The following is a 57,671-nucleotide window of genomic DNA, read 5'->3' as shown; positions in this document are numbered from 1 at the left end:
CCGACACCTTCGACACTTTTATGGAGTCGTCCTGGTACTACGCGCGCTTCTGCTGTGCCGATAACACTGAAGCCATGCTGGACGAGCGCGCCAATTACTGGCTGCCGGTTGACCTCTACATTGGTGGTATCGAGCACGCCATTCTCCACCTGCTGTATGCCCGCTTCTTCCACAAACTGATGCGCGATTTCGGCTTGGTCGATTCCGATGAGCCGTTCCAGCAGCTGCTGACCCAAGGCATGGTGATCGCGGAAACCTTCTATCGCCCTACCGATAACGGCGGCAAGCAGTGGTTTAACCCCGCCGATGTGGAAGTGAGGCGCGATGAGAAAGGCCGCCCGCTCAGCGCTATTTTGATGAGCGACGGCGAGCCGGTAGAGATGGGCGGCATCGAGAAGATGTCCAAATCGAAAAACAACGGCGTTGATCCGCAGTCGATGATCGACAAGTTCGGTGCCGATACCGTGCGCCTGTTTATGATGTTTGCGGCACCGCCCGAGCAGTCGTTGGAGTGGTCAGATTCAGGCGTAGAGGGCGCCCACCGTTTCTTGAAGCGCTTGTGGCGTCAGGTCAATGAGCACTTGGCGGCTGGTGCGCCAGGGCCGCTCAACATTGACACGCTCAACGATGACCAGAAGGCCCTGCGGCGTAAAACCCACGAGACCATCAAGAAGGCCAGCGACGACATTGGTCGCCGCACTACCTTCAATACGGCGATCGCAGCGGTCATGGAGCTTTCCAACGCGATCGGCAAGTTCGACGACACCTCTGAACTTGGTTTAGCGGTTAGCCGTGAAGCGCTGGAAGCCGGTGTATTGCTGCTTTCGCCGATTACCCCGCACATGTGCCACAGCCTGTGGGAAGCACTCGGCCATACAGGCCCGGCCATTGAAGCGACTTGGCCTGCCGTGGATGAAACGGCCCTAACCCGCGATAGCATTGAGCTGGTGGTGCAAGTCAACGGTAAACTGCGCGCACGCCTTGACGTGCCCGCAAGCGCCGATAAGGCATCTATCGAAAAACTCGCCATGGAACACGAAAACGTGCAGCGCTATCTTGAAGGTAACACCGTGCGTAAAGTGATCGTGGTACCCGGCAAATTGGTCAACATCGTGGTGAGCGGATGAAGAGACGTACATTTCTAACCGCCAGCATCGCCGCCTCGGCGGCGGTGTTGCTCAGCGGCTGTGGGTTTCATCTACGTGGCCAAGCATCGCTGCCTACCCTGCCAACCCTGGCCTTAGAGGGCGACACCAATAGTGCCGTCGCTCAGCAGGTCGCCTCACGCCTTCAACAGCTAGGCACCCAGGTTGCCTCTGATGCACCCTGGCGGGTTACCCTTGGCACGCCTGCATTAACCGAGCGTCGCTTGGGTGGCGATGGCCGGGCAAGCCGCGAACACGAGCTAACCCTCAGCATTCGCCTCTCGGTACAGGAGCGAGCGTCTAATGCCTATCACATCAACAATGAAACGCTATCGACGGATACCCGCATTCGGGTCAGCGATGACGACCTGCTCAACCGCGAAACGCTAATGATGGAAGCTGAACAAACGCTTGCGCGCCAGCTGTCTCAGCGGATCATCGAGCGCCTTACTTACGTTGAGGGCATGCAGTGAAGGTATTTGCTGATCAGCTCCCCGCTGCGTTGGCAAAAAAGCTTCCCCGCGTGGTGATCGTAGCCGGTGATGAACCCTTACAGCATCGCGACGCCTGCGATGCGGTAAGAGCCGCAGCTCGCCAGGCGGGTGTTGAAGAGCGCGAAGTACTCGATGTCGAGCCCAACTTTGCGTGGGGTCGGTTGATGGAAATGTCCAGCAACCTCTCATTGTTTGCGACCAGCAAGCTAATGGAACTGCGCTTGGGCAACCACAAACTAGGACAAGAAGGTAGCAAAGCGCTAGCGCAGTACGCTGAAACACTGGATAACAGCGATGACATCTTGCTTATCAGTATGGGCAAAATAGATGCCAAGCAGCAGAAAAGTGCCTGGTTCAAAACGCTGGATAAGCAAGGCTTATTCGTGCCGGTCTGGCCTGTCGATGTTTCCCGGTTGGGTTACTGGCTGCGGGATCGCGCGTCACTCCACGGCTTACAAATTGACCTTGATGCAGCTCGCCTGCTGGGTGAGCGCACCGAGGGTAACCTGCTGGCCGCTGACCAGGAGCTACAGAAACTCGCGCTGATTCACCCGCAGGGCACGCGCTTGAACGTCGAGAGCATTGCCCAAGGCGTTGAAGACAGCACACGCTTTGATGTTTTCAATTTGGCCGATGCCTGCCTAAAAGGCGAACCTAGCCGCGCATCGCGTATCGTCAATGGATTGCGTAGTGAAGGGGTCGAGGCCCCCATCGTGCTTTGGGCACTTACCCGGGAGCTGCGCATTCTCCTCTCGCTACACCAGCATCTGGATCAAGGCCAAAGCTTTGAACATGCCTGTAAAAGCCAGAAGCCGATGATTTTTGATAAGCGTCGTCCAGCCTACCAAAAAGCGATTGGCCGCTTGCCAATGAAGCGCCTGCATAAATTACTGTTAATGTCGCAGCGGCTCGATTTAGCCGTTAAAGGTGCTGCAACAGTACCGCTGTGGCCAGGCCTACATGATCTGGCAATGACTATAGCCGGTGGTCGTGGGCTACTTTCTGAATCCGCCTGGACCTATCGCATTAGTGCAAATAATTAGCACTTTGCATATTAAGCTTAAAAATCAAACCATTTGTTTCTATACTCATTCCACACCCCCCGACTAGTCTATAAGGAAGAAGACGATGAAAACATTGCGTGCATACCTCTCCACCCTGCTAATTGCGGCGCTTGTTATTACCAGCCTGCCCGTTGCAGCGGCTCCTACTGAACCTCAATCCATTGATTTAGTCTCTACCCAATCTGTTTTGTCAGCTGATCATGCTGGCGCTGACCGTGAGCGCATTAACGAGATCCTGGCCCGCGCCGATGTGCAGGATCAACTGCTAAAACAGGGTGTTGACCTGGACGAAGTAGATGCCCGCGTTGCTGCCTTAAGCGATTCTGAAGTAAAGCAAATGGCTGACCAGCTCGAGATGATGCCTGCCGGTGCCGGTGGTGGCGTTATCGGCGCCCTCTTTGCCGTCTTTATCATTCTGTTGATTACCGATATCCTCGGCCTGACCGACGTTTATCCGTTTACGCGTTGATAGGCAGCTCATGACCACTAAGTTTTTGAATAGCATGTCTTTGAATGACACGTTTTTGAATAGCATGCTTTCTAACGCCCGCTTCGCGGGCGTTTTTATTATGCTGCTACTGCTGAGCGGCTGCGCACGAAACCCGGTACTGCTACAGAGTACCTACCAAGCACTACCTCCCCATGCAGAAATCACCAGCGTACCGTTTTACGCCCAAACGGAGTTTCAGTGCGGCCCTGCCACCCTGGCGATGGTGCTCAACCATCAGGATGTCGAAACAGACGTTGAGCAACTAATCCCCCAGGTGTTCTTGCCTGAACGCGATGGCAGCGTACAACCAGAAATGCTGGCGACTGTGCGACGTTATGATCAACTCGCTTATCCCATTCGAGGCACCCTGGATGCGCTGTTAGGCCATTTGGCAGCAGGCGACCCGGTGGTGGTGATGCAAAATTTATCGCTCCCTATTTACCCGATGTGGCACTACGCGGTGGCCATTGGCTACGACCTGCCTAGTGAAACGCTTATTCTGCGCAGTGGCGAAATTGAACGCCATACGATGTCGTTTAGTCGTTTCGACGCCACCTGGGCGCGCACTGAACGCTGGGGATTTGTCGTTGCAGAGCCGGGTACGCTGCCCGCTGGTATTACTGCCCGCAACGCACTTGAAGCCATTAGTGCTTACGAAGAGTCCCACGGGCCCCGCGCAACGCTTTCAAGCTGGCAAGCGTTTGAAGCGCACCATCCTGCTAATGCAATAGGACAGTTTGCCCTGGGCAACGCATTTTACGCGGATCAGCAACCCGACAACGCACGCACAGCGTTTGAGCGAGCAACCGAGCTTGATAGAAAAATGGGCGCTGCATGGCTCAACTTGGGGATTATATTGCTTCAGCAAGATAAACCACTAAAAGCCCATTCAGCGCTTACCCAGGCTGCTGCGAGTGAAGGGGAATGGCAAGAACGGGCAAAACAACTACTAGATAGAATTTGAGACATGAGGCGTTTATTTGGGAGTGCGTTTTGCACTCCCATGCGCAAAACGATTCAAAAAACCCTGTTTAAACCGTTCTGCGCTGCTACACGGTACGCTTCTGCCATCGTGGGATAGTTAAACGTCGTATTCACAAAGTAGTTAAGTGTATTGGCCTCACCCTCTTGCTGCATGATTGCTTGGCCGATATGCAGAATCTCAGATGCCTGATCACCAAAACAGTGAATCCCGAGTATTTCCAGGGTGTCCTGATGGAAAAGTATTTTAAGCATCCCCACGGTATCACCGGTGATCTGTGCTCGGGCAGTATCTTTGAAAAAGGCTTTGCCTACTTCGTAGGGCACTTTTGCTTCGGTTAACTCACGCTCATTCGGGCCAAACGAGCTAATTTCAGGGATGGTATAAATCCCGGTGGGTACATCACTGACAAAGCGATACTCTTTATCGAGCAGCTCGTTGCATGAATTAAGGCCTTGATCGTAGGCGGCACTCGCCAAACTTGGCCAACCGATAACATCGCCTGCTGCATAAATATGGGGCACCTCGGTACGGTAGTGCTCATCAACACTTAGCTGGCCCCGGCCATTGGCATTCAAGCCAATGTTCTCAAGCCCAAGGCTATCGGTATTACCCGTACGTCCGTTGGCCCATAAAAAAGCATCCGCGCGGATTTTCTTGCCTGACTTGAGGCGCACTATGACGCCCGATTCATCGCCCTCAACACTCTCATACTCTTCATTATGGCGGACCAATACACCGTGCTTACGCAGGTGATAGGAGAGCGCATCGCTGATTTCATCATCCAAAAACGATAGCAGGCTGTCTCGGTTATTGATGAGATCAACCTTGACGCCTAATCCCGAAAAAATCGACGCGTATTCACAGCCAATGACCCCTGCCCCGAAAATCACTAGTGTGCGTGGCGTATGCGAAAGGCTTAAAATGGTGTCGGAGCAGTAAATACGCGGATGGCGGAAATTAATATTCGCCGGGCGATAGGGACGCGAACCGGTGGCAATGACAATTTTCTTGGCCACCAACTCTTCCATGCCTTCCTGGCGGTCACGAACCACCAGCGTGTGCTCATCCTTAAAACGAGCGACGCCATGAAACAGGTCGATACGATTACGCGCATAAAACGTAGTGCGCATCTCGACCTGCTTGTCGATGGTGCCTCTTGAGCGCTCCATCACTTTCGGGAAAGAAAACCAGCGCGGCTCACCGATATCGCGGAACATACGGTTAGTGTTGAACGCCATGATCTGTTTGACCTGATGGCGCAACGCTTTGGAAGGAATAGTACCCCAGTGAGTACAGTTACCACCTACCTGCGCCTGCTTCTCAATAATCGCCACTCGCTTGCCATGCTTTGCAGCGTTGATGGCAGCACTTTCACCAGCAGGGCCCGTACCGATCACCACGACATCGTAATTATGAACCGCCATGCTCTCTGCGTCTCCTTGCTATATTTGATCAATCATCGTCCCGTTGCATACAGCGCAGTTTTGCTAGCGACGTGTAGCGTCATAGCCCAAATCGGCACCACGACTCTCGTCGCTCCGGCGGCGCGCGCCACCGCGCTTGCGGTTCTCTTCTTCACACACCTCATCTTTGCCGCCGCAGATATCGCAGCCATCCTTCATACCGATTTGATTCAAACCACCGCATGAACCAGCGATCGGTTTGCGGCCCATAATGACGCCAACGGCCATCGCACCCATAATCAGCGCCATAAAACCGAATACCAGTAGCCAAATCGTCATATCAACCTCCCAGCATTACATTGCCTTGCTTTTAAATTATTAGCCTTACCTGACGACAACAGTCGTCGTGATAAGTGCCTCACGGTCATCCATCGTTAAAGTGATTATACCTTAGCAAAGCCTCTCTTATCAGCGCGGTGATAAGTCATTCCTTTCACAAGGGTTTATAAACAAACGGGGCCAGCCAAAAGGCCAGCCCCGCTTACAGCAACTATCAGCTCTAGGCAGACAGTTTAGCCACCGAAATCATCCAACAGGATATTTTCCGGCTCAACGCCCATATCAAGCAGCAGCTTGATAACTGAGGCGTTCATCATCGGCGGTCCACACATGTAGTACTCGCAATCTTCAGGCGCTGGGTGATCCTTCAGATAGTTTTCGTACAGCACGTTATGGATAAAGCCTGTCGGCCCTTCCCAGTTATCTTCCGGCTGTGGATCAGAAAGCGCCAAGTGCCACTCAAAGTTCGGGAACTCTTCGGCTAACTGATCGTACTCTTCGTTGTAGAAGGTTTCACGCCAGGAGCGCGCACCGTACCAGAAGGTGATCTTGCGTTCAGACTTCAAGCGCTTCAGCTGATCAAAGATATGACTACGCATTGGCGCCATACCCGCACCACCACCGATAAAGATCATTTCGGCGTCAGTATCGCGAGCAAAGAACTCACCGAACGGCCCCATCACTGTCACCTTGTCGCCTTCTTTAAGATTGAAGACATAGGTCGACATCAGGCCGGGCGGATGATTAGTGCCGGGAGGCGGTGTGGCGATACGGATGTTGAACTTGAGGATACCCTTCTCATCCGGGTAGTTCGCCATGGAGTAGGCGCGAATCACTTCCTCGTTGTTCTTGTGGGAAATTTTGAACATATCAAATTTTTCCCAGTCACCCCGGTACTCCTCTTCAATATCAAAATCAGAGAATTTGACATCATAAGGGGGAGCAACGAGCTGGACGTAGCCACCGGCGCGGAAGGCAACTTCTTCGCCTTCAGGCAGTTTCAGATTCAGCTCTTTGATAAAGGTAGCAACGTTGGGATTGGCAATAACTTCACATTCCCACTTCTTCACCCCAAACACTTCTTCAGGCACTTCGACTTTCATGTCCTGCTTCACAGGTACCTGACAAGAGAGGCGCCAGCCCTCTTTCTTCTCACGCATAGTGAAGTGCGACTCTTCAGTCGGCAGAATAGAGCCACCGCCCTCTTCTACACGGCACTTACACTGGGCACAAGAACCACCGCCACCACAGGCGGAAGAGAGGAAAATACCGTTAGCAGCAAGTGTATTAAGCAGCTTGCCACCGGCCTGGGTTTTCAAAGTGTGTTCGGGGTCGCCGTTGACCTCAATGGTCACGTCCCCGCTACTCACAAGCTTGCTGCGCGCTGCCAGAATGATCGCCGTCAAGCTAATAACGATGACCGTGAACATGACAACACCGAGCAAGATGACTGTTGTATCAACCATGTCGGTTTCCTATTGCTGGAGGTTTCTATTACCCAGCGGTGTTTGCCACCGCTGGGAAAAACCGGCTCCGATTAAAGCTGAATGCCCGAGAAGGACATAAAGCCCAACGACATTAGCCCCACGGTGATGAAAGTAATGCCCAGCCCTTGAAGGCCACTCGGCACATCGCTGTACTTCAGCCTTTCACGGATACCCGCCAGGGCGGCAATGGCCAACGCCCAGCCGGTGCCTGCACCGAAGCCATAGACCACGGCCTCACCAAAGTTATAGCTACGCTCTACCATGAACAGTACGCCACCCAGGATGGCGCAGTTAACGGTAATCAGCGGCAGGAATACCCCCAGCGCGTTGTAGAGCGACGGCACGTACTTATCAAGGAACATTTCCATGATTTGTACCAACGCCGCAATGACACCGATGTAGGAGAGCAACCCAAGGAAGGAGAGATCAATGTTTTCAGCACCACTGATACCAGTCCACGTTAGCGCACCTTCTTGTAGCAAGTAGGTGAATACTAAGTTGTTAACCGGCACCGTTACGGTTAATACAACGATTACCGCGATACCCAGGCCAATCGCTGAGGAGACTTTTTTGGACACTGCCAAGAAAGTACACATCCCCAGGAAGAACGCCAGTGCCATGTTTTCAACAAACACCGAAGCAACAAAAAGACTCAGATAATGTTCCATGTTACACGGCCTCCTTGGGCTTGGTGTTTTCCTTCATTTTGAACTCATTCTCTTCTACCTGTTCCGGGTTAACGGCACGCATCACCCAGATTAGTAGACCAATAATAAAGAACGCTGAAGGCGGCAATAACAGCAAGCCATTGGGAACGTACCAACCACCGTTTTGAACGGTCTGAAGGATAGTGATCCCAAAAATGCTGCCTGAACCGAGTAGCTCACGGAAGAAGCCAACCACCATAAGTACGAAACCATACCCAAGGCCGTTGCCAATACCGTCTAAAAATGACATGCCCGGCGTGTTGGACATCGCAAAACCTTCTGCACGTCCCATGACGATACAGTTAGTAATGATCAAGCCAACGAATACGGAAAGCTGCTTAGACATCTCATAGGCATACGCCTTCAAAATCTGATCTACCACGATTACCAGCGAGGCAATAATGGTCATCTGCACGATGATACGAATCGAGGAAGGAATATGATTCCTAATCAACGATACGAACAGGTTAGAAAACGACGTTACAAAAATAACCGCCAATGCCATCACCAGCGACACACTCATGCTGGTCGTTACCGCTAGTGCCGAACAAATCCCCAGGATCTGCAGCGCAATAGGGTTGTTATGGAAAATCGGCGCTGTTAAAACACCTTTTGCATTTACGTCCGCCATGATCAGGCCCCCTCAACGTCTTCGAAGTCGGTATCGGTCTCTTCGGCGTCTTCCGGCTCAGTACCGCTGCGGAATTTAGCCAAATAGGGACCGAAAGCTTCTTCGCTTAACCAGAACTGCAGCATGTTAGTCACGCCGTTACTGGTTAGCGTAGCACCAGATAGTGCGTCTACTTCGTATTCGTCGCTAGCACCGCCCTTGGTCAGGTGAATTTCCGGTGAGAGGTCGCCCTCTTCATCGTAAATTTTCTTACCTTCCCACTGAGCCTGCCAGCGAGGATTGTTTACTTCAGCACCCAGGCCTGGCGTTTCACTGTGCTCGTAGTAGGTGATACTGACAATCGTATTGCCATCACCCTCTACCGCCAGGAAGCCGCGCATTAAGCCCCACAGGCCTTGACCACGAATGGGGAGTACGATCTGTTCCGGATCATCTTCGCCACCAATCAAGTATACGGTGGCGTAGTTTTCGACCCGCGATAGACCTGCGATGTCCTGGTCACCGGATAGCGTGCGACCCGACGCAGGATCACGGGCAGCTTCAAAGCTATCGTAGGTATCAGGATCAAACTCATCAGAATACTCACCGGTATCCAGGTCAACGACCCGAGCGGTGATCTCTTCGCTAAACACCTCTTCAACGTCCATACCTGGCTCGTAAAGCTTGGCAACGTTTAAGATATTGGTTTTACGGTCGAGTTCCTGATTAAGCTGCTGCATGGGACGCAACGCGACCGCCGCTGTCGAGACAATGACGGAGCACACGATACAGAGTGCAAACGCCACAATCAGGACTTTTTTGATGGAGTTGTTACCTTGTGCCATTAGGCAGTCTCCTCGGCCGGTACGCCGGTTCGCTTAACGCGACGCTTGATGTTGGCCTGGACGAAGAAATGGTCAATCAGCGGTGCAAACAGGTTAGCAAATAAGATAGCCAACATGATGCCTTCCGGGAAAGCCGGGTTCACAACGCGAATCAATACGGTCATCACACCAATCAGCGCACCAAATATCAAACGGCCTTGGTTGGTCATCGATGCTGACACCGGGTCAGTAGCCATGAACACCATACCGAAAGCAAAACCACCGATTACCAGGTGCCAGTACCACGGCATGGCAAACATCGCATTGGAGTCGGAGCCGATGAAATTAAAGAGCGTGCTGGTAGCCACCATGCCCAAAAATACGCCAAGCATGATTCGCCACGAGGCAATCCGCGTCCACAGCAGCACTGCAGCACCAATAAAGATCGCCAGCGTCGATACCTCACCCACAGAACCGGGGATGAAGCCAATGAAGGCGTCCCACCAGCTGAAAGTATCCGTTAACGCGGTCATACCCTCTTGGAACGCCAGTGATAGCGCAGTAGCACCGGTGTAACCGTCAGCGGCAACCCATACAGCGTCACCGGAAATCTGCGCGGGGTAGGCAAAATAAAGAAATGCACGGCCAGTCAGCGCGGGGTTCAAGAAGTTCTTACCCGTACCACCGAAGATCTCTTTACCGATTACCACACCAAAGGTGATACCCAGCGCAACTTGCCACAACGGAATGGTCGCGGGCAGTATCAATGCGAATAGCACTGAGGTAACGAAGAACCCTTCGTTAACTTCGTGACCACGCTTGATGGCAAACAACACTTCCCAGAAACCACCCACCACAAAGGTGACTAAGTAGATTGGCAAGAAGTAAGTCGCGCCGAGGACAAAGTTAGCCCATAAGCTGCTGGCATCATGACCTGACGCCAATGTCATCATAATCGCTTCGCGCCAGCCACCCATTGATGCGTAGCCTGCATCGATAGCCGTGTTTGCTTGCCAGCCTGCGTTCCACATACCAAAGAACATTGCTGGGAAGGTACACAGCCACACGGTGATCATGATGCGCTTCAGGTCGATACCGTCACGCACGTGGGCGGTGGTTTTAGCAACGCTTGGCGGTGAGTAAAAAATGGTATCTACCGCTTCAAAGAGCGGATAGAACTTTTCGTACTTTCCGCCTTTGTGGAAATGCGGCTCGATATTTTGGAGTGTTTGTTGAATACCCATCATCAGGCCTCTTTCTCGATCATGGTGAGATTGTCACGCAGGATGGGGCCATATTCGTATTTGCCGGGGCAAACGTACGTACACAGCGCCAGATCCTCTTCGTCCAGCTCCAAACACCCAAGCTGCATGGCAACCTCAATGTCGCCCACGATCAGCGAACGCAGTAACTGAGTTGGCATAATATCCAGCGGCATCACCGTTTCATATGAGCCAACGGGCACCATCGCGCGCTCTGAACCATTGGTTGATGTGGTGGGTGCGTAGTTACGCAAGCCTTTAATTCTGGAAAGATAGATCCCCAGGACAGAATGTCGATCTACGCCCAGTGATAGCCACCCAAGTAAGATGCGCTTATTACCTTCTTCAATCAGACTAATTTGATTGCTAAAGCGTCCCAGATAGGTAAGTTTGCCTTCCGCGGTAAAGCCAGAAAATACAGAACCAGAAATAACACGGGTGTCATCAGGTTTGATGACTTCTTCTGTCAGGAGTTCATCCGTGCTAGCGCCGATGCGGGTACGTACCAAACGAGGGTTTTCAGCACGCGGGCCACCAATGGCAACCACGCGGCTCATATCCAACTTCCCTTCGACAAAGAACTTACCGAACGCGATAACGTCCTGATAGCCGATGTGCCACACCTGTTTATGCAGGGCGACGGGAGAAAGGTAATGAATATGAGTGCCCACTAGTCCGGCTGGGTGCGGCCCGGTAAAGCTTTCGGTTTTGACACCTTCCACCTCACCGCCAGGAATTGAGGCATTTTCCCCTGTACAAAGAAAGACGTTGCCCTCGGTCAGGCGCGCTAACACCTTGAGGCCATCTTCAAATGCTTGCGGCTGCTCATTAATGATCAGTGCAGGGTCAGGGCTTAAAGGATGGGTATCTACGGCTGTTACAAAAATATCGGCCGGGGTGCTATCGATTGCCGGTGTGCGCGAGAAAGGACGCGTGCGTAGCGCCGTCCAGAGTCCCGACTCCACCAGTTGGTCAACAACGACCTGGCGTTCAAGCTGCGTTAAGGCATTACGGTCATGAGCAGCGAATTCAACCGCTTCCTCAGTCTCGTCGACTTTGATCACAACAGATAGTAAACGACGTTTTTCGCCACGGTTTATTGCAAGCACTTCACCGGCAGCGGGCGCTGTATAGCGCACACCATCAATTTTCTTGTCGGTGAAGAGCAATTGGCCTAGTTTGACCTTATCCCCTTCCTGGACTTCCATCGTCGGCTTCATGCCAACGTAGTCGGTACCCAGGATTGCCACGTGGCGCACAGGCCGCGCATCTTCAATACGCTGCTCGGGCGCTCCCGCGATGGGGAGATCCAGGCCTTTTTTGACTTCGATCATAGTCTCGCCCAGTTGTTGGATCGGATATACGAAGGTATGGGGTTCGAATGCTTATTTTCTGCTCAGCGAATTGTTGTTTTCTGCTCAGATTGTTACCAGTCCGGCCCAAGCAGCACTTGAACCACCCCGAAAAATCCATCGTATTATAAAGATAAGCGCGTCCAATGACCACATCCCTGATGATCTCCAAAAGTGCTATATACATTGGCTGAAAGAAGACATAGCGACAAAAAAACGCCACCCGAAGGTGGCGCTGCATCATTATTTCGCCTGATAGCCCCGCGGAGAGGCTAATTTAGCAATATTATTGTTTAGCTATTTAGCGCGGCAGCTTTAAGAACCGCACATTAGACATCTGTTGTAGAATACGCACGACTTGACAGCTATAGCCAAATTCGTTGTCGTACCACAGATAGACAACCGCATGATGACCGTTGGCGATAGTCGCTTTGGCATCAACAATGCCAGCATGGCGATTGCCTACAAAGTCCGACGAGACCACTTCTGCTGAGTCAACGAAGTCAATTTGCTTTTGGTAAGCAGAATCAATCGACATGCGACGCAAGTAGTCGTTTAGCGCAGCCGCATCAGTCGTTTTGTCCAGTGTCAGGTTAAGAATGGCCATAGAGACATTAGGGATCGGCACGCGAATCGCGTTACCGGTTAGCTTACCCTCAAGCTCGGGCAGTGCTTTGGAGACAGCTTTAGCCGCGCCCGTCTCGGTTAACACCATGTTCAACGCCGCGCTGCGGCCACGACGGTCGCCTTTGTGGTAGTTATCAATTAGGTTTTGATCATTCGTGTAAGCATGCACGGTCTCAACATGACCGTTTACCACACCATACTCATCGTTAAGCACCTTCAACACCGGCACGATCGCATTAGTGGTACACGACGCGGCAGAGACAATAAGATCATTGTCGCCAATCGACTCGTGATTAATACCGTAAACGATATTTTTAATATCGCCTTTACCCGGCGCGGTCAGCAGCGCTTTGGCAGCACCTTTGCATTTCAAGTGCTGGCCCAGGCCCTCTTCATCGCGCCAAATACCGGTATTATCAACAATCACGGCGTTGTTGATGTCGTAGGTGGTGTAGTCAATCTCACTCGGTGAATCGGCATAGATAACCTGAATGACATTGCCATTTACGGTTAGCGTGCGCGCCTCAGCATCGACCATGATGGTGCCGTCAAAAGGTCCATGAACGGAATCGCGGCGTAGCAAACTAGCGCGTTTTTCAAGGTCTTTAGCCACATCGCCACGGCCACGAACCACAATAGCGCGCAACCGCAGCAAGTTGCCGCCACCGGCTTTCTCAACCATCACCCGGGCTAGTAACCGACCAATACGACCAAAACCATAAAGCACTACATCTTGCGGCTCACCGGTGCTGGCGCCAGGCTGATAACCATCAATAATTTCATGCAGCTCTTTGCGCAGAAAGGCTTCAACATCGCCCCCGCCCTGGCGCTTAAACATTACCCCCAACTTGCCCACATCGACATGCGCAGGGCCAAGATTTAACTCAACCATGCTTTTAAGAATCGGATAGGTATTTTCAACAGAGAGTTCGGTCCCCTCCAGTTTGCGTACAAAGCGGTGGTCTTTGAGAATACGGATGACCGACCGTTTGATGAGCGAGCGCCCGAACATGGTGGCAACAACATTATTCTGACGATAGAGCTGCCCTACTAACGGGATCATCTGCTCCGCCAAGGCTTCGTTGCCTTGCCATTCTTGAAAAACGTTTTCGAGCGCTTGCTGACTCACGTGCGGCCTCATCAGGTAGTGGAAACAGAAAGTGGAAACGGGGTCGTAAACCAATAATTTAGTTTATTATCCGGGGCAAGCGCAGTCGTCGCAATGAAAGGATAGTCGCACAACATGTAGGGGTATTACAGAAACGCCAATCTCACTACAAAACTACTTTCATAACACATTAACCCACTACCTTAAGCCGCGGCACTCTAACTGAAACGGGTGATCGTGTATGATCTGTTTTCCGTTTCAGCGCAAAACGATATCTTGCTTATGCCGACTTTCTCTCTGCTCCCCCCCCCCCAGCCTCAAGGGACTCGCGATACGCTCTACTGGTTATCGCCACCGGGCAGCGCGACTGCCCTGGCTCTTTCACGCGTGGCCCAGCACGCCCCGCTATTGGTGATCACCCCCAATACGGCCAGTGCGCAGCGTCTGGAGCAAGACCTCTACTTTTATAGCGACGTTCCGGTACTTCCTTTCCCCGATTGGGAAACGCTGCCCTACGACAGCTTTTCACCCCATCAGGACATCGTCTCGGCGCGGCTACGCACTCTGCGCCAGCTTCAGGATGGGGTACGCGGCATTGTATTGGTGCCAATCAATACGCTGATGCAACGCTTACCACCGGTCGAATATATTGCCGGGCGGGTAATGACACTCAAAACTGGCGAGCGATTAAATCGCGAAGCGTTCCGAGAATCACTTTCGCGAGCGGGTTATCGCGCCGTGGAGACGGTGTATGAACCCGGCGAATACGCCATGCGTGGGGCATTGATCGACCTATTTGCAATGGGCATGGATGAACCGATTCGCATCGATCTGTTTGACGACGAGATCGACACGCTGCGTCACTTCGACCCCGGCAGCCAGCGCTCAACCGATAAACTTGAGTCGCTAGAGTTGCTGCCCGCCCACGAGTACTCATTGAGCCGAAGTGCCATCGCCTGCTTTCGTGAGCAGTTTGAAACCCTCTTTGATGTCGATCCGCGCCAGTGCCCCCTCTATAACGATGCATTAAAGGGCATTCCTTCACCGGGTCTGGAGCACTATCTACCGCTGTTTTTCGAGCAGACCGCTTCGCTGTTTGAACACCTGACCGACGATACCCGGGTAGCCCTACTGCCTGGCGTTTTTGATGCCGCCGAGCAGCACTGGCAATCCATTGACGCCCGCTACGTTAACCTGGGCGTCGACCCGACCCGACCACTGCTGCCTCCTCACCGAGCGTTTTTCCCGGTCAGTGATGTTTTTGCGGCTATAAAAGCACGCCCGCGCATTGAGCTCACTGAGGATAGCGAACAGCGCCATGCGTATCTGCCAGAAGCAGCACCGCTGCCTACACTCTCTATCAATGCCCGCGCTAAGCAGCCGCTGGGCGAACTGACTACATTTTTGAAGTCGCATGCTAAAACCCGAGTGCTGTTTGTCGCGGAATCACGAGGCCGCCGCGAAGCGCTGGAAGAGATATTGGCGCCGCTTAAGCTCTCGCTCCCGCATACCGATAGCTTTCACGACTTTCTCGCCAGTGATCACACCTATGCCATTACCGAAGGCTTGGTGGACAGCGGCCTGTGGCTGAACAACCCAAGCGTTGCGGTGATCAGTGAAACAGAGCTGTTTGGCGATGTGGTACGTCAAAGCCGTCGGCGCGAAAAAGCCACCGATGATAACGAGCTAGCGGTTCGTCACTTGTCAGAGCTGCGCGAAGGCGCGCCGGTGGTTCACCAAGCCCATGGCGTTGGGCGCTATTTAGGTCTGGAAACGCTGGAGGCCGGCGGTCAGGCCAATGAGTTTTTAGCACTCTCCTACGCCGATGGCGCTAAACTTTATGTGCCCGTCGACAGCCTGCACATGATTTCACGCTACAGCGGTGCCGGTGACGAACTGGCGCCGCTGCATAAATTGGGTTCCGATCAGTGGGAAAAAGCCCGCCGCAAAGCCGCTGAGAAGATTCGTGACACTGCCGCCGAACTTTTGGATGTTTACGCTCGCAGGGAAGCTCAACAGGGCGTGGTCTACGAAGCGCCAGGCGAGGAGTATGTGCGTTTTGCGAGTAACTTCCCATTCGAAGAAACGCCCGACCAGCATGCGGCCATTGAAGCGGTAATCAGCGACATGACGTCGCCGCAGCCCATGGATCGCGTGGTATGTGGTGACGTAGGCTTCGGCAAAACTGAAGTGGCCATGCGCGCGGCATTTATCGCCGTGCAATCAGGTCGCCAAGTAGTGGTCCTGGTGCCTACCACGCTGCTGGCGCGCCAGCATTTCGAGAATTTCCGCGACCGTTTTGCCGACACCGCCGTCAATATTGGCTTGATCTCTCGCTTCACCAGCGGCAAAGAGGTTACCCAAACATTAGAGAGTGTTAAAAACGGCCAAACCGATATCGTGATTGGCACCCATAAACTGCTCTCTAAAAGCGTTGAGCTACCCAAAATGGGACTCCTTATCATTGATGAGGAGCACCGCTTTGGGGTAGCGCAAAAAGAGAAACTCAAAACGCTGCGCGCTGAAGTCGATATTTTGACCCTGACCGCGACGCCTATTCCGCGCACGCTGAATATGGCCATGAGCGGTATCCGCGATTTGTCGATTATCGCTACGCCACCCGCACGACGCCTGTCGGTCAAAACGTTTGTTCAGCAACATGATGCCAGTATCATTAAAGAAGCCCTACTGCGCGAGATACTGCGTGGCGGGCAGGTGTATGTGCTGCATAACGAAGTCAAAACCATCGAAAACAGTGCCGAAAAAATTCGTGAGCTGATTCCTGAAGCGCGGGTGGCAGTTGCCCACGGCCAACTGCCTGAGCGCAGCCTCGAACGCATCATGTCGGACTTCTATCATCGCCGTTTTAACGTGCTGGTATGCTCGACCATTATTGAAACTGGTATTGATGTGCCTAGCGCCAATACTATTATTATCGAACGCGCCGATAAATTTGGCTTGGCACAGCTTCACCAGTTACGGGGCCGTGTTGGCCGTAGCCACCACCAGGCTTATGCTTACCTGCTGACACCGCCCCCTAAAGCGATGACCCGTGATGCCATCAAACGCCTGGAAGCCATTAGCGCTTCGGACGATCTAGGTGCTGGTTTCACCCTGGCCAGCCACGACATGGAGATTCGCGGAGCAGGCGAGCTACTGGGGGATGAACAGAGCGGCCAGATGGAAACCATTGGCTATACACTTTACATGGAGATGCTTGACCGGGCAGTGAAGGCCATTCGTGCGGGCAAAACACCCAATATCGACGCGCCCTTCAATACCGGCGTGGAAATCAACCTCAACCTGCCCGCGCTGATTCCAAGTGATTATATTCATGATGTTCAGCAGCGCCTGGTGATGTACAAGCGGATTGCCAACACCCAGAGCGATAGCGAACTTACAGAGTTACAGGTTGAGCTAATTGACCGCTTTGGCTTGCTGCCCAATCCGTTGAAAAACCTGATTCGCCAGACCAAGCTGCGCCACCGTGCCGAGCAATTAGGCATCAGCAAAATCGAGGCTGGCGAGAGCCGCGGTAGAGTACTGTTTGATAGCAGCACCCAGGTGGATCCCTTAACCCTGGTGACCCTCATTCAGACGTCACCAAAGCACTTCCGTTTAGAGGGCTCTGACACCTTACGATTTGAATTATCAATGGAAAACGTCGACCAACGCTTTCAACAGCTTGAAAACCTACTTAGTACGCTTAATCAAAAAGTAGCGGCGGCGTGACGCTTGGGGCAAACTTGCCAGTAGCCATGCCCTAGTTAACCCACCTTGTGGATTAACATCAGTGACCCAACGACGCGCATCAGCAGTAAATTAACATATTAGGAATGACCATGAACATTCGCGACACCTTTACCCTCTGGGGCCCCACCAGCTTGGCAGTACTACTAGCCGCGAGCTTGGCGAGCCCTGCTTTTGCGCAATCGGCTGACGAGCAAACAGAAAACCCAGTACAAGAACAGTCAGAAGAGCCGACCCAAGAGCAAGCACAGGAAATCAGCATCGATGCTGTGGACAGCGCCGCCCAGGTTGCTGACCAGGACGAGCTGCCCCGTGGCCACTTCCGCCTACCTGAAAAAGGCGATGTCATCGGGGAGCGCTACACCGTCGTTGTCGAAGACCCCAAGCAGACGCTGATCGATATCGCCCGACGCCACAACATTGGCTATGAAGAGATGCGTATGGCCAACCCGGATGTCAGTCTCTGGGTACCCGGCGCAGGTACCGAGGTGGTGATCCCCGCTCAGTACATTCTGCCACCCGCGCCGCGGGAAGGCGTTGTCATTAACCTGTCAGAGCTTCGCCTCTACTACTACCCTGCAGACAAGCCCGGCATTGTCGAAACTTACCCGGTCAGCGTAGGGCGTGAAGAGTTCGCCACTCCCGTGGGCATTACTCGCACCACGGTTAAGGTTAAAGACCCCGCTTGGGCACCGCCATCGTCGATGCGTCGCGAAGCAGCTGAACGAGGTGAGCCGGCACCGTCGGTAGTTCCACCCGGCCCACAGAACCCGCTTGGCGAGCATGCGATTCTACTCGCCATGCCGAGCTACCTGATTCATGGCACCAACCGCCCTGATGGCGTCGGTATGCGCGTCAGCCGAGGCTGTATTCGCATGTACCCGGAAGATATCAAATCGCTCTATGAGCGCTTACCCAGCGGCACTCAGGTCAACCTAATGGATGCACCGTTTAAAGCGGGCTTTGCAGCCGATGGCACCTTGTTTGTCCAGTCTTTCCCGCAGCTGGAAGAGAACGTAGAAGGCTTTGAGCCACTGCTTAATGCCCTTGAACGCGTAACAGCGCTAACTACTGATAGGGACGTTGAAATAGACGCGGATCAGATTCAGCGCGCCGTAGAAGCTCCTGACGGCCAATTTATCGCCCTATATGGCCCTCAGGCTCCCGAGCCAGAACCGGAGCCTGTTGAGCTGATTGACGAGCTTGAGCTCAGCGCCGCCACTGACCCCGATAAAGACGCGTGACCAACCACCTGGCAACAAAAAACCCCGCCAAGGCGGGGTTTTTTGCGTAGCTAGTATCAAAAACTGCTGTTCTGACGCCTCTGCTTACGGCGCCTTGCTTACTACAGAATATTAATTAACTAACTACAGCTTTCATCCAGCAGCTGCTGAGAGAGCCTAGTGACACCCTCGGCAGCCCAAGCAGAATTACTTCTGCATGGAACGCTGGAACATGCGGTTCATTTCTTCACGGTTCTGCTCAGACATCTGCAGAGCAGCCTGCGCATCGCGCTGGGCTTGGTTTGCAGTGTTCATAGCCTGTGAAGCCATGCTGCGTGCTTCTGCAGCGTCAGCTTGTGCAGATTCTGCAGTCATGCGAACTTCTTCCAGCGCGCTGGTAGAAGCACAACCTGCAAGAATTGCCAGAGAAGCGGCAGCAGCAGTCATCTTCAGAGTAGTTTTCAAAGTCATAATGTTCTCCTTGAGTCGTCCTTGGGTACTACATTAAGGGTATGACAAAAATAAGGCTACGCATTTTACTAACGTACTTAGCTTAAATTTGTCTACCTGCGGTGCAGGTTCTTTACAGTGACTTGTTTTGCGATGCTCGCAAGTCAAACGCTGTTTTATAATAGACTACAGCGGTTGTCTATAGCCACTTGTTTAAAACCTCGAACTTCCTTCAACGGCATTAGCTTAACGGATCACTACACGGGTGCCAACACCCACTAGCGATGCCAAGCGATCAATTTGCTCGTTGGTAACGGCGACACACCCTTGAGTCCAATGATAGCGACCATGAATATCGGGGTCCGCGCTACCCAAGCCATGAATCCCAATCGCCCCACCCAGGGCAGTATTTTGCGGTGGATGACCGTTACGTCGGTAGTAGTCGAAGTAATCTTCATAATCGGTTTGGGAATAAATCCCTTTTTCAAGCGCCATGCGTGCATGGGCTGGCGTTGGGAAATCAATCCCCATAAAGGTACGCCACTGGCTTTCGTAATTAAAACGATTGATACGAAACTCACCCTTAGGAGTCACGTTATCGCCACGAACACGCTGAGTCTTCGCCCCTGCACGCCCTAGGGATATGGGTGCATAGCGCTCTACAAGCGCATTACCACGGAACACACTGAGTGTAGCCTCTTGATCATCAATCAGTACCCACAGCTCATTGCTATGGCGCGGCATATGGGCGCGCGTTAGCACTGTTTCGATAAGGTCAGAGGGAGCAGCCTGGCTAGGTGCAGTGACAGCAGCGCTAGCAACCGCTGGCAAGCTCAGCGCCATAGCTAAAAACCGACGGCGATTGATTAAAAACATGGCAGCTCTCGAAACATAGTAGCCTGTGGTTGACCAACTAAACGCATAGAATGGCTGTTATACCTTATTCCCGCATCCGCCGTTAGTAATTTCGTCATAGTGCCGCTTTGGGTCGTCCCGACGCGATGATGCATTCGGCAGTGGCACATACTCATTAAACGCCCTGTAACTCTTCCATACTCGCCATCATGTGGCGTATTTCAGAATTATGCCCTTCCGCTAGCGAATCAAAGAACTCTGCTTCGGGTTCAATTCTCGAACGTGCGGCACGATGCTTATACAACGCCTGCAAACGCTCATGGGCAGTTGTGGCTGTTTTCATGGCATCTTCTATAGAGCCTGTAACGGTTTGCTCCGCAATTTGATCCAGTTCTGGTGGCTCAGGGAATTCGCTCGACTCGTCGAACCACGTCTCCAGCACCTCAGAATGATCCATACCATCATGGAACAAGTCTTCAAGACCCGTTTTCATCTTCAATTCACGGCTGGCGAGATAATCTAATCCCATTTTTAAGCGTTCATTGTCGGCTTTATCAGCGGCCTCGCTGTATTGACGCGCCATTCGCGCGTGAAAGCCTGCCGCCCATTCGACTAAATCTTTAACTTGGTTATAGCGCATCATGATCTCCTTTTCGTGGTGCTTACTTGACCAGCGGGTAAAATCGAGCCTTTTACCACTCCAGGCTGGTTTCACGCAGAGCAGCTATTTCGCGCTTCGCCGCCTGAAGGTTATCCAGCAATTGCTGAGGCAAACTCGCTTGACTATCCACCTTAATCATAGCGGGATTATGAGTAGTACGCCGCGCAGCACCTTCATCGCTATGTAGGCGTTCAAGCTGGCCCGTCAGCCAATTCAACCAACTTTCCGGCTGAGCGTTTAAGTCGCGCAAGCGCTGTAGCTCTGCCAAAGCTGGGCCTTGCTGAGATAACAATACACGCCAGCGATGCTCTGGCAAGCGAGCGTGCTCAGTGACTTCACGTAAAAGCGACTCTAACGCCAGCTCAAAGAGCGCCAACGCGCTCTCCTCCAGTGCCATCTGCCGCGCGGGGGCATGCTCATCCTCCCCTGCGGGTATAATAGCTAACAGCTCCGCTTGGTAGAGCAACTGATTGGTTCGCGAGCGTGCATTCACTTGCGCTTATCCTCCACGTGCCATTTACCAGCCTCAAACATGGCCTTCCAGCCAGTGGCTTTGCCCTCTTCGTCAGTCATCACAAACTGCTCTTTCGTCTTACGCGAATAACGGATTTGAGCGGGGCGACCATCGGGGTCTTCGCTAGGCGCTTTGAGAATAAAATGGTACTTCTCAGGCAGCTCTTCGGCATGCGCTTTCAGCTCTTTCACCAGCGGCGGCCGCGTTTCGCGATTTTTAGGAAATTTGCTCGCCGCCAAAAATAGGCCACTCGCGCCATCGCGCAGCACGTAATGGTCGTCCACTTTTTGACACGCCAGCTCCGGCATCGGGATTGGATCCATTTTTGGCGGTGCCACTTCGCCGCTCTTTAATAATTTGCGAGTGTTTTTACACTCGCTATTGGTGCAGCCAAAATACTTACCGAAGCGACCTGATTTCAACTGCATCTCAGCGCCACACTTATCGCACTCAATCACAGGCCCTTCATAGCCCTTAATCTTGAATTTTCCGCTCTCCACCTCATACCCATCACAATCAGGGCTGTTGCCACAAATGTGCAATTTACGCGTTTCATCAATCAGGTAGTTGTCCATCGCCGTGCCACACTTGGTGCAGCGACGCTTAGCACGCAGCGCATTAGTTTCAGCCTCTTCGCCCGCGTCTTCCGCTACCGCTTCTTCACCTGGGATCAGATCGATGGTGGTCTTGCAGCGCTCTTTTGGCGGCAAATTGTAGCCGCTACAGCCCAGGAACACGCCTGTTGAAGCGGTGCGAATTTGCATATGGCGGCCACATTTCGGACAGTCAATATTGGTGGGCACCGGCTGATTGGGCCGCATACCATCTTCGCTCTCCGCCTTGGCTAGCTCTTCACGAAACTCGCCGTAGAAATCATCTAGCAAAGCCTGCCAGTTACGCTCGCCTTCGGCGACTTCATCAAGACTATCTTCCATGCGCGCAGTGAACGAGAAATCCATCAAATCAGGGAAGGACTCTTTCAGCCGCTCGGTCACGATATCGCCAAGCTTCTCGGCATAAAAGCGGCGGTTTTCAAGCTTCACATAGCCGCGATCCTGGATCGTAGAGATAATCGATGCATAGGTAGAAGGACGACCAATCCCCTGCTTCTCAAGCTCTTTCACCAGGCTTGCTTCGGTGTAACGCGGTGCAGGCTTGGTAAAGTGCTGCTGAGGATCGAGTGCCTCCAACCCCATCGGCGTGCCTTTAGGCAAGTCAGGCAGGCTCTGATCTTCATTTTTACCGCTGGGCTTCATCACCCGTGTATAACCATCAAATTTAAGCACGCGTCCTTTAGCACGCAGCTCATACCCATCAACCTCGACGCTAAGCGTGCTGGACAGGTACTCAGCAGGCGTCATTTGGCAAGCCACAAACTGGCGCCAGATCAGCTCGTAAAGGCGCTCTGCATCGCGCTCCATGCCGGACAGGTCTGATGCTTTGCGTTCAACGCTGGAGGGACGAATCGCTTCGTGGGCTTCTTGAGCACTCTCTTTACTGCTGTAACGATTAGGCGCTTCAGGCAGATAGCGTTCGCCAAACTCTTCGCCGATATAACTGCGCACGCCTTCCACTGCATCTTTTGAAAGATTGGTGGAGTCAGTACGCATATAGGTAATATAGCCCGCTTCATACAGACGCTGGGCCATGGTCATGGTCTTCTTAACAGAAAATCCTAACCGGCCACTCGCGGCCTGCTGTAGCGTAGAGGTAATAAAGGGCGCTGTCGGCTTGGAACTGGTGGGCTTGTCTTCCCGCGAAGTAATCGCAAGTTTGGCTTTTCTAAGCTGCTCAATACGCGCCAGGGTGTCTCTTTCAGAGGTAGGCTTAAAGGCTTTGCCATCCTGACGAACCAGAGCAAAACGCACCAGCTCACCTTCGGGAGAAGCCAAATCCGCGTGCACATCCCAAAACTCTTCAGGAATAAAGGCACGAATTTCGCGCTCGCGCTCAACAATTAGACGCACCGCGACGGACTGTACACGGCCAGCCGAAAGCCCACGCGCCACTTTAGCCCACAGCAAAGGTGAAAGCATAAAGCCCACCACGCGATCCAGGAAACGCCTAGCTTGCTGTGCTTCCACCCGAGGGATATTTAGCGCGCCCGGCGCTTTGAACGCGTCCTGAATGGCATTTTTGGTGATTTCATTAAACACCACGCGCTTATAGCGGCTGTCGTCTCCACCGATAGTCTCACGCAGGTGCCAGGCAATGGCTTCCCCTTCGCGATCCAAATCCGTTGCGAGATAGACAGCGTCAGCTTTCTCAGCCAGCTTCTTTAGCTCGGCAACGACTTTCTCTTTTCCGGGCAACACCTCATAGCGGGCTTCCCAGCCGTTGTTAGGGTCAATCCCCATCCGCCGAATTAGCTGATCTTGGCTCTTACGCTTCTTATATTCCACCTTCTCTTCCGCCGACATCTTGCGTGTCGCTGCGGCCTGGCGTGCGCGCTCCTTAGGGTCGGAGGCTGCCTTACCTGAGCCGCTGGTCGGCAGGTCACGAATGTGACCCACGCTCGACTTCACGATGAAATCGTTGCCGAGATATTTGTTAATCGTCTTCGCTTTAGCTGGCGACTCGACGATGACCAGTGACTTGCCCATAGTGCTCCACTTTCCTAATGCACGGGCTGTCTAGCACGTGCTCTAAATTCGGTGCCGTATCGCCGGGATGAAACAGCCCATTAACAAAGATACGGATGAAAAAATGCGCCTACCCTACCCCAGCCCTTGGCTAAGCGCCAGTAGCAACCAAGCCGTAGGAAGAATCCGTAGATTTCAGACAAAGAGTAGCTAGACACTAGACTGCCACTGGCATTACGGCAACCCAAAAGGCACACAGACAAACAAAGCGCCCCCACCATATAGGCGGGGGCGCTGTGAGCTAACATACTGTTTTAGCGTTTTTCAGATGGCTTATTACCTTCGTTAGCGCTGTCAGATTTCACTGTTGACTTGGTGCTTTCCTCATCGGCTGCAGAGGGTTTAGTGGCTTTTCCCTCTGCTTTGTCAGGCGCAGCCGAGGGCTCAACAGAAGTTAGCTTAGCTGCTTTTGGCTTAGCTTCTTCTGCATTAGCTTTTGCCTGACTAGCTCCTTCCGATGTAACAGCTTTACCAACCACGCCAGTCGTAGCCGTTTGTGACTTTGTAGATGTTTTCGCCTTTGCCTTGGCAGCGTTAGGAGTAGCAGGTGCTTCCTTTTTGCTAGGCCGCGCCTGATCAAAAAGCGCCTTTATCTGAACAAAGCGATTTGCAGCATGCTCCGAAAGCTCGCCACTGGCGGCAAACACGTGCTCAAGATGGCTAATATAACTATCGATATCGTCGTTGCTATTACCCTTGAGCAAAATAGGCAGTGCATTCAGCGCTTGCTTACGATCCAGCTTCAAGATAAAGAACTGCTCGCGCACTAGGCGTTTAAATTCACTCAGCTCTATGCCTGGCTCAAGCTCGGCACGGGAGGCGCGTAACCGCTTAAAGTTACGCTCATCCGTGGCTGGAGCACCGCCGAGCACGTAGATCAGCGAGCGCATCACCGCTTCGTGCGCACCGCCGTGGGTAATCTTCTCGCGCAGCGCTTCCTGACGCTGCTCCATGAAGCGGTGGTGCTCGGGCTCAGCCCCGGGGCGGCGGCGATGCACATGGGCATCGCCATAAAGGCCTACGGCGGCCTGCAACAGCGGCTGGCCATAAATATCCATAAACATTTTTTCGGTGCTACTATCGCGTAAGTCGCGCACCGCATTGAGGCTTGCAACCAACTGGTCAGAGCCCATGGTTTCAAGTGCTTTAAAAAGATTATCTTGAGACACAGGGTGACGATTTTTACGCACCGCTTCTGCCATTACCGGTAACGGCACGGAAAGCGGGTTACGGTCGGAAAGCAGTTTGTAGCCCAGCCGGATCGGGTGCATACGACGAATAAAGCGGGCAGCTTCCGGCGTCATAATAGCTTTTAGCCAGGGCTGCATAAAAATCCGATACAGCCCCAAATTAATTTCTGATATACGCGCCACGGTGGCAAAGCGACGATCATCCTCAGGCTTGTGCATCACTGCCTGATCTAACTCTTCAAAGTTACGCGGCATAAATTCGAGCAGATAATCACGCTCGAACAGCTCGGCATCTTCGCCCTTTTCCGCCGGGGATATGGAGGTTTCGTACAGCCCAGGCGGGAGTACGTCGATGTAATCCATATTGGCAGTGAATTCGGTATGCTCTTTGCGCGACACGCTACCCGAAACAAATATACCTAGGTGGCCGGTAGTATCATGCTGGCAATAGACGATAGTTTGCTCGTTGGCGATGATGTCATCTGTGTTTTCATATAAATCACGAATCCAGCCCAACGCTTGCGGCGGCGGGGTAATATCGTCCCCACGAGAACAGAACACCACGATCGGTGAGCGCACATTCCGTAGGTCGATTCGGCGCCCATCACGAGTCACCAACTGCGCGGTAGAAAGTCGATTGCCCACAAACAGATTATCGACAATATATTGAATTTCTTCACCGCCCAACAGGACGTGACCGCCCCACCAGCGTTCAAAGTCGAGGTATCGGCCCGCTTCTGTATCGATGTTATCGTAAAGGTGATACTGTTTTTTCCAGTACGTATTAGCCGGGTTGAGGCGCTCAAAATTCTGCACCAACCACGCCCCGTCAAACAGGCCATTGCCAATGTCGCTAGTGAGTGCCGTAATCCAACTACCCCCGGTCATACCGCCCGTATAACGCATTGGGGCTTTACCATGCTCGCCCGCCCAATAAGAAAGCGGCGCACCGGCAATAAGGATCGGCCCAAACACATCTGGCTCTAGTGCGGCCGCCATCATGATTTGCCAGCCTGCTTGGCAATTGCCCACCACCATTGGCTTTTCGGTGGTTTCGGGGTGAAGCTCAATTACATGGCGTAGAAATGCAATTTCTGAATCAACTACGTCCTCGACGGTTTGACCCGGCTCAGGAAATGGTAAAAAACCAATAAAGTAGCAGGGATGTCCCGCTTTTAGCGCCACCCCCAACTCGCTGTCTGGCTTAAAGCCACCAATCCCTGGCCCATGCCCCGCTCGCGGGTCGATCACTACAAAAGGACGTTTTTGTAGGTCAGTTTCAGTCCCTTCATGGGGCAGTACGCGCAGCAGTTCATAGTTAGTTGGCCGCGGTAGCGTCCGCCCATCCAGCAGCACTTCGGTATCAAACCCCAACACACTGGGCTTGGTTTGCTCCATATGTTCAAGGTACTGATTACCACGCTCGCGCATAACGTCCAGGTACAAAACGCTACGCTCCATGCTATCGCGCCAGTAACCGAAGGCCGCCCGTCCAAACCCAAATGGGTCGAATAAGGAAGCGATCGGTTCACTACTTGGCAACGCTGTGGAGCCATTTTGTTGCTTTAGCCAGGCGTCAGTAAAAGCGCTGGTGGTTAGCAAAGGATTGGCGAGAAAGTTCATAGGTTCTCCCATGGGGTTGATGCGCCGGCATCAAACCGGGCAGCAATGAGGATGCTGCAATGCAATATAGTTTAGGCCACTACATGCGCGACGTCGATCTTTACCCCTAATATTTACGACCAAAGGGCGACATAACGCTCTTTCAGCAGCGCCAAAGATTCAGTGTTAGCATGCGTTGCGCTGGCGATAAAGCCTGTATTGGGCATTAGTCCTAGCGACATTAAAGAGTGTTCACTACGAGGTTGCTATGTCATCCCCTACTCTGCTCAATCGCCTTACATTTCGGCAACTACAGGTCTTCCAGGCGGTGCACCGGCAACGCTCTTATTCTCGCGCAGCTGAGCAGCTAGGGCTTACCCAGCCCGCGGTGAGCGCACAAATACGCCAGCTTGAGCTGGCGTTGGGGCAGCCACTTTTTAACTACGCGGGCAAAACGCTCCACACGCTTCCCGCCGCAGATACGCTCGCCCATTCGACACGAGAAATTTTTGGTCAGCTTTCACGCCTGGAAATGAACCTATCGGACATTAACGGCAAAATAAGCGGTGAACTTAATATTGCGGCAGTATCCTCGGCGCAATATGTCGTACCTTACTTACTCGCCCGTTTCCGCGCTCACTACCCAGAGGTGCACGTTCGCTTAAAGGTATGCAATCGCAGCCAAGCCCTAGAGCGGTTGACTGAGCAGCAGGATGATCTCGTTATTATGGCGATGGTGCCAGAGGATGATCGCTTAGTAGTGATGCCGATTCTTGATAATGAATTGATCGCGGTGGTCTGGCCGGAACACCCCCTACTCTCTATGCCGGAGCCCTCTCTGGCAGACTTCGCACGCCACTACGTGTTAATGCGTGAGCCGGGTTCTGGCGTGCGCAATGCCTTTGAACAAATGGCCGCCAATCAGCAGGTCGCCCTTCCCCACTGTATTGAGCTGGGCACCAATGAAGCCATTAAAGGCGGAGTAATGGCCCACTTAGGCGTTGCCGTTCTCCCCCGCTTGGCGGTACAGCTTGAGCTTGAACAAGGGTTACTTTTTGAGCTTGGGCTTCCCGATTTCCCGATCCACCGCTCCTGGTGCACGGTTTATGCGCGGGAACGTTTTCCCACACCGGTGGCAGAGCTTTTCTTAAGCTTTATCCGTGAGCACTTACCCGATTATCGCCGCCACTTTCAAGCGCCCTCAAGCCCGTTACCGAGCCACGGCGTCGCTTGCCTGCCAATGCTTGCGCCCTAGGGCCATGCGGTGTCCTGTTGACAGTGAGATATGTTACATTAGTAGCTATTAGCACGATGAAATATCGGATGCACTTCGTATTAATTAATCAGGTATCAATTGGCAGGTCTTGTAAGGGCTTAACGCCTGCTAACGTACTCGGCCTACCGCACAAAAGAGAGGCTCTGTCCCTATGAGCAATATCCCTCCGCAACGCGTGTCTAGCGGTGAAAAATTCCGTAATGAACATGGCATGACGGTGATCAAGGATGGCATGAAGCAGCGCAAAGCGCAGGCAGAAGCCCCTTCTCTTGAACGCAAGCCCAAGTGGCTGCGCGCACAGATCCCTGGGGGGGAGCGTTTTGAAGCGGTCAAAAAGAACGTTGCTACCCATCGACTAAGCACCGTTTGTGCTGAATCTCATTGCCCCAATATGGGCGAGTGCTGGAGCAACGGCACGGCGACTATCATGCTTATGGGATCAGTATGCACCCGCGCTTGTCGATTCTGCGCGGTAGATACCGGCAACCCACAAGGCTGGCTCGATCACGAAGAACCTGAAAACACCGCGAAGTCAGTGGAGTTAATGGGCCTTCGTTACATCGTGCTCACCTCGGTAGACCGTGACGATCTCGACGATGGCGGTGCATCGCACTATGCCAACTGTATTAGTGCCATTAAAGCGCGCACACCTGAAGTAGTCGTGGAAGCCTTAACGCCTGACTTCGATGGCGAGCTGAGTGCTATTGAGCGCGTTGTTGATTCTGGGTTACAAGTATTTGCCCAAAACGTGGAAACCGTTGAACGATTAACAGGCCGTGTACGTGATCGGCGAGCGGGTTATCGTAAAACGCTTGATGTGCTTGCCCATGCCAAGCGCTACCGTCCTGACATCATCACCAAAACCAGCTTAATGCTGGGATTGGGCGAAACTGACGAAGAGATCTTGCAGACTTTTGATGATCTGCGTGAAATCGGTGTCGATATCGTCACGCTTGGTCAATATTTGCGCCCAACCAAAAATCACTTGGCGGTTGAGCGCTGGGTAACGCCAGAAGAGTTTGACCGCTACCGTGTGATCGGTTTGGAGAAGGGCTTTATGGAAGTGCCTTCTGGCCCGCTGGTGCGTTCCAGCTATCGCGCTGATCGCGTGTTTGAAAAGAATAACCTTGGGCTCGCCTCACCCGCTGCAATTCCTGGTCAGGAACAAGAAGCGAATCCCAATATTATTCCAGCACTAAACGTAGGATAAGACTAACTCCAGCGCTATACAAAGCTTGTTGAAACAGGGAGCCAGAGGCTCCCTTTTTACAGTGGCGAGCTATCTACACGGACCAGCTCGCGATTTAGCCGTTTGGCTAGCGCTTTCGCCAACTGCTCCCCGACCTGATGGTCGCTTGGCAGCGATGCAACGTCGGCCAACCTCACCATAGGCATGCCTGCATAGCCGCAGGGGTTAATCCGCAAAAAAGGCGTTAAGTCACCATCGACATTTAGCGCTACGCCATGAAAGCTTGCCCCACGCCGGATACGCAAGCCCAACGAAGCAATTTTAGCTTCACCTGCGTCGGTCATTACATACACACCGGGCGCATCAGGCCGCGCACGCGCGCTTACCCCGTAACTGCTTAACACATCAATCACCGCATTCTCCAATGCAGTGACTAAATCGCGTACGCCAATTTTTCCACGCCGCACATCCAATAACGGATATAGCACCACCTGACCAGGCCCGTGATAGGTAACCTGTCCTCCCCTATCCGTATGCACTACCGGAATATCGCCGGGCAAAAGCAAATGCTCTGGCTTGCCTGCCTGTCCTTGAGTAAACACAGGATCGTGCTCGACCAACCAGAACTGATCAGGGGTATTAGCATCGCGGGTATCAGTCAGTGAGCGCATCGCCTCCCAAACAGGAAAATAGGGTTGGCGCCCTAAGTGATGCAGCTTAATTGGCTCGGCGTCGCTCACGCTTACACCACCATATGGACACGGCCGGTGGCTTTGAGCGCTTCAAACAGCTCTTTAATGTGCTGCTCTCCGGTCGCTCTAATCACCACACGAACCGATTGGAAACGACCATTACGGCTATCAACTACCTGCATGGTCGTGGCGTCGAAATCAGGCGCATGGCGCACAATGACCTGGCACACACAGGCAGGAAAGTCTTCGGCGGCATCGCCGACGACTTTTAACGAGTAATCACAGGGAAAAGTGATTTTAGGCGGCTCTTGAACCGCCGGTTGGCGCAAATCACGCAGCCCCTGTGGCGTACCTTTTTTCATAGCAACCCCATCATTGCAAAAAACAAAACCAACGGCTCAAGCCTAATCAATATTTAGTCGGTAAAGTTGCTGATTAGGCCACTAAAGAAGCGCTGCACCTGATCAAACAAACGCTTGAAAAGACCGCCCTCTTCAATGTTTTCCAGGGCCACCAAGCGACGCTCACCGACCACCTCGTCGCCCAGATGAACTTCAAGGGTGCCGACCTCATCACCAATAGCAATCGGGGCCTGAAGATCCGGATTTAGATTAAGGCGCGCACGCAGCTCTTCATTACGGTTACGCGGCAAGGTCATAAAGACCTCTTCATCGACACCCACGCGTAATTCGTTAATATCACCGCCCCACACACGCGGCGTTGCCAGCACGGCACCACGTTCGTAAAGCTTCATGGTCTCAAAAAAGCGGAAACCATAGCTGAGCAGCTTTTGCGTTTCCTGAGCACGAGCTTCATCAGAGGTGGTGCCCATCACAACCGAAATCAAGCGCATATCGTCACGCTTAGCCGATGAAACTAGGCAGAAACCCGCCTCAGTGGTCCAACCGGTTTTTAAGCCGTCGACAGAAGGATCACGCCACAGCAAGCGGTTACGGTTGGGCTGGTCGATGCCGCCATAAGAGAAGGTACGCTGGGAGTAAATTTCATAATGATCGGGATAATCATTAATAATGTGCTGCGATAAGCGTGCCATATCATGGGCAGTTGAGTAGTGTTGCTCACCCGGCAAGCCCGTGGCATTTTGGAAGTTTGTATTATTCATTCCCAGCCGAGTGGCATGTTGGTTCATCAGATCCGCGAAGGGCGTTTCTCCACCCGCTAAATGCTCAGCCATGGCGACACTGGCATCGTTACCCGACACAATAATGATTCCATGAAGAAGGTCATCTACCGAAACTTGATCACCCACCTCGATAAACATTTTTGAGCCGCCGGTACGCCACGCATTCTCACTAATATTAATCATGTCAGTCAGATTGATAGTACCGCGATCAAGCTCACGCTCAACTAAATAGGCCGTCATCAGCTTGGTCAAACTCGCTGGTGGGAGACGCTCATCAGAATTATGCTCCGCCAAGATGCGGCCACTGTTGGCATCCATGAGTATCCACGAACTTGCCGCTAACTGGGGAGCCGCAGGAATAATGGTTTGCGGCTGCGGTATTACCGGCTGAGGAACTTGCTGTGCACTGGCAGACACAGCAACCGTCGCCATTGCAGCAAAAAGGCACAGGCGTGCAGAGCGACCAATGGATGTAAACACGTTCATAACGTCAGTCTCACTTACTTGAAAGCTTACTTGTAAAGCTTTTTTTAAAAACAAGGCGGCGCGTAAAGCGCGCCACAAGAAATAAATAGGATGCTAATTATCGCACAACAAAGACCTGGGGGAACCCCGCTTGGCGCAGTGTTTCGCGCGCCTGTGTCTCTTGCCCCGGACTAATCGGACCTACTTGCACACGGTAGACGTCAGCATCACTCATAATACGCACGTTGTGAGGCTGCTCCCCCTGTAAACGCTGCTGTAACTGATGAGCACCTTCCGGGTTACCAAGTGCAGCAATCTGAAGGTAAACGGCGTCACCTGTCCCGCCTTGGCTTGGCGATTGCTGAGATACCGATTCTCGTGAGGGCGCAGCAGGTGCTGAAGCAGTAGGCACTGAGGAATTAGATACTGAAACATTAGACGCCATTTGCCGGGCAACAACCGACGGAACGTTTGAAGCAACTTGTCCCGGCTCCTGAGCGCTTGCTTGTTGGGAAGAACCACTCCCCCCTCGACCACGCTCGGCTAGCCACTGTTCGGGGTTGATCGCTTCAACCTTAACGGAGCCGGTGCCATGGTCGAGAAAACCCAATCGTGCCGCTGCCGCATACGAGAGATCTATTTCACGGTCACTATGAAACGGGCCGCGGTCATTTACCCTGACAATCACTGATTGCCCATTATCCAAGTTGGTTACCCGGGCAAACGTGGGTAAGGGCAGCGAGCGATGCGCTGCCGACATTTTATACATGTCGTAAATTTCGCCATTTGAGGTCGCATAGCCGTGGAATTTTTCACCATACCAAGAGGCCGTACCACGTTTTTCGTAACCTGTGGCATCGGACAGCACATGGTAGGTTTTTCCCCACACCTCATAGGTTGAGCGGTTGCCACCTTGAGAGGGCTGCTCAATGCGCGGCTCTGCATCGGGCACTTTGGTAACATCCGGCGGCTCAAGTGGGTAGGCATCTCCACTCATGGCGTAACGTCCGTCACTCGTAGCGGCCGACGAACCGGGGGCTGCTGCTTGATTGGCCGAGCTAGGCACATCAATACGCTGGGTATCATTGCTAGCACAGCCACTGACCAGCGCCAGCAAGGCGATTACCCCACCAGCACGCCTGGTTATCGTCAGTTTGCTATTCATGCCTCGTCCTCATGCAGCTTATCGTGCAATGCGGCGATCTCTTCTGCCAACTCGGCTACAGCCATGGCATACAGGTGACTATGGTTATAGCGAGTAATCACATAAAAATTATACTCGCCAAACCGATAGTGAATCTCGCCATCAGCGAACTCAAGTGCCAATGGCACGACCAACAATTCACTATCAAGAGACTCATTAGGCGTCAGCCCATGCGCAGCAAGTTGGGCAACACTCACTGCAGGCGTCGATGTTTGGTTAAACGAGAGCTCCTGTAATAGCTCCCTAGGCAATTCGTCTGGCCCAGTGGCCTGGTGATAAATATCAGCCCCTGGTTTCCAGTTATGCTCGGCAAAGTAATTAGCGACACTACCAATCGCATCGACTGGGTTTTCCCACAGATCGCGGCGGCCATCGTCATCAAAATCTACTGCATAGGCTTGGTAACTGGTGGGGATAAACTGCGGATAGCCCATGGCACCTGCATAAGAGCCACGTAGCCTAGCTGGGTCAACCTGCTGCTCGTACGCTATACGTAAAAATGCTGCCAGCTCACCGCGAAAAAAAGCGCCTCTCACTGGGTGATGAAACGCCAGCGTCGCCAGCGAATCCAATACACGGTGCTGGCCTTTATGACGGCCGTAGTATGTTTCAACGCCAATAATAGCGGTAATTATTTCAGCGGGAACACCATAGGTACTTTCGGCTCGCGCCAAGGCGTCAGCATGCTCATCAATAAATTCAACGCCCTCCTCAATGCGCTGCTGGGTCATGAAAATAGCGCGATACTCATGCCACTTTAAACGTCGCTCGGCGGCCCCTTCCATAGCGTCCAGTACACTTTGAGTATAATTAGCCTGTCCGAGCGCCTCTTCTAGCCACGCTTGCGGCACCCCTTGCTCAACTAACTCTTCCATCAGCGCTTGGCTGTCAGCATTTTGCCGAGGTGCAAAGTGCTGTGGTACAGCTTGCTGTTCCCCCTCAGAAGGCTCATCCGCAATTGTTATGGGCGTTACCCAGCACATCATGGCTGCCAAAAAATAGCGGCTCGTCTTCCCTTGAACCTTGTTCATTAACTCTCCACTCCTGAGCTCTTTATCCCAGAACGATTAATTCCAGAACCATCTATTCCTGAGTTCTCCATTGCCGAGTAACACAGGCGTCTGAACTATATGTTTGGGTTGGGCAACTTTGCTAGCGCGACAGCAGCCGACGATGAGCATGTATGGACATGAGAATACCGAAACCCGCCAACAAGGTCACGCTTGAGGTGCCGCCAAAGCTAACCAACGGTAGCGGCACACCAACGACAGGCAGAATGCCACTCACCATGCCCATATTGACAAATACATAGATAAAAAAGGTGAGGATGATACTGCCGGCGACTAAGCGGCCAAAGGTATCCTGAGCAGCGCTAGCCATCCATACACCACGACTCACGATTAATAGATACAGGCACAAAAGCACTAGCATACCCACTAAACCAAACTCTTCGCCTAAAACGGCAATAATAAAATCCGTATGTCGTTCGGGTAAAAACTCTAACTGGGACTGGGTACCCTGCAGCCACCCTTTCCCCCACAATCCACCGCTACCTATGGCGGTGGTTGACTGAATGATGTTCCAACCAGAGCCCAGCGGGTCGCTTTCAGGGTTCAAAAAAGTCAACACGCGCTGACGCTGGTAGTTATGCATATTCATCCATAACACCGGCACCCCGGCAGCCCCCAACGCCGTAATAAATCCGATCAAGCGCCACGACAAACCTGCCAGCAGAACCACGATAAGAGCAGCACTGGCTACCAGCAATGAGGTTCCCAAGTCAGGCTGAATAGCCGTCAGCACGACGGGTACGCCAATGATAACCCCACACACCAGTATATCGCGCAGACGCGGCGGCAATTCACAGCGATTAAGATAGGCCGCCACCATTAACGGGGCCGCCAGTTTCATCATTTCCGAGGGTTGAAAGCGTATGACGCCAGGAATGACCAACCAGCGTTTAGCGCCCATACCCACATCACCGAATACATCAACGGCAACCAGCATGGCAACCCCGATGCCATAGGCTAGCGGAGCGAAGCGCAAAAAAGTTGAAGGTGAAAACTGGGCAATGATCACCATTACCACCAGAGCGATGCAAAACCGTACGCTCTGAGCAATCACGGCATCAATGGATTGCCCAGAAGCGCTATAAAGAACGATTAAACCACTGCCCATCAATACCAGTAGCAAGCCAAGCAGCCAGGGATCTAGATGGATTCGCTCCCAAATACTTTTACGCCGGGCGATGCCGCTTTCGGGCGGGCGAACAGGGTAACCACGCATAGAGCGCGCTAGATAATGCCAAGGCATGGGTTAGTTACCCTCCACATTGGCGTTATCTTCCTCTAACACTTCGCGTACTTCTTCTACGTCCGGCGCTTCATCCTCAAGTAACCAGGCATCCGTCATAGCACGCGCCAAATGAGCCGCGTGTGTACTGCCACCGCCTGCATTTTCAACAATAACGGAGACCGCAATCTTGGGGTTTTCAATTGGCGCAAAAGCGATAAACAGCGCGTGATCACGCAGCCGCTCCGCTAATTCATCAGCGTTATAGCGTTGGTCCTGGCCCAGCGAAAACACCTGTGCCGTGCCTGACTTACCGCCCATGCGATACTCAAGGCCCACTCCAGTTCGACGCGCTGTCCCTTCGGTGCCACTAATCACCTTTTCCATACCGCTGAATACTCGATTCCACCAGTTATCATTGGCTAACTGAATGTCATCCAAGGTATCGGGCAGGTCGAGGGGGACGGGGGTATCGCCAATCCGACGTGCCAAACGCGGCTTCACCCAGTGGCCGCGATTGGCCAGTGTTGCAGTGGCACTGGCTAACTGCAAAGGCGTCACCTGCCAGTAGCCTTGCCCAATCCCCACGGAAAGGGTCTCACCGGGATACCAGGGCTGATTAAAGCGGCCTCGTTTCCAGTCACGCGAAGGCATTAAGGCGCCGCTTTCTCCTTGCACGTCATGGGCGACACGCTGACCAAAGCCAAAATTACTCATCTGCTTATGAAGATTATCGATACCCAAATCATGGGCTAGGGTGTAGTAGTAAGTATTATTGGAAACCGCCAGTGAGCGTTCCATATCCACTCGCCCATGTCCCCAGCGCAACCAGTTACGGTAACGACGAGAATCATTGGGTAACTGGTAATAGCCGGGGTCATTAATGGTGCTATCGGGGGTAATAACCCCCTCTACCAGACCGGCCAGTGCCAGAAAAGGCTTGATGGTCGAGCCGGGGGGATAGTGACCACGGGTAGCGCGATTAAAGAGCGGTAAATCGAGATCCTCCTGCAAACCGCGATAAGAAGCCACATCAATGCCAGTGACAAACTGATTACTGTCGAACCCCGGTGTCGACACCATAGCAAGAATCTCACCTGTGGCTGGCGCGATAGCCACGATAGAGCCGCGACGACCATCTAACAATTCATAAGCTAGCATCTGGAGTGACTTATCCAGCGTTAATGTTAAATTCTCGCCGGGTACCGGGTCAGTGCGCCCTAGCTCTCGTAATACTCTTCCGCGGGCGTTCGTTTCCACTTTGCGTAAACCCGCCTCACCATGAAGCTCTTCTTCGTAAAAACGTTCAATACCGGTTTTACCGATAAAGTGAGTACCCGCGTAACGTCCTGCATCCAGCGTTTCCATCTCTTCAACATTAATACGGCCAACGTAACCTAACGCATGGGCCATTATTTCGGCATCAGGATAAAACCGCAGCGGCTGTGCCTCTATCTCCACCCCTGGCAGTCGGTGGCGGTTAACTGCCAAACGGGCAATTTGGTCTTCGCTTAGATCACTGGTAAGCAACGCTGGCTGGAAAGGTCTTTGACGCTGGCGTGAACGCACGTTAAACGCCTCAATCTCTTCTTCAGGTAGCTCAAGAAGCTCTACCAGCAGCGCCAGCGTTTCATCCAGATTATCGACGCGCTCGCGGACGAGGGTCAGGTTATAGGTGGGACGGTTTTCGGCTAACAGTACGCCATTACGATCATAGATTAACCCCCGATTAGGCGGCAGCGGTTCGACGCGAACCCGGTTATTTTCAGAGCGCGTGCTATACATATCGTGCTGGACGATCTGTAAATAAATTAGCCGCCCCGTTAGCAAGCAGGCAAGGGTCAACACCACCAACACGGCGAGCAGCGCTCTAACACGAAAAATACGCAGTTCTTGCTCGGAGTTTTTTAGCGTGTTGGGGCGCTTGAGCATGGCAACGAAGACTCTCAAATCAAACAAAGGGCGCAACAGGGCACAAACAGTAATGGCTTACCATTCAGCCGTTAACGGTGATAAGGGTGACCCACTAATAGTGTCCAGGCACGGTAGAGTTGCTCGGCCAACATAATTCGTACCAGTGGATGTGGCAGCGTCAGTGGAGAGATTGACCAGGTTTTGTCGGCCGCGGCTGAGAGCGAAGGCTCAAGCCCGTCTGGCCCACCTACAAGTAAAGCAATATCCCGCCCAGCCATGCGCCAAGCGTCAGCTTCTTGTGCCAGCTGCTCGGTGGTCCATGGTTTACCTTTCACTTCCAGTGCTACCACGTATTCGTCGCCACGCAACTTATCGCGAATACGCTGCGCCTCCTGGGCGCGCGCTTTTGCGATATCTGCATTTTTGCCACGTTGGCCGAGGGTAATTTCTTCGATCTCGAGATTGAAATCTCTCGGCAGCCGCTTACGGTAAGTCTCCACGCCCTCTTCTACCCACCCAGGCATTTTGCTTCCCACCGCCAACAGCCGGATCTTCATGACATGCTGGCTCGCTCTTGGAAACGCTCAAGCGATTCACCAATTGCACCTGAATCACTCGGTAGATCTGCCCACAGTCGCTCTAAGTCATAGAGAGTACGCGCTTCAGGCATCATGACGTGAACCACTACGTCGCCCAGATCAACCAGTACCCAATCAGCGTTATCGCCACCTTCGACGCCCAACGGCCCAAGCCCTGCAGCCTTGGCTTTTTCCACTACATTTTGTGCCAAAGCGGCGACATGACGGGTCGACGTACCGCTGGCTATCAACATGAGGTCGGTGACCTCGGTTAATTTGGCGACATCCAACTGCGTTATGTCGCGTGCTTTCAGTTCTTCTAACGCGTCAACCGCTAGATTTTTCAATGTATCGATGTGCATGACTCCTAAAGACAACCTCATGGGGTAATCGGTCAATAAAGCCGGCCATTGTAACGGCTTATTTGATGACTGCCAGCGCTATTCACACTGTTGGTAAAGTCCATGGTGTGCAATAGCCTGTTCAACGGCAGGTGGCACTAAATAGCGCACGCTTTTACCCGCTTCAAGGCGTTGGCGAATATAGGTCGCCGAAATGGCCATCAGCGACGGCAGCTCTAGGGATAAGTAGCCTCCACACGGCTGCTGCATCAGTGTATCTACGCTATCGACTGCGCGATGCTCTACCAGTTCCATTAATGACGGTGGCAACGAATCGCTATACCCAGGACGAGCAATGACGACGAGATGAGCAAAATCAAATATACGCGCCGGTTGATACCATTGGGCCAGTCGCAAAAAGGCATCGAAACCGATAGCCATTATCAACCGCGCCTGCTCGCCATACTCTGCGCGCAGTTCAGCAAGCGTATCAGCGCTATAGGAAGGCCCTGCGCGCTGAAGTTCGCGATCATCCGCTACCAAGCCTAGCGTATCGCCAATGCCCGCTTTTAATAGCGCCAACCGCTGGTGTGCGGGCACTTGAGGCTGACCACGTAATGGCGGCTGTTGAGCCGGGATCATGTGTAGTCGATCAAGTGAAAGCGCTTCATGCAGCTCAACGGCACTACGCAAATGGCCCAAATGAACGGGGTCAAAAGTGCCGCCTAACATACCGATACGTTGCACACACTGACTCATACCACCACCTTACTCACGCACCTGGCCATCACCGAATACCACATATTTCTGGGTCGTTAACCCCTCCAAACCGACCGGCCCTCGAGCGTGCAGTTTGTCAGTCGAAATCCCAATTTCAGCGCCCAGGCCATATTCAAAACCGTCGGCAAAGCGAGTAGAAGCGTTAACGATCACCGAGCTGGAATCGACTTCCGCCATAAAACGTCGGGCAAGTGAATAATCTTGGGTCACAATCGCATCGGTATGGTGGGAGCCGTACTGCTCAATATGCGCCATTGCTTCATCAATACCATCAACGACCTTAATGGCCAGCACCGGCGCCAAATACTCGGCATACCAATCCGCTTCCTCTGCCGCCACGGCCTGTGGCAGCAGCGCCCGGGTACGTTGGCAGCCACGCAGTTCGACCTGATGTTCGGCATAGGCACGGGCTAGCTCAGGCAATAGCAGCTCAGCAATCGGCGCATCGACCAGTAAGGTTTCCATCGTATTACAGGTACCGTAGCGGTGTGTTTTCGCATTGACGGCGATAGCTAACGCTTTGGCAGGGTCAGCGGTGGTATCGATATAAACATGACAAACACCGTCAAGATGCTTGATGACCGGTACGCGCGACTCACGGGTAATACGTTCAATCAACGACTTTCCACCGCGCGGGATAATGACATCAACATATTCTGGCATGCTAATCATAGTGCCCACGGCCGCACGATCCGTGGTCGCTACCACCTGAACGCTACCGGCTGGCAGACCTACATCAGCAAGCCCTGCTTGAATACAGGCACTGATAGCAGCATTAGACTCACTGGCTTCAGAACCGCCACGTAAAATACAGGCATTCCCCGACTTAAGACATAAGCTGGCAGCTTCCAGCGTCACATTAGGGCGCGACTCATAAATAATGCCGATAACGCCCAATGGCACGCGCATTTTTCCAACTTGTATACCACTGGGCCGATAGCGCATATCACTCATTTCGCCCACAGGATCCGGCAAGCTCGCCACTTGGTTTAACCCCTCGATCATGGCATCAACACGTGAATCGCTGAGGGCTAAGCGGTCCAACAGCGCGCTATCCAATCCGTTCTGACGGCCACGTTGTAAATCCTCAGCATTGGCTTCTAGAATACGATCACGCGCTTCTGCCATACGCTGCGCCATTGCCATCAGAGCACGATTTTTCAATCCCGTATCTGCCCGGCGAAGCTCGCCTGCTGCGCGGCGTGCTGCCTGACCTAAGGCTTTGACATAGGCGGGCACATCTCCGGCAGACAAGTGCTGATGGGCCTCTTCTTGGAACGGTGTTGAAACGCTCATACTGTCTCCCGCGTGCTAAGGTGAATAGTGCCCCAAACAGTACCAGGGTAACGTGTGCAATGGCTAAGAAACCAATCTACTCATAGTCATTGGCTGACGTAAGCGCTCAGCCGCTTTCATGTTTGTGCTTATGTTACGCCATTTCGACGTTATACTGAGGATGATTAAGGCGCTAATATGTGTCGCGTACGCTGTTCATAAATACGCTCACCCACTTGCTCAGATATTTCTGGTTATTCAGGACGAATAATAAGTCACCATGCAAAGCAAGTACAAAATACGCCTACTACGTGCCAATCTTTTAGCGGCAGCCATTGTTTTGGCACTATGGACGCCCGCTACGCCGCCCGCTGCAGCACTCGTACTGTGGCTTTCAGTCGGCTGGCTATGTATTACCGCTTTAATGCTCGACTTCAGTCACCGACGTTCGCGAGGATTGCCGTGGCAGCTTGTACCGGGCGCGCTGCTGGTCGCGTTAATTGCGGCGGCTCCTGAACGGCACAGCATTTTGATTTGGGCCTGTGCCGCCATGCTGATGCTGCCACAAAATAATTGGGTGGCGGCATTTAATCTCAGCGCCGCATTGGTTAGCTCTGTCATGGTGGCTCCCCAGCTGGAAAAGCCTGAATTTATCCTGTTGCTCTGTTGCTTGCTGGTGCTTGGCTTGCTGGCCCTCTCCAGAGCACAGCAGCTTATTGATATGAACGGCTCTATTCGCCAACGCTTACGCTTGATTCCAGGGCTCAATTTATGGGCGGGTGAACAACTACTGCGCGACATTACCCGCGAACAAACGCGCTGTGAGCGTGAAGGCATTCATGCAGAAGTATTTATACTGCACGTCAAACGTCATCAACTTTGGCCAGCAGCACAAAAACTTTGTGAATTAACGCATGATTTCGAGAACGTATACCGTTTAAGCAGCACGGCGCTGGTCACTTTGATTTTGGCGCGCTCACCAAAAGAGGCCGCCCAACGACGCAGCTTGCTACTTGCAGACCTCCCCGACAACATCACCAGTGAATACCTTAAGTTAATTGATATCGAACCGAGCACGCTATCGGTGTTTGAGATGAGTAAGTTACCGGATGAGCGGGTGCGGGAGACGATATGATTGAACACCAAATTCCCAAGCGATTAATGACGCTTGCCTACGCCGCTAGTGTTGCGCTGATGGTCGGCTATGCCCTTTGGCTATATGCCATGGGCGACTACCGCGACCTGCTTATTCCTACCTTTATGATCCTGCTGCTCATGTCAGCGCTACTCATGCATATCGGGCAAGGACTGAAAAGCTATCTGCCACGCATCATATTGCTTTGTTGCACTTACTCGGTGGTACTTAGCGCTTTTTACTACCACCCTGGGGCATCGCCCATTTGGCTTGGCCTGCCCGTTACCGCCACTTTTTTATTGTTACCGTTGTGGGCTGCGTTACTGATCAATATCGCTATTGGCCCCTTATGGTGGCTGCTTCCCTCCGTCGCCGCTGCGCCACCCGCGATTATTGTCGGCTATGCCGCCTTAACGTTACTCCTTGCGCTACCTCGTTGGGAACACGCCCGTCGCCGTGCTTTGCTTCGGGCTACCGACCCAAACGATAGCGACTGCAACGCCTATCACATTGATACACTGAAAGAGCGCTTAAATAGCGAATTTCAGCGTGCGGCCATGCTCAATCAACAGCTAGCGGTGCTAGTAGTGCACTTGCCACAGCTGGATATGGCCGCAGAGCAATTTGGCCATCGCGCCCGAACGGCTCTATTAGGCGCACTATGTAGCGAAGTGAATAGCCACTGCCGTGACCATGATGTCCTGGGCCGCGCCGATAACGCTACGTTTTGGCTGGTTCTGCCAGACACCAGTGAAAGCGGCGCACTATTGGTTCGCGAGCGCTTACAGCGAGCTCTTTCTGAGCGCGTGCTGGTGGAAACTGGCCAGCTTGAAGCGCGTATTGCGGCCTGCTTACCCAGTCGGGCAGAAAGCTTCGAGCGCTATTTAAAGCGCCTGGAAGCACGCGGCACGTCACTCGCCAACGTTTAATTTATTGTTAGCCCCCCTCATTTATCGCCGGAGAAGTATGTGCCGCTAGCCGATATGCTCCACTCATTAACGCCATCGCCCCTACTACTACTTTGCTTGGTGCTGGTCATTTCATTAGTGGAATCGCTTGCGCTGGTGGGCTTGCTCGTACCGGGCGTGGTGTTAATTACCTCAGCGGCTTCTATGGCGGGACATCAGGATATTACCTTGGCATGGCTGATCGTTGCCGCCTTTATAGGAGCTGTTATAGGTGACGGCATCAGCTTTTTGCTCGGCTACAGGCATCGCGAGCAAGTTACCCAGCGTTGGCCACTGTCTCAGCATCCCGAGTGGCTGGGAAGAGGGTCACGCTTCTTTGAGCGCTACGGTATATGGTCGGTTTTTATCGGCCGCTTTGTAGGCCCGGTGAGACCCATTATTCCCCTGGTGGCAGGCATGATGCAGATGCCGCCGCGCACGTTTATTTGGGCCAACCTAACCTCGGCGGCGCTGTGGGCACCTGCTTATATTCTGCCCGGCTACTTACTTGGCCGCACTTGGCAGCACCATTTGAATCTACCCCCAGGCCTTGAAGCCGCGTTACTGGTGCTGGCCGTTATTATTGTCGCTCTCGCGGTTATTTTTTCATGGGGCCGCCATCAAGCCACACGGAATGGGCGACTTTACCGGATGATTGCCGGTACTGCTCGCCGGCTGCCACTGCTACGGCGTCCCTGGCTAGCAATGAGCCAATCTGGAGATGTCCCATTAGCCTCCCTGCTGCTGTTAGTCATAGCACTTGGTAGCCTCTCGGGCTGGACGCTAATGGTTATCGGTGAAAACGGCCCACTGGATATGGATATTTTTATTCATCGGCTGTTTACAGGGCTGCACGGCGATATTGCTTACAGCGTAGGGAATATTTTTGCGAAAATTGGCGACACCTTTGGCATTATCGCGTTCGCCCTGCCGTGGGCGGCGTGGTTACTGTTAGGCAAACGCTGGGACGCCCTACGGCACTGGGGCGGTGCCTTTGCAGGGGTCGCATTGCTTAACATTATTGGCAAAGGGTTGTTTGGACGCGCCCGCCCTGACACACCGGACTACCTGATGGGCTCTTTTTCCTACCCAAGCGCGCATACATCCACCGCTGTGGTGCTATTTGGTCTGACAGCAGCGTTTATAGCAGCCGAAATGCCTCGCCATAAGCGCTTTTTAGCCTATTGGTGTGCACTTGCGCTTGCACTGCCTATGGCATTATCGAGACTGGTGGTGGGTGTGCACTGGTTTAGCGACTTGGTGGGGGGCGCACTGTTAGGCTTAGTTGTCTGCGCACTGACCCTGCTGCATTGGCAGCAGCAGCCTCGGCCAAGCCTGCAGCCATGCCCCTGGCCTCTACTCAGCGTGGCATCGCTGGTACTTCTCAGCGCCCGCGTCGGTTTTTTGCCGCCGGTTTAAAGCACTAACACCGTTTTGATCAGCCAAGAGCAAGCCAGAGCCCAACCCCTATCATCAACGTGCCAGCGATACGGTTCAGTAAGCGCACATTGCCGCTCTTGCCGAGCACATTACGTAGCGTTTTACCCCCAGTGGCGTAGACCAGCATGCTAGCGAACTCGATGGTTAAAATAACCGCAATCAGCAAGCTGAGCTGGCCTGGCAATGGGCGGTTACTGTCTAAAAAAGGCGGCAGCAGCACCATAAAAAACGCCCACCCCTTGGGGTTTGCTACCGCGGTCACAAAGCCTTGCGTCGCTAGCTGTAGCCGACTGGCTGGTGGGCCAGCATCCAACTCGCTAGGTATTGCCATTCGTCCGCGGGAACGCCACATCATAATGCCCAAATAGCCTAAATAGGCGCCGCCCACCCATTTGAACAGCACAAACAGCTCTGGCTGGCGTAACATTAGCGCCGCCACCCCAGCACCCGCCGCTGCCGCTACCAAGCCGACGCCGAGCAGCTCGCCAATCATCATCCACAGCGTACGCTTAACGCCTTGGGTCATGCCCAGCACCATGGCGAGCGTCATACACATGCCGGGGGTAAGCGAGACAAACAAAAACGTTGGTACAAAAACCGAGAGCGTCGCCCACGACATCATAGATTAGTTATCCTTAGTTAATGAGGGGTTAGCAGTGCTTTCCACCTCACCCCAGCGAGGCACCAGCGAATGCTCGATTCCCAACTGGTTTAGGATACGCGCCACAATAAAATCGATTAGATCCTCAATACTTTGTGGGCGATGATAAAACCCTGGCGCCGCTGGCAAGATAACCACGCCCAAGCGGCTTAATGCCAACATGTGCTCAAGATGAATAGGGGAAAACGGGCTTTCACGAGGCACTAACACCAGCGTACGGCGCTCCTTAATCGCGACATCGGCCGCCCGCTCGATCAGATTATTGCTTGCTCCCGTCGCAACGGCCGAAAGTGTCCCCGTTGAGCACGGGCACACCACCATTGCCGATGGCGCACCGGAGCCTGAAGCCACTGGCGCCATCCAGTCTTCGCGGCCGAAGCAACGAATCTGCCCCGGCTGGGCACCACTGCGCTCACTTAACGCCTGAGCTAACCGCTGAGGCTGCGCGGGCAGTTCGATATCCGTTTCGGTGGCAATCACCATGTGTGCAGCTTTGGAAATCATCACCCACACTTCATGCCCCGCTGCGACCAGCACATCAATCAGACGTAATCCGTACTGCGCCCCAGAGGCACCGGTAAGTGCGACGGTAATGGGCTTTTTAAATAGCGATTCAGTTTGATTGGTCACACATGCCCCTCGCTGGCGGCGGCTTTTTGGGCAGTCGTCAAAGCGGCCAGCAAGCGCTCATGCACGCCCTCAAAACCACCATTAGACATCACTACAATACGGTCCAATGGTGACGCTTGCGTGACCACCGCTGTCACCAATTTATCAATGTCATTATGCAGTTGCGCACGCGCCCCCTGACTGGCTACCAGCTCCTCCATTGACCAATCCAGCCCAACGGGCTGAAACCAAAACACGCTATCAGCGTCAGCCACGCTCTCGATCAAACGTTCGCGCAGTGCGCCCAAGCGCATCGTGTTGGAGCGCGGCTCAATGACCGCCAGCAGTCGCCCCTTGGTGGTCGCCGCGCGTAACCCTTTAAGCGTGGCGGCAATCGCCGTGGGGTGGTGGGCAAAATCATCAATGACCTGAATACCATTGATTTCACCGCGCACTTCCTGCCGCCTTCTAGGGGTTTCAAAACGCGCCAGCGCCGCACAACCACGGACTAAATCAACCCCACACACGTTGGCTGCCGCCAACGCTGCCAACGCATTGCGGGCATTATGCTCACCGGTAAGCGCCCATTCAACGACACCATCTTCGTCTTGGCCGTTTTGATCCTGGCCAGGCTCGCCACCACAATGAAGCACCTGGAAACGGCTAGCATCGTCACGCTCAAGGGTAAGCTGCCACTCACTCGTGGCTTGGTCACCAAAATGGGCGACCGGGGTCCAAGCGCCCTGGGCAAGCACACGTTCAAGAGCAGGCTGCTCATCAGCCACTAAGAGTAGGCCTTGGCTGGGCACGGTACGCACTAAATGATGGAACTGGCGCTCAATCGCGGCCAGATCAGGGAATATATCCGCATGATCAAACTCAAGGTTATTGAGTATCGCGATATGCGGCCGGTAATGAACGAACTTGGACCGCTTATCGAAGAAGGCCGTGTCGTACTCGTCAGCTTCGACTACAAACGGTGCCCGCGGATCGCCTAAACGCGCCGAGACACCAAAATTACGCGGTACACCGCCGATCAAAAACCCTGGGGTTAATCCGCCGCTTTCCAATAACCACGCCAATATACTCGCAGTGGTCGTCTTTCCATGGGTGCCTGCTACCGCAATCACTCGTCGACCAGGCAATACGTGCTCTGCCAACCACTGCGCGCCGGAGGTATATGGCAGGCCACTATTAAGCAGTGCTTCCACCTCTTCATTACCGCGTGACATCGCGTTACCGACTATCACAAGGTCGGGCGCAATGCCCGGTGCTAGCGAGAGGTGATCCGCGTGGTAACCCTCTTTCAAAACAATACCCGCTTCAGCAAGTTGGGTACTCATGGGCGGGTATACATGCTGGTCAGAGCCACTTACCTGATGACCCAACTCACGCGCCAGCAGCGCCAGGCTTCCCATAAAGGTGCCGCAGATACCAATAATATGCAGATGCATGGCATTCGCCCCGTTATTCGCCAATAAACTATTCGCAAAGACGTTTAATTAAAAAGCCAAAATATGGCGTAAAAATAGCCAAATAGCCTAGCATGCTGACTCAATTTGCTCATCTACTCATCGCTATAAACTGTGATTAACGGGTTCAAAACACCCTTCAAGTGACAAATCCTTTCAGTTGTTGCAGGATGCGGCCACTGTTTATCAATGTTAACGATCACTCTCTTACCACTCGGCACGCTGATATAAGCCTAACCATCAGCAAAAGGAGCCATTAGATGCGCATTTTAATTCGCTATTTTTTTCGTGGCGTTCGCTTAGTGCTTGCCCCGTTTATGCTGATTTCTGAAAAGCTCTCTACGCCTAAGTCAGTTGAACGCTCGCCTGAAGAGCAAGCCACTATTGATCAGACATGCCAGCGGCTGGCCCTGTATCAATTCCGCACCTGCCCGTTTTGCATCAAGGTACGCAAAGAGATAGCGCGGCTGGGATTGAACATTGAACTGCGCGATGTCCAGCTTGACCCTGACCATAAGCAGGCGCTCTTGGAGGGCGGGGGGAAAGTTAAAGTGCCCTGCCTCAGAATTATCCATGACGATGGCCGGGAAGAGTGGATGTACGAATCTGACACAATCAATGCTTGGTTACATAAGCAGTTTGACTAACTAAAGACGCTATACCGTCATGTATTACCCGAAACAGGCAGATGTAGGTTTCGGGTATCAAAACTCGATTTTTTGCGCCTCCACATCAAACGCCACATCAATCTCAATGGTTTCTTCCTGACTCGGAGGCTCATCTAGCTGTATTTGTAGCGCCAGCACGCCCTGTATCTTGCCAGCCACGTGAACTCGTTGACTCGCCCACTCATAGTGCGTCAGCGTTACCTCTACATCGCCACCTTCAGAAGTGTAGAGCGGCGGTGAGGTCGAGTCCCCCAGCGGGTGTAATACCACGGCACTGACCAGCTGCCCTTCGCCGCTTATCGTCAGGCTAATAGACAGCGCTTCTTGAGTCTCCCAGGCCTCATCATCAACAAACCCTGTGATATCGATAGTGATATGGTCACCTGACTCAATAAATGACGCATTTGAGTCATTGCCATGGCTCAAAATAAACCATTCGCGTAACTCACCATCTAACGAGCCTTTAATCTGAGCCGCCGTTTCCGAGCTGTGTGGTAAATCATGCTCAGAGCCCTGCTCTGCATTGGAGTCAGGCGTTGATTCAACGGCGACAGCGAAGGTGGGAAGGTACCAAGCCATGGCTGCCACGACGATTTTTTTCCACATACGGCTTCTCCGCCTATTCGGGCTTAACTTTTCTCTTACTACTTTCGTCTAATCACAGACACGCAATGTGCCGCTCCTAGCCACGTCATGTAGCAGATGAATGATGCCTGTCATTATTTCGATTGTATGACGCAACAGGCAGTCTCTATGTTGTTAGCCTATGTTCTTAAGATAGCTTACAAGCTGACCGTGTCTGTTTTACGGGTATTTCCGCTCTTTAGCGAGGGAAAGCATCTGTAAAACGAACAATAAACAATGACCCAAGGGAACAATTATGACGTTCAAGAAAACCCTACTGGCTTCTGTTATTGGTGCAGTGGTTGCAGGTACGACATTGCTGCCGATGACGGCAAGTGCTGAAACCCTTCGTATTGGTTACTCTGCCGACCCTGAAACGCTCGATTTACATGAACAACTCTCGGGTGGCGTGCTGCGTTTCTCTCACCTCGCGTTCGATCCGCTCGTACGCTGGACCAAAGACTTCCAGTTTGAGCCGCGCTTAGCCACCGAGTGGGAACAAGTAGACGAAACCACTATGCGCATGACACTGCGCGAAGGCGTTACCTTCCACTCTGGTAACGAATTCACCGCTAAAGATGTGGTATGGACTATTGAACGCCTGAAAGAGAGCCCTGATTACCGCGCTATTTTTGAACCGGTTGCCAGTGCCGAAGCGGTTGACGACTACACCGTTGAGATCGTTACCACTGAACCCTACCCACTGTTGCTCAACCTTGCTACGTACATCTTCCCGTTGGATAGCGAGTTCTATACGGGTGAAACCGACGACGGTAGCGACAAAGCTGAAATCGTCAAAGCGGGCAACTCCTTCGCTTCACGCAACGTTTCAGGCACTGGCCCGTTCATTGTGACTGACCGTCGCCAAGGCGTTCGGGTTGATTTCGAACGTTTCGAAGATTACTGGGACACTGAGAGCGAAGGCAACGTATCCAACATCGTCATGACGCCTATCGCTGAAAACGCCTCTCGCGTTGCGGCACTGCTTTCTGGCGGCGTTGACTTTATTGATGCCGTTCCGCCTAACGATTTAGACCGTGTTCGTGAAGCAGATGGCGTCAATCTGATTGAGATCGACGGTACCCGCATCATTGGCTTCCAAATGAACGAAGAGCGCGTAGAAGCCTTCCAAGATGCCCGCGTTCGCCAAGCGGTTGATCTGGCTATTAATCAGGAAGGCATTGCTGACCGTTTGATGCGTGGGTTTGCTAACCCGGCTGGGCAGTTCTCGCCAGAGGGTTACTCAGGCCACAACCCTGATTTAACGCCACGCTACGATATCGAACGCGCCAAAGAGCTAATGGCAGAAGCGGGATATGAAGAGGGCTTCAGCGTTGAAATGATCGCCCCCAACAACCGCTACGTGAACGATGCCCAGATCGCCCAGGCAGTGGCCAACATGCTGGCGCAAATCAACATTAAAGTTGATCTACGCACCATGCCGCTTGCCCAGTACTGGCCTGAGTACGATACCCGTGAATCCGATATGGCAATGATCGGCTGGCACGCCGATACGGAAGACAGCGCTAACTTCTTCCAGTACCTCACCTTCTGTATCGATGAAGAAACCGGCGCGGGTCAGTACAACTACGGCAGTTACTGCAACGAAGAGATTGATGCACTAGTAACCGAAGCGGATAGCGAAACGGATCTGGAAAAACGCAACGAAATGCTGCGTGAAGCCGAAGCCATGCTTTACGAAGACGTCGGTTTCATCATGCTGCACTGGCAGAACCTTGCCTACGCCGCGGCGGATGGTGTTGAGGTTGAGCCGGTGGTGAACGCTATCGACTTCCCTTACCTGGGTGACTTGGTCGTTAAAAGCAGCGACGACTAATCTTTTCCATCGCTTATTAATTGCATAGCGCCAAAAGAGTCACTGCAATATTAACTGCCTGTATGCTTCGCTCCCTAAGCGGTTAGGGAGCGAAGCCTTTTGTTTGGCGGCTCGAACCTGCAAGCACTTTGAATAACCATGCCCCTACTTTCTTTGATGAATCCTTCACATAGGTGGCGTACGCCATGATTGCCTTTTTAATCAAGCGGCTGATGCACGCGATTTTGGTGATGTTTGTCATCAGCGTGCTGGCCTTCGCCATTCAGGACAACCTGGGTGACCCCGTACAGCAGATGGTCGGCCAGTCAGTGCCAGAAAGCGAACGCGAAGAAATTCGTGAGCGTTTAGGCCTGAATGACCCCTTTCTGGTGCAATACGCGCGCTTTGCTAGAAATGCCGTTCAAGGTGATTTTGGCTACTCGTATTTTTACCGCGAACCGGCCTTAGAAGTCATTGCTCGCCACTTACCCGCCACCCTGGAGCTGGTATTTGCGGCGACACTGATAATTGTACTGTTTTCAGTACCTATCGGGGTCTACAGCGCGATCAAACCACGATCGCCGATTTCGCGACTATTCATGGGTGTATCAATCATCGGTATTTCAATCCCCGTGTTTCTTACCGCGATCGTGCTTATTCAAATTTTCGCGATTGGCGTTACCGTGACGCTATTCCCAGAAAGCACCGGCTGGGGCGCTTGGCTAAACGCTTTTTTCTCTACCGAAGGCAATATGCCCTCCTTTGGCCGTGGTTATGATCTGGTGAATGTGGTGGGTAATTGGGATACCAATTTAGCCACCTGGAACGGCTTACAGCATCTAGTATTACCGGCCGTCTCATTGGCCTCTATCATGCTGCCGCTTTTTATTCGCCTTATCCGCGCCGAAATGATGGAAGTCCTGCAGTCGGAGTACGTTAAGTACGCCCGCGCCAAGGGTATCTCTATGCGCCGCGTGTATTTTGTTCACGCGCTTAAAAACACCATGCTACCGGTGATTACCGTGGGCGGTGTACAGATTGGCACCATGGTGGCTTACACCATTTTAACCGAGACCGTTTTCCAATGGCCGGGCATGGGTCTGATGTTTTTGGATGCGATCAACCGCGCTGATATTCCGCTAATCGTGACCTACCTGATGATTGTCGGCGTTATTTTTGTCGTCACCAATACGATTGTGGATCTGATCTACGGTCTGGTGAACCCCACCGTTAAACTGACTGGGAAGCCCGCATGAGCACCACAAGTAATTCTTCACAAGCGAGCGCTTCACCCGGCCGCTGGGAGCGCGTGCGCGACTCCTATATGTGGTACAGCTTCAAGCGTGACCGCACCGCCCAGCTCTGCCTGGCCGTGTTTATTTGCATGGTTATCGCTGCCTTTGCCTCACCGCTAATAGCGCCAACCAATCCTTACGACCTTGCTCAGATTGACATCATGTCATCTGAACTGCCGCCCTTCTGGATTGACGGCGCCGATGATCGCTATGCCTTGGGCACCGATGCCCAAGGCCGTGATTTATGGTCAATTGTGCTGTACGGCACACGCGTCTCGCTACTGATCGGCTTTGGCGCGGTCATTTTGCAAGCGCTGCTAGGGGTCACTTTCGGCCTGATGGCGGGCTATCTTGGCGGGCGTGTCGACACCATTTTGATGCGGCTGGCGGATATTCAGCTCTCCTTCTCGACGCTAATGGTCGCTATCGTAGTAGGCGCTTTGGTCAAAGCGACCATGGGCAGCGCCTTCTATAGCCAATACGCAGTGATGATGCTGATCCTGATTATCGGACTGGCCGAATGGCCGCAGTATGCCCGCACCGTACGCGCCTCGGTGCTGGCAGAGAAAAACAAAGAGTACGTGGACGCCGCCCGTGTAATGGGCCTGCGCAGCAAGCGCATTATGTTCCGCCACGTGCTGCCCAACACCATGTCGCCGATCTTCGTTATCTCGACCGTACAGATTGCCAACGCGATTATTTCAGAAGCGGCACTGTCGTTTCTGGGCCTGGGGATGCCGGAAACACACCCCTCATTAGGCTCGTTGATTAAATCAGGCTTTGACTATATTCAGTCCGGCTCCTGGTGGATCACCTTAATTCCTGGTGCGGTACTTGTCGTGCTGGTGCTGTCGATCAATCTACTCGGTGACTGGCTGCGCGATGTCATGAACCCACGACTTTACAAAGGCTGAGGACACCATGGCACTACTTGAAGTCAATAATCTTGATGTCCGCTTTGCGCTGCGCCAGGGTGAAGTCCACGCCTTGCGGGACATTAGTTTCAGCCTTGAGCGCGGTGAGCGTTTGGGCATTGTCGGTGAATCTGGCGCAGGTAAATCTGTCGCGGCTTTTTCGTTGCTTAACTTAATTTCCAAGCCAGGCTTTATTGCGGGCGGCACCGTCAACTTTGACGGCCAAGTGCTCAACCATATGTCTGAGCGCGGCCTGCGCAAAGTGCGCGGCAATCGCATCTCGATGATCTTCCAAGACCCAATGATGACGCTCAACCCGGTGCTCTCCATTGGCGAGCAAATGGTTGAGTGTTTGAAAGCGCACCGGCGTATTTCCTCCAAAGAAGCCCGCGCGATTGCCTTGGATAAGCTGCAACAGGTGCAAATTCCCTCACCGGAAACGCGTTTGGATCAGTATCCTCACGAGCTATCCGGTGGTATGCGTCAGCGGATTATTATCGCCATTGCGCTGCTGCTCGACCCCGATATTATTATCGCCGACGAGCCCACTACGGCGCTTGATGTAACGATACAGGCCGAAATCATGGCGCTGCTGCTGGATCTTTGTGAACAGCACAACGTAGGCCTGATTCTCATTACCCACGACCTGGGCGTGGTCAGCCAGGTCACCCAACGCATGCTGGTGATGTACGCGGGCCGGGTGATTGAGCAAGGGCCGACACGGGAAATCATTAATGATCCGCAACATCCCTATACCCAAGGGCTAATCAACGCCTTGCCGCAGATGGCAACGCCGGGTGAAAAGCTCAATCAGATTCGTGGCAGTATGCCATCGCTTTCTAACCTGCCAAGCGGCTGCGCGTTTCACCCGCGCTGCGATTTTATCAATCGCGCCGATGGCCAGCCCCGCCCCGCCTGCACCCAGCAAGTGCCCGAATTTGTCGAGTCCGGCAATTGCCGCGTGGCGTGCCATATGGTGGCTGAAATGCTTGAAGATCGCCGTTTGAAGGAGGAAACCTCATGAGTGCGCACGCTGAGGCCATGACGGAAAACCCTATGCCTACTCCTCGTCAGAACGAAGAGAGTGCTGATTCGTTGCTGCAGATCCGCGATTTGAAAAAGCGCTTCTCTCTCTCGGGTGATTTCCTTGATCAGCTGCGCTTTAAAGGCGGCAAGCTGGTGCGGCATCAAGAGTATGTTCATGCTATTAACGGCGTAAATCTGGACATCAAACGCGGAGAAGCACTGTGTGTAGTGGGCGAATCCGGCTGCGGTAAGTCCACCGTAGCGCGTACGGTGATGGGGCTTTTGACACCCTCTGAAGGCGAGATTCGCTACGATGGCCAACGTATCGATAATTTAAGCTCGCGTCAGTTACTGCCGTATCGCAAGCGGATGCAGATGATTTTCCAGAACCCTTATGCATCGCTCAACCCACGCATGACCATTCAGCAAACCCTGGAAGAACCGCTGCGCCTGCACCACCCTGACTGGAAGCGGCCAAAAATCCTCGAAAAGGTTGAAGAAGTAATGCACTCAGTGGGTATCGATCCCGACTGGGGCAAGCGTTTTGGCCACGAGTTCTCGGGTGGTCAACGTCAGCGTATCGCGATTGCCCGTGCCCTGGCCGTGGACCCTGAATTCATCGTCGCCGATGAGCCTATTTCTGCCCTCGACGTCTCGATTCAAGCCCAGGTGCTCAACCTGCTAATGGAAGCTCAGCAAGAGCGCAACCTGACCTACCTGTTCATCACTCACGATTTAGCCGTGGTCGAGCATTTTGGCACCCGTGTGGCGGTGATGTACTTGGGTACAGTGTGTGAAATTGCCACGACGGCCACGCTGTTTGAAAAGCCGCGCCATCCTTACACTCAGGCGCTGCTCTCGGCGATCCCACGCTTAAAGGATGACCGCCCTCAGCATATTCGCCTATCCGGTGAAGTGCCGACCCCGGTTAATTTGCCCAGCGGCTGCGTGTTTCATGGCCGCTGCCCGCATGCCAATTCACGCTGTAAGCAAGAGATTCCCCTTTTGCAAACACAGGATGACGGAACCCGTGTCGCATGCCACGCTGTTGAAGAGGGACGCCTATGAGTAGGCTCCCCGTTAAAATACAGCGAGCCAAGGCGCTGAGAGGTAGAGCATGGAAATTCGCTGGCTAGAAGATTTTATTGCCCTGGCCAGAACGCGGCACTTCTCCCGCGCAGCAGATGATCAACACGTTACCCAGCCCACCTTCTCCCGGCGAATTAAGTTGCTTGAAGAGGAGATGGGCGTAACGCTGATTAATCGTCAAACACTACCCCTCTCGCTCACGCCCGCTGGTGAGGAGTTTTTAACCCTGTGTGAACAGGTGACCGAGCGAGTGCGGCTTACGCGAGACCGAGTGCGTGAAATCAATGCTGGTCAGCAGCGGCGTATTATGGTGGCGGCGCCGCAGAGCCTGTTGCCGCATTTTTTGCCTGAATGGCTTGCCTCTACAGGCTGGCAAGACCGCGTACAGCCCTATTTGCGGGCTACCGGCTGGGTCGCTAACGACTATTTTCAAGCGTTAGCGCGGGCCGAGTGCGACCTTGCCATCTGCTACTGGCCGATTGGGCGCTGCGATCTGGATATTGATACCAGTGCCTGCACCTACCGGGTCATCGGTCATGAAAGATTAATACCGGTGACTGGGTTAAATGCAGAGGGAGAGCCCTGTGCGTTGCTACCAGGGTCGCGCCATCAGCCAGCACCGTGGCTTGCTTACCCAAAGCGCGGCTTGCTTGGCTCAGCGGTTAAAGCCCATTTGGCTAGGTTGCCACAGAGCACTTACTTAACGGCGCAGAGCGAAAACCTCTACGCGGCGGGTATTAAAGAGCTGGTGCTGCTTGGCTACGGCATGAGCTGGTTGCCTGAGCGCAACGTGGCCGCAGAGCTTGCTCAAGGTAAGCTGGTAAGAGCAGGCGATAGCCGTTGGGATGTGCCTATGGAACTACGGCTCTATCGCCATCAAAGCCACCACCACGCTGAACTCGACGGTTTCTGGAGTGAACTCGCCACTCCACGCACTTGAAGCCGTCTTTGAGAAAGCTTACTTGAGAAAGGACACGGTTTGCATGTCGAGCACTCTTTTTAACTTGCAACTCGATCACATAGCCCACCTTCAGCGTGCCTATGCGCCGATGTTGAGCGAACATGGATTTGATAGCCTAGCGATTTACAGTGGTCATGCCAGCGTGCATTTTGCTGATGATCATACGCCCCCCTTTCAGACTTACGGCCATTTCATGCACTGGGTGGGCTTAGCCGATGTACAGCATAGCTGGCTGATTATTCAGCCAGAAAAGCGCCCACAGCTCTACTTGTATGCGCCCGCCGATTTTTGGCATTTACCCACTCATCTTCCCGAAGAGCCTTGGGTGGCCGCCTTCGATGTTCACTTTTGCAGCGACAAAATCACGCCACCCTTGATCGGTAATGCTGCCATTATCGGTGATACTGACCAACTCGCAGCCAGTCATCAGCAGACGATGCAAGCCGAACGTCAGCCTGAGCAGCTGGTGAATTCACTGAATGAATTACGGCTATTTAAAACGCCTTATGAGATCGCCTGTATCCGTGAAGCCAACCGCCTAGCGATAGCGGGCCATCAAGCAGCGCAAGCAGCGTTTATTGGCGCCTCCGGTGAATTGGATATTCAATTGGCTTACTTAGGTGCCAGTCGTCAGCGCGAATCGAACGTACCTTACCAAAACATCATCGGCTTAAATCAGCACGCGGGTGTATTGCATTACCAGCATTACGACCTGAACGCGCCTAAACGGCGTTACAGCCTGCTAGTAGATGCGGGTCGTCGCTTTCGGGGTTACTGCGCTGATATTACTCGCGCCTACGCTGGCCCCGATGCACCCGTTGCGTTTGGCGAACTGGTCACAGCTATGCATGATTTAAAAGATGAGCTTGTGAAAGGCGTTGCACCAGGCGTTAGCTTTATTGCCCTACATGAGCAAATGCATCAACAGCTAGCTGAGATATTGGTGGCCCACGGTCTATTCAAAGGCACCGCAGATCAAGCGGTTGCCGAGGGCGTTACGCGGCTATTCTGCCCTCATGGACTGGGCCACTCGCTGGGCCTTCAAGTGCATGATGTTGCCGGGTTACGTCACTCGGATGGGACACCCGCCCCTGCGCCAGAGCAGCACCCAGCGCTACGGCTTACGCGCACTCTGCGCCCTGGCATGGTCGTTACCATTGAACCCGGGCTCTATTTTATCGCCATGCTGCTCGACCCGTTGCGCAACACCTCACTGCCCGTTAACTGGCGGCTGGTCGACCAACTCTCATCCTGTGGCGGTATTCGTATCGAAGATAACGTAGCAGTGACAGAGAGCGGTTTTGATAACTTAACGCCATAAGCCCTCTATAACTTTTTTTGCATCGTCTTGCTAATCGCCTCTCTACAACGCACTACGCCCGGCTCAAAGCCGGGCGTAGTGCTATTTCAGAAGGCTTAGCAAAGCTAAAATCTAGGCAAAGCTTAGAAGCGGTAAGTAACACCACCGCCAATGGTGACGGGTTCGATGTCAACTTCACCACCGACGTTGATATCTGCGTTCACGTCAGCGTAGCTTGCGTAACCATTGAGCATAATATTATCAGTCACGGCCAGATCAACCCCTACTTGCCCAATAGCGCCGTAGCTTTCATCAACGTTCACACCACTCGGCTCGCCAGAGAAGCGTGTGTAGTTAAGGCCAGCACCAACGTAAGGCTGTACACGTGAATCCAAGCCACCCATCGGGTAGTAATTCACAAGTAGATTAACAGGCAGACGATCAACACTACCCACATCGCCTAAAGCAGAGGTGTTCAGATCGTGCTCGAACTTCTCAGAGCTGTTGAGTTCAACGCCAACCTTATCAGTAAACAGGTAACCTGCACCAAAGGTGAAGCCGCGAGCGCTCTGCACGTTCAGTGAATCACCATTCAGATTGCCATTACCTGACCCCGTATCCGTTTGGGCAACACCACCACGAACGAATACATCGCCAGCGTTATAAGCGAGAGCCGCTTGGCTTGCCAGTGCGAAACCGGCAGCGATTACAGCAGCAGAAATCAGTTTCATATTACTCATAAGGGTCGTCCTCTATGCAGCGCGCAGTTCCTTGCGCTTGCGGATTGCGGTAGTTGCTATCCAACTTTCCTATACAGAGTGTAGTATACGAACACTGTTTCCAAATGTCTTGTGAAATATTGTTATAAGAAAGTGCGCCCTGATAGTTTTTCTATTTATAAAACTCGGTCATAAAGCTCAAACATGAAACTAAGACATAAAATACAGGCATAAAAAAAGTCCCCCGAAGGGGACCCAGGTGGAGCACGCCAGCTCACTCGGTGTGTTGCTACCAGGTGGTAACAACGTGGATGAAGAAGGCAGAGAAGCTAGATAGTGAATGGTGCCTCTCTATTCAATCACCCTTTGCCATATATATTGCGATCTGCGTGCCACTTTTTAAAAAATAACCATAAAACAACAGCTTAATATAATACCACTTGATTCGCATTGATCTTTCTCGCACTGCAACAAATAAAGTGCACCACCATTGCGCAATTTTCAGCCTTTGTGCATCACAAAGAATCATGTGAGTTCGTTAGCGCTTAAAAATCCTCAAGATAGTGGCTAGGGTGTCACGATAATTTTCACTTGGGCTTTGTCGTTTAGCAGCGCCTCAAAGCCCTCCTCCACGATATCCGCCAGTGGAATACGCTGGGTCACCATGTCCTCGGCGCGGAAGTAGCCTCGCTGCATCAGTGCCATTACCGCGGGGTAAACATGGCGATAGGCAATAATGCCCTTCATGGTGCGCTCTTGGATGACTAGGTCGTTAGGCTGAAAGCTGGCCTCTCCTTCCCAAATACTCACCACCACCACTTCACCCCCTTCGTGGGTGCTATGCAGCGCCTGATTCAGCACGGCAGGAATGCCAGTGACTTCAAACGCCACGTCTACCCCGCCACCACTCAAGACTTGTAGCTTCGCAACCGCATCCTCCTGTTGCGGGTCAACCACAATAGCCCCTAACGCTTCGGCTTTGGCTTTCCGTGAAGGCGCGACCTCAACGGCATATATTTGAGCAGCGCCTGCGGCCTTGAGAGCCTCAATCGTCATCAAGC

The 57,671-nt window shown here is 53.0% G+C and carries 52 protein-coding genes (2 of these 52 running past the window's edge); 20 read left to right on the top strand and 32 right to left on the bottom strand.

All coding sequences use genetic code 11. The annotated features are described in order from the left end of the window. The 5 genes from leuS to HZS80_RS09460 form a co-directional block, all read left to right on the top strand. Positions 1–1,127 carry the final stretch of a leucine--tRNA ligase gene (leuS, locus tag HZS80_RS09480; protein ID WP_179915918.1) on the top strand. 1,459 nt of this gene lie to the left of the window's left edge, so 1,127 of the gene's 2,586 nt are visible here — the last part of the coding sequence; its start codon lies off the left edge, out of view; it ends in the stop codon at positions 1,125–1,127. Next, positions 1,124–1,618, top strand: coding sequence for an LPS-assembly lipoprotein LptE (locus tag HZS80_RS09475; protein ID WP_179915917.1), 495 nt, complete (start codon positions 1,124–1,126; stop codon positions 1,616–1,618). The genes leuS and HZS80_RS09475 overlap by 4 nt, the downstream gene beginning before the upstream one ends. Continuing rightward, positions 1,615–2,682 (top strand): DNA polymerase III subunit delta, encoded by a 1,068-nt coding sequence (gene holA, locus HZS80_RS09470; RefSeq protein ID WP_179915916.1) that lies wholly within the window; start codon positions 1,615–1,617, stop codon positions 2,680–2,682. Before HZS80_RS09475 ends, holA begins: the two co-directional genes overlap by 4 nt. 85 nt (positions 2,683–2,767) lie before the next feature. Further along, entirely contained in the window at positions 2,768–3,172 is a 405-nt protein-coding gene (locus tag HZS80_RS09465; RefSeq protein ID WP_035557295.1) for a PA2779 family protein, read from the top strand. Positions 3,173–3,272: 100 nt separating this feature from the next. Then, positions 3,273–4,157, top strand: a complete 885-nt coding sequence (locus HZS80_RS09460; RefSeq protein ID WP_246361839.1) for a PA2778 family cysteine peptidase — start codon at positions 3,273–3,275, stop codon at positions 4,155–4,157. Between the two features lie 53 nt (positions 4,158–4,210). Here HZS80_RS09460 and sthA read toward each other — a convergent pair whose 3' ends face one another. The 9 genes from sthA to HZS80_RS09415 form a co-directional block, all read right to left on the bottom strand. Continuing rightward, the gene (sthA, locus tag HZS80_RS09455) at positions 4,211–5,602 is read right to left on the bottom strand and encodes a Si-specific NAD(P)(+) transhydrogenase (protein ID WP_035557293.1); all 1,392 of its coding nucleotides are present in this window, start codon (positions 5,600–5,602) and stop codon (positions 4,211–4,213) included. Between the two features lie 63 nt (positions 5,603–5,665). Beyond that, entirely contained in the window at positions 5,666–5,920 is a 255-nt protein-coding gene (gene nqrM, locus HZS80_RS09450; RefSeq protein WP_179915915.1) for a (Na+)-NQR maturation NqrM, read from the bottom strand. A 233-nt stretch (positions 5,921–6,153) separates the two neighbouring features. After that, positions 6,154–7,386, bottom strand: a complete 1,233-nt coding sequence (gene nqrF / locus HZS80_RS09445; protein WP_035557287.1) for an NADH:ubiquinone reductase (Na(+)-transporting) subunit F — start codon at positions 7,384–7,386, stop codon at positions 6,154–6,156. Between the two features lie 71 nt (positions 7,387–7,457). Continuing rightward, positions 7,458–8,075: an NADH:ubiquinone reductase (Na(+)-transporting) subunit E gene (nqrE, locus tag HZS80_RS09440; RefSeq protein ID WP_008956590.1), complete on the bottom strand. Its 618-nt coding sequence runs from the start codon at positions 8,073–8,075 to the stop codon at positions 7,458–7,460. Position 8,076: 1 nt separating this feature from the next. After that, complete coding sequence (locus HZS80_RS09435; protein WP_035557283.1) at positions 8,077–8,745, bottom strand: NADH:ubiquinone reductase (Na(+)-transporting) subunit D; 669 nt, start codon at positions 8,743–8,745, stop codon at positions 8,077–8,079. Between the two features lie 2 nt (positions 8,746–8,747). After that, complete coding sequence (locus HZS80_RS09430) at positions 8,748–9,569, bottom strand: Na(+)-translocating NADH-quinone reductase subunit C (protein ID WP_035557280.1); 822 nt, start codon at positions 9,567–9,569, stop codon at positions 8,748–8,750. After that, a complete protein-coding gene (locus HZS80_RS09425) occupies positions 9,569–10,795 on the bottom strand; it encodes an NADH:ubiquinone reductase (Na(+)-transporting) subunit B (RefSeq protein WP_179915914.1) in 1,227 nt (408 codons plus the stop codon). Before HZS80_RS09425 ends, HZS80_RS09430 begins: the two co-directional genes overlap by 1 nt. Then, positions 10,795–12,144 carry a Na(+)-translocating NADH-quinone reductase subunit A gene (locus HZS80_RS09420; RefSeq protein WP_179915913.1) on the bottom strand — a complete coding sequence of 450 codons (1,350 nt, stop codon included), beginning with the start codon at positions 12,142–12,144 and terminating at the stop codon, positions 10,795–10,797. The genes HZS80_RS09425 and HZS80_RS09420 overlap by 1 nt, the downstream gene beginning before the upstream one ends. Before the next feature lie 319 nt (positions 12,145–12,463). Further along, the gene (locus tag HZS80_RS09415; protein WP_179915912.1) at positions 12,464–13,918 is read right to left on the bottom strand and encodes a glyceraldehyde-3-phosphate dehydrogenase; all 1,455 of its coding nucleotides are present in this window, start codon (positions 13,916–13,918) and stop codon (positions 12,464–12,466) included. A gap of 261 nt (positions 13,919–14,179) precedes the next feature. Between HZS80_RS09415 and mfd the strand changes: the two genes are divergently transcribed. Further along, on the top strand, positions 14,180–17,629 hold the full coding sequence (gene mfd, locus HZS80_RS09410) for a transcription-repair coupling factor (protein WP_179915911.1): 3,450 nt from the start codon (positions 14,180–14,182) through the stop codon (positions 17,627–17,629). Positions 17,630–17,739: 110 nt separating this feature from the next. After that, the gene (locus tag HZS80_RS09405; protein WP_179915910.1) at positions 17,740–18,891 is read left to right on the top strand and encodes a L,D-transpeptidase family protein; all 1,152 of its coding nucleotides are present in this window, start codon (positions 17,740–17,742) and stop codon (positions 18,889–18,891) included. Between the two features lie 186 nt (positions 18,892–19,077). On the opposite strand, the gene HZS80_RS09400 is transcribed toward HZS80_RS09405, so the two are convergent. From HZS80_RS09400 to HZS80_RS09375, 6 genes are all read right to left on the bottom strand, one after another. Next, on the bottom strand, positions 19,078–19,341 hold the full coding sequence (locus HZS80_RS09400; RefSeq protein ID WP_022523170.1) for an Lpp/OprI family alanine-zipper lipoprotein: 264 nt from the start codon (positions 19,339–19,341) through the stop codon (positions 19,078–19,080). Positions 19,342–19,566: 225 nt separating this feature from the next. Next, positions 19,567–20,196, bottom strand: a complete 630-nt coding sequence (locus HZS80_RS09395) for a L,D-transpeptidase family protein (protein ID WP_035557261.1) — start codon at positions 20,194–20,196, stop codon at positions 19,567–19,569. 154 nt (positions 20,197–20,350) lie between these two features. Continuing rightward, on the bottom strand, positions 20,351–20,815 hold the full coding sequence (locus HZS80_RS09390) for a ferritin family protein (RefSeq protein WP_035557258.1): 465 nt from the start codon (positions 20,813–20,815) through the stop codon (positions 20,351–20,353). A gap of 52 nt (positions 20,816–20,867) precedes the next feature. Next, positions 20,868–21,329: a DUF6586 family protein gene (locus HZS80_RS09385; RefSeq protein ID WP_035557255.1), complete on the bottom strand. Its 462-nt coding sequence runs from the start codon at positions 21,327–21,329 to the stop codon at positions 20,868–20,870. Continuing rightward, a complete protein-coding gene (gene topA, locus HZS80_RS09380; RefSeq protein WP_035557252.1) occupies positions 21,326–23,953 on the bottom strand; it encodes a type I DNA topoisomerase in 2,628 nt (875 codons plus the stop codon). The genes HZS80_RS09385 and topA overlap by 4 nt, the downstream gene beginning before the upstream one ends. A 293-nt stretch (positions 23,954–24,246) precedes the next feature. Continuing rightward, positions 24,247–26,805: a DUF3141 domain-containing protein gene (locus HZS80_RS09375; protein WP_179915909.1), complete on the bottom strand. Its 2,559-nt coding sequence runs from the start codon at positions 26,803–26,805 to the stop codon at positions 24,247–24,249. 247 nt (positions 26,806–27,052) lie between these two features. Between HZS80_RS09375 and HZS80_RS09370 the strand changes: the two genes are divergently transcribed. Continuing rightward, a complete protein-coding gene (locus HZS80_RS09370; RefSeq protein ID WP_035557245.1) occupies positions 27,053–28,039 on the top strand; it encodes a LysR family transcriptional regulator in 987 nt (328 codons plus the stop codon). Between the two features lie 172 nt (positions 28,040–28,211). Then, entirely contained in the window at positions 28,212–29,270 is a 1,059-nt protein-coding gene (gene lipA, locus HZS80_RS09365; RefSeq protein ID WP_179915908.1) for a lipoyl synthase, read from the top strand. A 56-nt stretch (positions 29,271–29,326) separates the two neighbouring features. Here the strand turns inward: lipA and lipB are convergent, their stop codons facing one another. The 11 genes from lipB to HZS80_RS09310 all read right to left on the bottom strand — a co-directional run bounded on the left by lipB (position 29,327) and on the right by HZS80_RS09310 (position 39,955). Next, on the bottom strand, positions 29,327–29,989 hold the full coding sequence (lipB, locus tag HZS80_RS09360; RefSeq protein WP_179915907.1) for a lipoyl(octanoyl) transferase LipB: 663 nt from the start codon (positions 29,987–29,989) through the stop codon (positions 29,327–29,329). 2 nt (positions 29,990–29,991) lie between these two features. Beyond that, complete coding sequence (locus HZS80_RS09355) at positions 29,992–30,303, bottom strand: HP0495 family protein (RefSeq protein WP_035557238.1); 312 nt, start codon at positions 30,301–30,303, stop codon at positions 29,992–29,994. Positions 30,304–30,356: 53 nt separating this feature from the next. Further along, entirely contained in the window at positions 30,357–31,571 is a 1,215-nt protein-coding gene (locus HZS80_RS09350) for a D-alanyl-D-alanine carboxypeptidase family protein (protein WP_179915906.1), read from the bottom strand. A gap of 97 nt (positions 31,572–31,668) precedes the next feature. Continuing rightward, on the bottom strand, positions 31,669–32,715 hold the full coding sequence (locus HZS80_RS09345; RefSeq protein ID WP_179915905.1) for a septal ring lytic transglycosylase RlpA family protein: 1,047 nt from the start codon (positions 32,713–32,715) through the stop codon (positions 31,669–31,671). After that, positions 32,712–33,785: a lytic murein transglycosylase B gene (gene mltB, locus HZS80_RS09340; protein ID WP_179915904.1), complete on the bottom strand. Its 1,074-nt coding sequence runs from the start codon at positions 33,783–33,785 to the stop codon at positions 32,712–32,714. The genes HZS80_RS09345 and mltB overlap by 4 nt, the downstream gene beginning before the upstream one ends. A 121-nt stretch (positions 33,786–33,906) precedes the next feature. Then, positions 33,907–35,067, bottom strand: coding sequence for a rod shape-determining protein RodA (gene rodA / locus HZS80_RS09335; protein WP_179915903.1), 1,161 nt, complete (start codon positions 35,065–35,067; stop codon positions 33,907–33,909). Between the two features lie 3 nt (positions 35,068–35,070). Beyond that, the gene (mrdA, locus tag HZS80_RS09330) at positions 35,071–36,978 is read right to left on the bottom strand and encodes a penicillin-binding protein 2 (protein ID WP_179915902.1); all 1,908 of its coding nucleotides are present in this window, start codon (positions 36,976–36,978) and stop codon (positions 35,071–35,073) included. 71 nt (positions 36,979–37,049) lie between these two features. Beyond that, positions 37,050–37,517 (bottom strand): 23S rRNA (pseudouridine(1915)-N(3))-methyltransferase RlmH, encoded by a 468-nt coding sequence (rlmH, locus tag HZS80_RS09325; RefSeq protein ID WP_008956613.1) that lies wholly within the window; start codon positions 37,515–37,517, stop codon positions 37,050–37,052. After that, the gene (gene rsfS, locus HZS80_RS09320; protein WP_179915901.1) at positions 37,514–37,900 is read right to left on the bottom strand and encodes a ribosome silencing factor; all 387 of its coding nucleotides are present in this window, start codon (positions 37,898–37,900) and stop codon (positions 37,514–37,516) included. The genes rlmH and rsfS overlap by 4 nt, the downstream gene beginning before the upstream one ends. A gap of 78 nt (positions 37,901–37,978) precedes the next feature. Further along, on the bottom strand, positions 37,979–38,638 hold the full coding sequence (nadD, locus tag HZS80_RS09315; RefSeq protein WP_179915900.1) for a nicotinate-nucleotide adenylyltransferase: 660 nt from the start codon (positions 38,636–38,638) through the stop codon (positions 37,979–37,981). A gap of 9 nt (positions 38,639–38,647) precedes the next feature. Further along, positions 38,648–39,955 carry a glutamate-5-semialdehyde dehydrogenase gene (locus HZS80_RS09310; RefSeq protein WP_179915899.1) on the bottom strand — a complete coding sequence of 436 codons (1,308 nt, stop codon included), beginning with the start codon at positions 39,953–39,955 and terminating at the stop codon, positions 38,648–38,650. A gap of 259 nt (positions 39,956–40,214) precedes the next feature. Between HZS80_RS09310 and HZS80_RS09305 the strand changes: the two genes are divergently transcribed. Genes HZS80_RS09305 through HZS80_RS09295 form a run of 3 tightly spaced genes read left to right on the top strand, consistent with a single transcriptional unit; the run spans position 40,215 to position 43,435 of the window. Next, positions 40,215–41,069, top strand: a complete 855-nt coding sequence (locus HZS80_RS09305; protein WP_179915898.1) for a hypothetical protein — start codon at positions 40,215–40,217, stop codon at positions 41,067–41,069. After that, the gene (locus tag HZS80_RS09300; RefSeq protein WP_179915897.1) at positions 41,066–41,998 is read left to right on the top strand and encodes a diguanylate cyclase domain-containing protein; all 933 of its coding nucleotides are present in this window, start codon (positions 41,066–41,068) and stop codon (positions 41,996–41,998) included. Before HZS80_RS09305 ends, HZS80_RS09300 begins: the two co-directional genes overlap by 4 nt. 39 nt (positions 41,999–42,037) lie before the next feature. Next, positions 42,038–43,435: a bifunctional DedA family/phosphatase PAP2 family protein gene (locus HZS80_RS09295; protein ID WP_179915896.1), complete on the top strand. Its 1,398-nt coding sequence runs from the start codon at positions 42,038–42,040 to the stop codon at positions 43,433–43,435. A 19-nt stretch (positions 43,436–43,454) separates the two neighbouring features. Here HZS80_RS09295 and HZS80_RS09290 read toward each other — a convergent pair whose 3' ends face one another. Genes HZS80_RS09290 through mpl form a run of 3 tightly spaced genes read right to left on the bottom strand, consistent with a single transcriptional unit; the run spans position 43,455 to position 46,180 of the window. Continuing rightward, the gene (locus tag HZS80_RS09290) at positions 43,455–44,078 is read right to left on the bottom strand and encodes a LysE family translocator (RefSeq protein ID WP_179915895.1); all 624 of its coding nucleotides are present in this window, start codon (positions 44,076–44,078) and stop codon (positions 43,455–43,457) included. A 3-nt stretch (positions 44,079–44,081) separates the two neighbouring features. Beyond that, positions 44,082–44,747, bottom strand: a complete 666-nt coding sequence (locus tag HZS80_RS09285) for a flavin prenyltransferase UbiX (RefSeq protein WP_179915894.1) — start codon at positions 44,745–44,747, stop codon at positions 44,082–44,084. Then, positions 44,744–46,180 (bottom strand): UDP-N-acetylmuramate:L-alanyl-gamma-D-glutamyl-meso-diaminopimelate ligase, encoded by a 1,437-nt coding sequence (gene mpl, locus HZS80_RS09280; protein ID WP_179915893.1) that lies wholly within the window; start codon positions 46,178–46,180, stop codon positions 44,744–44,746. Before mpl ends, HZS80_RS09285 begins: the two co-directional genes overlap by 4 nt. A gap of 278 nt (positions 46,181–46,458) precedes the next feature. On the opposite strand from mpl, the gene HZS80_RS09275 reads away from it, so the two are divergent. Then, positions 46,459–46,845 (top strand): glutaredoxin family protein, encoded by a 387-nt coding sequence (locus tag HZS80_RS09275; RefSeq protein ID WP_179915892.1) that lies wholly within the window; start codon positions 46,459–46,461, stop codon positions 46,843–46,845. A 57-nt stretch (positions 46,846–46,902) separates the two neighbouring features. On the opposite strand, the gene HZS80_RS09270 is transcribed toward HZS80_RS09275, so the two are convergent. Next, a complete protein-coding gene (locus HZS80_RS09270) occupies positions 46,903–47,472 on the bottom strand; it encodes a hypothetical protein (protein ID WP_179915891.1) in 570 nt (189 codons plus the stop codon). Positions 47,473–47,746: 274 nt separating this feature from the next. On the opposite strand from HZS80_RS09270, the gene HZS80_RS09265 reads away from it, so the two are divergent. The 7 genes from HZS80_RS09265 (at position 47,747) to pepQ (ending at position 55,912) form a co-directional block, all read left to right on the top strand. Further along, positions 47,747–49,327 carry an ABC transporter substrate-binding protein gene (locus HZS80_RS09265; protein ID WP_179915890.1) on the top strand — a complete coding sequence of 527 codons (1,581 nt, stop codon included), beginning with the start codon at positions 47,747–47,749 and terminating at the stop codon, positions 49,325–49,327. Between the two features lie 185 nt (positions 49,328–49,512). Next, positions 49,513–50,562, top strand: coding sequence for an ABC transporter permease (locus HZS80_RS09260; RefSeq protein WP_179915889.1), 1,050 nt, complete (start codon positions 49,513–49,515; stop codon positions 50,560–50,562). Continuing rightward, positions 50,559–51,515, top strand: coding sequence for an ABC transporter permease (locus tag HZS80_RS09255; protein ID WP_179915888.1), 957 nt, complete (start codon positions 50,559–50,561; stop codon positions 51,513–51,515). The genes HZS80_RS09260 and HZS80_RS09255 overlap by 4 nt, the downstream gene beginning before the upstream one ends. Before the next feature lie 7 nt (positions 51,516–51,522). Continuing rightward, on the top strand, positions 51,523–52,539 hold the full coding sequence (locus HZS80_RS09250; protein WP_179915887.1) for an ABC transporter ATP-binding protein: 1,017 nt from the start codon (positions 51,523–51,525) through the stop codon (positions 52,537–52,539). Beyond that, positions 52,536–53,609 carry an ABC transporter ATP-binding protein gene (locus HZS80_RS09245; protein WP_374730571.1) on the top strand — a complete coding sequence of 358 codons (1,074 nt, stop codon included), beginning with the start codon at positions 52,536–52,538 and terminating at the stop codon, positions 53,607–53,609. The genes HZS80_RS09250 and HZS80_RS09245 overlap by 4 nt, the downstream gene beginning before the upstream one ends. A gap of 49 nt (positions 53,610–53,658) precedes the next feature. Then, a complete protein-coding gene (locus HZS80_RS09240; protein WP_179915886.1) occupies positions 53,659–54,570 on the top strand; it encodes a LysR family transcriptional regulator in 912 nt (303 codons plus the stop codon). Positions 54,571–54,613: 43 nt separating this feature from the next. Next, the gene (pepQ, locus tag HZS80_RS09235; RefSeq protein WP_179915885.1) at positions 54,614–55,912 is read left to right on the top strand and encodes a Xaa-Pro dipeptidase; all 1,299 of its coding nucleotides are present in this window, start codon (positions 54,614–54,616) and stop codon (positions 55,910–55,912) included. A gap of 122 nt (positions 55,913–56,034) precedes the next feature. Here the strand turns inward: pepQ and HZS80_RS09230 are convergent, their stop codons facing one another. Both HZS80_RS09230 and HZS80_RS09225 read right to left on the bottom strand, forming a co-directional pair. Next, positions 56,035–56,631, bottom strand: a complete 597-nt coding sequence (locus HZS80_RS09230) for an OmpW/AlkL family protein (RefSeq protein ID WP_008956408.1) — start codon at positions 56,629–56,631, stop codon at positions 56,035–56,037. A gap of 546 nt (positions 56,632–57,177) precedes the next feature. Continuing rightward, positions 57,178–57,671, bottom strand: the end of a protein-coding gene (locus HZS80_RS09225) for a 2,3-butanediol dehydrogenase (RefSeq protein ID WP_281372579.1). It continues 583 nt past the right edge of the window; only the last 494 of its 1,077 coding nucleotides appear in the window; the start codon falls outside the window, past its right edge — the gene reads right to left on this strand; the stop codon is at positions 57,178–57,180.

This window comes from Vreelandella glaciei (assembly GCF_013415125.1).
Lineage (GTDB): Bacteria > Pseudomonadota > Gammaproteobacteria > Pseudomonadales > Halomonadaceae > Vreelandella > Vreelandella glaciei.
Note: the sequence above shows the minus strand (reverse complement) of the source record. Positions and strands in the feature narration are given on the sequence as shown.

What these genes read in the sequence shown, in the direction of transcription:
- HZS80_RS09475 (WP_179915917.1), top strand. Translation starts at nt 1,124, where the DNA reads ATGAAGAGACGTACATTTCTAACCGCCAGCATCGCCGCCTCGGCGGCG.
- HZS80_RS09465 (WP_035557295.1), top strand. Translation starts at nt 2,768, where the DNA reads ATGAAAACATTGCGTGCATACCTCTCCACCCTGCTAATTGCGGCGCTT.
- HZS80_RS09460 (WP_246361839.1), top strand. Translation starts at nt 3,273, where the DNA reads ATGCTGCTACTGCTGAGCGGCTGCGCACGAAACCCGGTACTGCTACAG.
- sthA (WP_035557293.1), bottom strand. Translation starts at nt 5,602, where the DNA reads ATGGCGGTTCATAATTACGATGTCGTGGTGATCGGTACGGGCCCTGCT.
- nqrM (WP_179915915.1), bottom strand. Translation starts at nt 5,920, where the DNA reads ATGACGATTTGGCTACTGGTATTCGGTTTTATGGCGCTGATTATGGGT.
- nqrF (WP_035557287.1), bottom strand. Translation starts at nt 7,386, where the DNA reads ATGGTTGATACAACAGTCATCTTGCTCGGTGTTGTCATGTTCACGGTC.
- nqrE (WP_008956590.1), bottom strand. Translation starts at nt 8,075, where the DNA reads ATGGAACATTATCTGAGTCTTTTTGTTGCTTCGGTGTTTGTTGAAAAC.
- HZS80_RS09435 (WP_035557283.1), bottom strand. Translation starts at nt 8,745, where the DNA reads ATGGCGGACGTAAATGCAAAAGGTGTTTTAACAGCGCCGATTTTCCAT.
- HZS80_RS09430 (WP_035557280.1), bottom strand. Translation starts at nt 9,569, where the DNA reads ATGGCACAAGGTAACAACTCCATCAAAAAAGTCCTGATTGTGGCGTTT.
- HZS80_RS09425 (WP_179915914.1), bottom strand. Translation starts at nt 10,795, where the DNA reads ATGATGGGTATTCAACAAACACTCCAAAATATCGAGCCGCATTTCCAC.
- HZS80_RS09420 (WP_179915913.1), bottom strand. Translation starts at nt 12,144, where the DNA reads ATGATCGAAGTCAAAAAAGGCCTGGATCTCCCCATCGCGGGAGCGCCC.
- mfd (WP_179915911.1), top strand. Translation starts at nt 14,180, where the DNA reads ATGCCGACTTTCTCTCTGCTCCCCCCCCCCCAGCCTCAAGGGACTCGC.
- HZS80_RS09405 (WP_179915910.1), top strand. Translation starts at nt 17,740, where the DNA reads ATGAACATTCGCGACACCTTTACCCTCTGGGGCCCCACCAGCTTGGCA.
- HZS80_RS09400 (WP_022523170.1), bottom strand. Translation starts at nt 19,341, where the DNA reads ATGACTTTGAAAACTACTCTGAAGATGACTGCTGCTGCCGCTTCTCTG.
- HZS80_RS09395 (WP_035557261.1), bottom strand. Translation starts at nt 20,196, where the DNA reads ATGTTTTTAATCAATCGCCGTCGGTTTTTAGCTATGGCGCTGAGCTTG.
- HZS80_RS09390 (WP_035557258.1), bottom strand. Translation starts at nt 20,815, where the DNA reads ATGCGCTATAACCAAGTTAAAGATTTAGTCGAATGGGCGGCAGGCTTT.
- topA (WP_035557252.1), bottom strand. Translation starts at nt 23,953, where the DNA reads ATGGGCAAGTCACTGGTCATCGTCGAGTCGCCAGCTAAAGCGAAGACG.
- HZS80_RS09375 (WP_179915909.1), bottom strand. Translation starts at nt 26,805, where the DNA reads ATGAACTTTCTCGCCAATCCTTTGCTAACCACCAGCGCTTTTACTGAC.
- HZS80_RS09370 (WP_035557245.1), top strand. Translation starts at nt 27,053, where the DNA reads ATGTCATCCCCTACTCTGCTCAATCGCCTTACATTTCGGCAACTACAG.
- lipA (WP_179915908.1), top strand. Translation starts at nt 28,212, where the DNA reads ATGAGCAATATCCCTCCGCAACGCGTGTCTAGCGGTGAAAAATTCCGT.
- HZS80_RS09355 (WP_035557238.1), bottom strand. Translation starts at nt 30,303, where the DNA reads ATGAAAAAAGGTACGCCACAGGGGCTGCGTGATTTGCGCCAACCGGCG.
- HZS80_RS09350 (WP_179915906.1), bottom strand. Translation starts at nt 31,571, where the DNA reads ATGAACGTGTTTACATCCATTGGTCGCTCTGCACGCCTGTGCCTTTTT.
- HZS80_RS09345 (WP_179915905.1), bottom strand. Translation starts at nt 32,715, where the DNA reads ATGAATAGCAAACTGACGATAACCAGGCGTGCTGGTGGGGTAATCGCC.
- mltB (WP_179915904.1), bottom strand. Translation starts at nt 33,785, where the DNA reads ATGAACAAGGTTCAAGGGAAGACGAGCCGCTATTTTTTGGCAGCCATG.
- rodA (WP_179915903.1), bottom strand. Translation starts at nt 35,067, where the DNA reads ATGCCTTGGCATTATCTAGCGCGCTCTATGCGTGGTTACCCTGTTCGC.
- mrdA (WP_179915902.1), bottom strand. Translation starts at nt 36,978, where the DNA reads ATGCTCAAGCGCCCCAACACGCTAAAAAACTCCGAGCAAGAACTGCGT.
- rlmH (WP_008956613.1), bottom strand. Translation starts at nt 37,517, where the DNA reads ATGAAGATCCGGCTGTTGGCGGTGGGAAGCAAAATGCCTGGGTGGGTA.
- rsfS (WP_179915901.1), bottom strand. Translation starts at nt 37,900, where the DNA reads ATGCACATCGATACATTGAAAAATCTAGCGGTTGACGCGTTAGAAGAA.
- nadD (WP_179915900.1), bottom strand. Translation starts at nt 38,638, where the DNA reads ATGAGTCAGTGTGTGCAACGTATCGGTATGTTAGGCGGCACTTTTGAC.
- HZS80_RS09310 (WP_179915899.1), bottom strand. Translation starts at nt 39,955, where the DNA reads ATGAGCGTTTCAACACCGTTCCAAGAAGAGGCCCATCAGCACTTGTCT.
- HZS80_RS09305 (WP_179915898.1), top strand. Translation starts at nt 40,215, where the DNA reads ATGCAAAGCAAGTACAAAATACGCCTACTACGTGCCAATCTTTTAGCG.
- HZS80_RS09300 (WP_179915897.1), top strand. Translation starts at nt 41,066, where the DNA reads ATGATTGAACACCAAATTCCCAAGCGATTAATGACGCTTGCCTACGCC.
- HZS80_RS09290 (WP_179915895.1), bottom strand. Translation starts at nt 44,078, where the DNA reads ATGATGTCGTGGGCGACGCTCTCGGTTTTTGTACCAACGTTTTTGTTT.
- mpl (WP_179915893.1), bottom strand. Translation starts at nt 46,180, where the DNA reads ATGCATCTGCATATTATTGGTATCTGCGGCACCTTTATGGGAAGCCTG.
- HZS80_RS09275 (WP_179915892.1), top strand. Translation starts at nt 46,459, where the DNA reads ATGCGCATTTTAATTCGCTATTTTTTTCGTGGCGTTCGCTTAGTGCTT.
- HZS80_RS09270 (WP_179915891.1), bottom strand. Translation starts at nt 47,472, where the DNA reads ATGTGGAAAAAAATCGTCGTGGCAGCCATGGCTTGGTACCTTCCCACC.
- HZS80_RS09265 (WP_179915890.1), top strand. Translation starts at nt 47,747, where the DNA reads ATGACGTTCAAGAAAACCCTACTGGCTTCTGTTATTGGTGCAGTGGTT.
- HZS80_RS09260 (WP_179915889.1), top strand. Translation starts at nt 49,513, where the DNA reads ATGATTGCCTTTTTAATCAAGCGGCTGATGCACGCGATTTTGGTGATG.
- HZS80_RS09255 (WP_179915888.1), top strand. Translation starts at nt 50,559, where the DNA reads ATGAGCACCACAAGTAATTCTTCACAAGCGAGCGCTTCACCCGGCCGC.
- HZS80_RS09250 (WP_179915887.1), top strand. Translation starts at nt 51,523, where the DNA reads ATGGCACTACTTGAAGTCAATAATCTTGATGTCCGCTTTGCGCTGCGC.
- HZS80_RS09245 (WP_374730571.1), top strand. Translation starts at nt 52,536, where the DNA reads ATGAGTGCGCACGCTGAGGCCATGACGGAAAACCCTATGCCTACTCCT.
- HZS80_RS09240 (WP_179915886.1), top strand. Translation starts at nt 53,659, where the DNA reads ATGGAAATTCGCTGGCTAGAAGATTTTATTGCCCTGGCCAGAACGCGG.
- pepQ (WP_179915885.1), top strand. Translation starts at nt 54,614, where the DNA reads ATGTCGAGCACTCTTTTTAACTTGCAACTCGATCACATAGCCCACCTT.
- HZS80_RS09230 (WP_008956408.1), bottom strand. Translation starts at nt 56,631, where the DNA reads ATGAGTAATATGAAACTGATTTCTGCTGCTGTAATCGCTGCCGGTTTC.